The 57,671-nt window shown below is 34.6% G+C and carries 52 protein-coding genes (2 of these 52 cut by a window edge); 29 read left to right on the top strand and 23 right to left on the bottom strand.

The features are described 5' to 3' along the window. Nucleotides 1-17, top strand: partial view of a DciA family protein gene (locus tag RT250_RS10545; protein WP_313114676.1) — the 3' portion only. Its footprint begins 280 nt before the window's first position; 17 of the gene's 297 nt are visible here — the last part of the coding sequence; its start codon lies off the left edge, out of view; its stop codon occupies nucleotides 15-17. A 76-nt stretch (nucleotides 18-93) separates the two neighbouring features. Here RT250_RS10545 and RT250_RS10550 read toward each other — a convergent pair whose 3' ends face one another. Continuing rightward, a complete protein-coding gene (locus RT250_RS10550) occupies nucleotides 94-513 on the bottom strand; it encodes a nucleoside-diphosphate kinase (RefSeq protein ID WP_165148494.1) in 420 nt (139 codons plus the stop codon). Nucleotides 514-696: 183 nt separating this feature from the next. Here RT250_RS10550 and RT250_RS10555 point away from each other — a divergent pair, with 183 nt between their 5' ends. From RT250_RS10555 to RT250_RS10565, 3 genes are read left to right on the top strand one after another with little or no spacing between them, the layout of a single operon-like run. After that, a complete protein-coding gene (locus RT250_RS10555; protein WP_313114677.1) occupies nucleotides 697-1,722 on the top strand; it encodes a DHH family phosphoesterase in 1,026 nt (341 codons plus the stop codon). Further along, nucleotides 1,712-2,266, top strand: a complete 555-nt coding sequence (gldI, locus tag RT250_RS10560; RefSeq protein WP_313114679.1) for a gliding motility-associated peptidyl-prolyl isomerase GldI — start codon at nucleotides 1,712-1,714, stop codon at nucleotides 2,264-2,266. The genes RT250_RS10555 and gldI overlap by 11 nt, the downstream gene beginning before the upstream one ends. Before the next feature lie 6 nt (nucleotides 2,267-2,272). Continuing rightward, nucleotides 2,273-3,382 (top strand): peptidylprolyl isomerase, encoded by a 1,110-nt coding sequence (locus RT250_RS10565; RefSeq protein ID WP_313114680.1) that lies wholly within the window; start codon nucleotides 2,273-2,275, stop codon nucleotides 3,380-3,382. A 139-nt stretch (nucleotides 3,383-3,521) separates the two neighbouring features. Here RT250_RS10565 and RT250_RS10570 read toward each other — a convergent pair whose 3' ends face one another. Next, the gene (locus RT250_RS10570) at nucleotides 3,522-4,973 is read right to left on the bottom strand and encodes an aminoacyl-histidine dipeptidase (RefSeq protein WP_313114681.1); all 1,452 of its coding nucleotides are present in this window, start codon (nucleotides 4,971-4,973) and stop codon (nucleotides 3,522-3,524) included. Nucleotides 4,974-5,167: 194 nt separating this feature from the next. On the opposite strand from RT250_RS10570, the gene RT250_RS10575 reads away from it, so the two are divergent. From RT250_RS10575 to RT250_RS10595, 5 genes are all read left to right on the top strand, one after another. Next, nucleotides 5,168-6,235, top strand: a complete 1,068-nt coding sequence (locus tag RT250_RS10575) for a DUF3810 domain-containing protein (RefSeq protein ID WP_313114682.1) — start codon at nucleotides 5,168-5,170, stop codon at nucleotides 6,233-6,235. A gap of 138 nt (nucleotides 6,236-6,373) precedes the next feature. After that, on the top strand, nucleotides 6,374-7,084 hold the full coding sequence (locus RT250_RS10580) for a carboxypeptidase-like regulatory domain-containing protein (RefSeq protein WP_313114684.1): 711 nt from the start codon (nucleotides 6,374-6,376) through the stop codon (nucleotides 7,082-7,084). Beyond that, nucleotides 7,074-7,703 carry a hypothetical protein gene (locus tag RT250_RS10585; protein WP_313114686.1) on the top strand — a complete coding sequence of 210 codons (630 nt, stop codon included), beginning with the start codon at nucleotides 7,074-7,076 and terminating at the stop codon, nucleotides 7,701-7,703. The genes RT250_RS10580 and RT250_RS10585 overlap by 11 nt, the downstream gene beginning before the upstream one ends. A gap of 14 nt (nucleotides 7,704-7,717) precedes the next feature. Then, the gene (locus tag RT250_RS10590) at nucleotides 7,718-8,557 is read left to right on the top strand and encodes a TrmH family RNA methyltransferase (RefSeq protein WP_313114687.1); all 840 of its coding nucleotides are present in this window, start codon (nucleotides 7,718-7,720) and stop codon (nucleotides 8,555-8,557) included. A gap of 104 nt (nucleotides 8,558-8,661) precedes the next feature. Continuing rightward, nucleotides 8,662-9,894: a M48 family metallopeptidase gene (locus RT250_RS10595; RefSeq protein WP_313114688.1), complete on the top strand. Its 1,233-nt coding sequence runs from the start codon at nucleotides 8,662-8,664 to the stop codon at nucleotides 9,892-9,894. Between the two features lie 5 nt (nucleotides 9,895-9,899). On the opposite strand, the gene RT250_RS10600 is transcribed toward RT250_RS10595, so the two are convergent. The 6 genes from RT250_RS10600 to RT250_RS10625 form a co-directional block, all read right to left on the bottom strand. After that, a complete protein-coding gene (locus tag RT250_RS10600; RefSeq protein ID WP_313114689.1) occupies nucleotides 9,900-11,192 on the bottom strand; it encodes an erythromycin esterase family protein in 1,293 nt (430 codons plus the stop codon). A 106-nt stretch (nucleotides 11,193-11,298) separates the two neighbouring features. Beyond that, nucleotides 11,299-12,660, bottom strand: coding sequence for an aldehyde dehydrogenase (locus RT250_RS10605; protein ID WP_313114690.1), 1,362 nt, complete (start codon nucleotides 12,658-12,660; stop codon nucleotides 11,299-11,301). Between the two features lie 174 nt (nucleotides 12,661-12,834). Further along, a complete protein-coding gene (locus RT250_RS10610) occupies nucleotides 12,835-13,599 on the bottom strand; it encodes a carboxypeptidase-like regulatory domain-containing protein (RefSeq protein WP_139854965.1) in 765 nt (254 codons plus the stop codon). A 278-nt stretch (nucleotides 13,600-13,877) separates the two neighbouring features. Continuing rightward, a complete protein-coding gene (locus RT250_RS10615) occupies nucleotides 13,878-15,671 on the bottom strand; it encodes a DEAD/DEAH box helicase (protein WP_313114692.1) in 1,794 nt (597 codons plus the stop codon). Nucleotides 15,672-15,908: 237 nt separating this feature from the next. Next, nucleotides 15,909-16,481 carry a non-canonical purine NTP diphosphatase gene (locus tag RT250_RS10620; protein ID WP_313114693.1) on the bottom strand — a complete coding sequence of 191 codons (573 nt, stop codon included), beginning with the start codon at nucleotides 16,479-16,481 and terminating at the stop codon, nucleotides 15,909-15,911. A gap of 53 nt (nucleotides 16,482-16,534) precedes the next feature. Next, complete coding sequence (locus tag RT250_RS10625) at nucleotides 16,535-17,188, bottom strand: TrmH family RNA methyltransferase (RefSeq protein ID WP_313114694.1); 654 nt, start codon at nucleotides 17,186-17,188, stop codon at nucleotides 16,535-16,537. 219 nt (nucleotides 17,189-17,407) lie between these two features. On the opposite strand from RT250_RS10625, the gene RT250_RS10630 reads away from it, so the two are divergent. From RT250_RS10630 to RT250_RS10650, 5 genes are all read left to right on the top strand, one after another. Next, complete coding sequence (locus RT250_RS10630; RefSeq protein ID WP_435373077.1) at nucleotides 17,408-18,088, top strand: SIR2 family NAD-dependent protein deacylase; 681 nt, start codon at nucleotides 17,408-17,410, stop codon at nucleotides 18,086-18,088. A gap of 168 nt (nucleotides 18,089-18,256) precedes the next feature. Next, on the top strand, nucleotides 18,257-20,365 hold the full coding sequence (locus tag RT250_RS10635) for a tetratricopeptide repeat-containing sensor histidine kinase (RefSeq protein ID WP_313114696.1): 2,109 nt from the start codon (nucleotides 18,257-18,259) through the stop codon (nucleotides 20,363-20,365). A gap of 26 nt (nucleotides 20,366-20,391) precedes the next feature. Then, nucleotides 20,392-20,943: a hypothetical protein gene (locus RT250_RS10640; protein ID WP_313114698.1), complete on the top strand. Its 552-nt coding sequence runs from the start codon at nucleotides 20,392-20,394 to the stop codon at nucleotides 20,941-20,943. Between the two features lie 93 nt (nucleotides 20,944-21,036). Further along, the gene (locus RT250_RS10645; RefSeq protein WP_165148542.1) at nucleotides 21,037-21,528 is read left to right on the top strand and encodes a Dps family protein; all 492 of its coding nucleotides are present in this window, start codon (nucleotides 21,037-21,039) and stop codon (nucleotides 21,526-21,528) included. Between the two features lie 184 nt (nucleotides 21,529-21,712). Further along, nucleotides 21,713-23,329 (top strand): FMN-binding glutamate synthase family protein, encoded by a 1,617-nt coding sequence (locus RT250_RS10650; protein ID WP_313114753.1) that lies wholly within the window; start codon nucleotides 21,713-21,715, stop codon nucleotides 23,327-23,329. Nucleotides 23,330-23,353: 24 nt separating this feature from the next. On the opposite strand, the gene RT250_RS10655 is transcribed toward RT250_RS10650, so the two are convergent. The 5 genes from RT250_RS10655 to menA are packed head-to-tail and all read right to left on the bottom strand — an operon-like array spanning nucleotide 23,354 to nucleotide 28,158. Beyond that, nucleotides 23,354-24,421 (bottom strand): AMP-binding protein, encoded by a 1,068-nt coding sequence (locus RT250_RS10655; RefSeq protein WP_313114699.1) that lies wholly within the window; start codon nucleotides 24,419-24,421, stop codon nucleotides 23,354-23,356. After that, nucleotides 24,421-25,389: a CPBP family intramembrane glutamic endopeptidase gene (locus RT250_RS10660; protein ID WP_313114700.1), complete on the bottom strand. Its 969-nt coding sequence runs from the start codon at nucleotides 25,387-25,389 to the stop codon at nucleotides 24,421-24,423. Before RT250_RS10660 ends, RT250_RS10655 begins: the two co-directional genes overlap by 1 nt. A gap of 38 nt (nucleotides 25,390-25,427) precedes the next feature. Beyond that, nucleotides 25,428-26,462, bottom strand: a complete 1,035-nt coding sequence (locus RT250_RS10665; RefSeq protein ID WP_313114754.1) for an o-succinylbenzoate synthase — start codon at nucleotides 26,460-26,462, stop codon at nucleotides 25,428-25,430. Between the two features lie 41 nt (nucleotides 26,463-26,503). Beyond that, nucleotides 26,504-27,184 (bottom strand): metal-dependent hydrolase, encoded by a 681-nt coding sequence (locus RT250_RS10670; RefSeq protein WP_313114701.1) that lies wholly within the window; start codon nucleotides 27,182-27,184, stop codon nucleotides 26,504-26,506. A 14-nt stretch (nucleotides 27,185-27,198) separates the two neighbouring features. Continuing rightward, on the bottom strand, nucleotides 27,199-28,158 hold the full coding sequence (menA, locus tag RT250_RS10675; protein ID WP_313114702.1) for a 1,4-dihydroxy-2-naphthoate octaprenyltransferase: 960 nt from the start codon (nucleotides 28,156-28,158) through the stop codon (nucleotides 27,199-27,201). Between the two features lie 113 nt (nucleotides 28,159-28,271). Here menA and RT250_RS10680 point away from each other — a divergent pair, with 113 nt between their 5' ends. Next, nucleotides 28,272-28,649 carry a DoxX family protein gene (locus RT250_RS10680; protein ID WP_313114703.1) on the top strand — a complete coding sequence of 126 codons (378 nt, stop codon included), beginning with the start codon at nucleotides 28,272-28,274 and terminating at the stop codon, nucleotides 28,647-28,649. Nucleotides 28,650-28,679: 30 nt separating this feature from the next. Here RT250_RS10680 and holA read toward each other — a convergent pair whose 3' ends face one another. Further along, a complete protein-coding gene (holA, locus tag RT250_RS10685) occupies nucleotides 28,680-29,684 on the bottom strand; it encodes a DNA polymerase III subunit delta (RefSeq protein WP_313114705.1) in 1,005 nt (334 codons plus the stop codon). A gap of 86 nt (nucleotides 29,685-29,770) precedes the next feature. Between holA and RT250_RS10690 the strand changes: the two genes are divergently transcribed. The 4 genes from RT250_RS10690 to RT250_RS10705 all read left to right on the top strand — a co-directional run bounded on the left by RT250_RS10690 (nucleotide 29,771) and on the right by RT250_RS10705 (nucleotide 32,670). Next, the gene (locus RT250_RS10690; protein ID WP_313114707.1) at nucleotides 29,771-30,214 is read left to right on the top strand and encodes a type I restriction enzyme HsdR N-terminal domain-containing protein; all 444 of its coding nucleotides are present in this window, start codon (nucleotides 29,771-29,773) and stop codon (nucleotides 30,212-30,214) included. A 36-nt stretch (nucleotides 30,215-30,250) separates the two neighbouring features. Next, nucleotides 30,251-31,243 (top strand): glycosyltransferase family 2 protein, encoded by a 993-nt coding sequence (locus tag RT250_RS10695; protein ID WP_313114708.1) that lies wholly within the window; start codon nucleotides 30,251-30,253, stop codon nucleotides 31,241-31,243. Between the two features lie 100 nt (nucleotides 31,244-31,343). Continuing rightward, the gene (locus RT250_RS10700; RefSeq protein WP_313114709.1) at nucleotides 31,344-32,207 is read left to right on the top strand and encodes an OmpA/MotB family protein; all 864 of its coding nucleotides are present in this window, start codon (nucleotides 31,344-31,346) and stop codon (nucleotides 32,205-32,207) included. A gap of 124 nt (nucleotides 32,208-32,331) precedes the next feature. After that, the gene (locus RT250_RS10705; protein WP_313114710.1) at nucleotides 32,332-32,670 is read left to right on the top strand and encodes a hypothetical protein; all 339 of its coding nucleotides are present in this window, start codon (nucleotides 32,332-32,334) and stop codon (nucleotides 32,668-32,670) included. Nucleotides 32,671-32,696: 26 nt separating this feature from the next. Here the strand turns inward: RT250_RS10705 and RT250_RS10710 are convergent, their stop codons facing one another. Further along, on the bottom strand, nucleotides 32,697-33,314 hold the full coding sequence (locus RT250_RS10710) for an L-threonylcarbamoyladenylate synthase (RefSeq protein WP_313114711.1): 618 nt from the start codon (nucleotides 33,312-33,314) through the stop codon (nucleotides 32,697-32,699). 115 nt (nucleotides 33,315-33,429) lie between these two features. Between RT250_RS10710 and RT250_RS10715 the strand changes: the two genes are divergently transcribed. Continuing rightward, nucleotides 33,430-34,299: an alpha/beta hydrolase fold domain-containing protein gene (locus RT250_RS10715; protein WP_313114712.1), complete on the top strand. Its 870-nt coding sequence runs from the start codon at nucleotides 33,430-33,432 to the stop codon at nucleotides 34,297-34,299. On the opposite strand, the gene RT250_RS10720 is transcribed toward RT250_RS10715, so the two are convergent. Both RT250_RS10720 and RT250_RS10725 read right to left on the bottom strand, forming a co-directional pair. After that, nucleotides 34,300-36,618 carry an ATP-dependent helicase gene (locus RT250_RS10720; protein ID WP_313114713.1) on the bottom strand — a complete coding sequence of 773 codons (2,319 nt, stop codon included), beginning with the start codon at nucleotides 36,616-36,618 and terminating at the stop codon, nucleotides 34,300-34,302. Between the two features lie 173 nt (nucleotides 36,619-36,791). Then, nucleotides 36,792-37,649 carry a hypothetical protein gene (locus RT250_RS10725; RefSeq protein ID WP_313114714.1) on the bottom strand — a complete coding sequence of 286 codons (858 nt, stop codon included), beginning with the start codon at nucleotides 37,647-37,649 and terminating at the stop codon, nucleotides 36,792-36,794. A 131-nt stretch (nucleotides 37,650-37,780) separates the two neighbouring features. On the opposite strand from RT250_RS10725, the gene RT250_RS10730 reads away from it, so the two are divergent. Further along, a complete protein-coding gene (locus tag RT250_RS10730) occupies nucleotides 37,781-38,305 on the top strand; it encodes a DUF7935 family protein (RefSeq protein ID WP_313114715.1) in 525 nt (174 codons plus the stop codon). Here RT250_RS10730 and RT250_RS10735 read toward each other — a convergent pair. The 6 genes from RT250_RS10735 to RT250_RS10760 form a co-directional block, all read right to left on the bottom strand. Next, a complete protein-coding gene (locus RT250_RS10735) occupies nucleotides 38,302-38,934 on the bottom strand; it encodes a response regulator transcription factor (protein WP_313114716.1) in 633 nt (210 codons plus the stop codon). The genes RT250_RS10730 and RT250_RS10735 overlap by 4 nt on opposite strands. A gap of 37 nt (nucleotides 38,935-38,971) precedes the next feature. After that, complete coding sequence (locus RT250_RS10740) at nucleotides 38,972-39,724, bottom strand: sensor histidine kinase (protein WP_313114718.1); 753 nt, start codon at nucleotides 39,722-39,724, stop codon at nucleotides 38,972-38,974. A gap of 644 nt (nucleotides 39,725-40,368) precedes the next feature. Beyond that, nucleotides 40,369-41,037: a hypothetical protein gene (locus RT250_RS10745; protein ID WP_313114719.1), complete on the bottom strand. Its 669-nt coding sequence runs from the start codon at nucleotides 41,035-41,037 to the stop codon at nucleotides 40,369-40,371. Between the two features lie 182 nt (nucleotides 41,038-41,219). After that, nucleotides 41,220-42,134 (bottom strand): patatin-like phospholipase family protein, encoded by a 915-nt coding sequence (locus RT250_RS10750; protein WP_313114720.1) that lies wholly within the window; start codon nucleotides 42,132-42,134, stop codon nucleotides 41,220-41,222. 1 nt (nucleotide 42,135) lies between these two features. Further along, on the bottom strand, nucleotides 42,136-44,184 hold the full coding sequence (locus RT250_RS10755) for a M1 family metallopeptidase (RefSeq protein ID WP_313114721.1): 2,049 nt from the start codon (nucleotides 44,182-44,184) through the stop codon (nucleotides 42,136-42,138). A gap of 108 nt (nucleotides 44,185-44,292) precedes the next feature. Then, nucleotides 44,293-45,864: a T9SS type A sorting domain-containing protein gene (locus RT250_RS10760; RefSeq protein WP_313114722.1), complete on the bottom strand. Its 1,572-nt coding sequence runs from the start codon at nucleotides 45,862-45,864 to the stop codon at nucleotides 44,293-44,295. Nucleotides 45,865-46,049: 185 nt separating this feature from the next. Between RT250_RS10760 and recG the strand changes: the two genes are divergently transcribed. The 8 genes from recG to RT250_RS10800 form a co-directional block, all read left to right on the top strand. After that, nucleotides 46,050-48,155 carry an ATP-dependent DNA helicase RecG gene (gene recG / locus RT250_RS10765; protein ID WP_313114723.1) on the top strand — a complete coding sequence of 702 codons (2,106 nt, stop codon included), beginning with the start codon at nucleotides 46,050-46,052 and terminating at the stop codon, nucleotides 48,153-48,155. Between the two features lie 532 nt (nucleotides 48,156-48,687). Then, entirely contained in the window at nucleotides 48,688-49,752 is a 1,065-nt protein-coding gene (locus RT250_RS10770; RefSeq protein ID WP_313114724.1) for a T9SS type A sorting domain-containing protein, read from the top strand. A 205-nt stretch (nucleotides 49,753-49,957) separates the two neighbouring features. After that, nucleotides 49,958-52,162, top strand: a complete 2,205-nt coding sequence (locus RT250_RS10775; RefSeq protein WP_313114726.1) for a RelA/SpoT family protein — start codon at nucleotides 49,958-49,960, stop codon at nucleotides 52,160-52,162. Between the two features lie 166 nt (nucleotides 52,163-52,328). Then, on the top strand, nucleotides 52,329-52,799 hold the full coding sequence (locus tag RT250_RS10780) for a Fur family transcriptional regulator (protein ID WP_139854994.1): 471 nt from the start codon (nucleotides 52,329-52,331) through the stop codon (nucleotides 52,797-52,799). Between the two features lie 6 nt (nucleotides 52,800-52,805). Then, complete coding sequence (locus RT250_RS10785; RefSeq protein WP_313114727.1) at nucleotides 52,806-54,080, top strand: adenylosuccinate synthase; 1,275 nt, start codon at nucleotides 52,806-52,808, stop codon at nucleotides 54,078-54,080. A 109-nt stretch (nucleotides 54,081-54,189) separates the two neighbouring features. After that, nucleotides 54,190-55,887: an OstA-like protein gene (locus RT250_RS10790; protein WP_313114728.1), complete on the top strand. Its 1,698-nt coding sequence runs from the start codon at nucleotides 54,190-54,192 to the stop codon at nucleotides 55,885-55,887. Between the two features lie 166 nt (nucleotides 55,888-56,053). Continuing rightward, on the top strand, nucleotides 56,054-57,244 hold the full coding sequence (locus RT250_RS10795) for an aspartate aminotransferase family protein (RefSeq protein ID WP_313114729.1): 1,191 nt from the start codon (nucleotides 56,054-56,056) through the stop codon (nucleotides 57,242-57,244). Between the two features lie 136 nt (nucleotides 57,245-57,380). Further along, nucleotides 57,381-57,671 carry the beginning of a tetratricopeptide repeat protein gene (locus RT250_RS10800; protein WP_313114730.1) on the top strand. Its footprint extends 1,110 nt past the window's final position, so only the first 291 of its 1,401 coding nucleotides appear in the window; the start codon lies at nucleotides 57,381-57,383; the stop codon falls past the right edge of the window.

Here is a 57,671-nt window from a genome sequence, read left to right on the forward strand (position 1 = left end):
AGTTGATTTTAAGATAAGGCAAAGTATAAAGCTAAAAATAAAAACGCCTTCCAAATTTGGAAGGCGTTTTCAATATAAATATTTAGTAAATACTTAGAACATTTCACGTCCTGAGAAATGGAAAGCACTTTCAATTGCAGCGTTTTCATCGCTATCACTTCCGTGAACTGCGTTTTCGCCAATTGAAGCAGCGTACATTTTGCGGATAGTACCTTCAGCAGCATCTGCTGGATTAGTAGCACCAATTAATGTACGGAAATCTTCAACTGCATTTTCTTTTTCAAGAATGGCAGCAACGATTGGACCGCGTGTCATATACTCCACTAATTCGCCATAAAATGGACGCTCACTATGTACTGCATAAAATGCTTTAGCATCATTTGTAGTCATATGAGTAAGTTTCATCGCTACGATTCTAAAACCTGAAGCGTTAATTTTTTCAAGAATTGCGCCTATGTGTCCTTTTTCAACCGCATCGGGCTTTAACATTGTAAATGTTCTGTCTGTTCTCATTGTGTTTTTTAAATTTCGGCAAAAATAGGTATTTTATTTTCAACATTCAAAGCCTATGCTTTTTGTTTAGACACTTAGCACACATAATTAGATATAGTTCAATCATTTCACCAGGATTTTCACCATTAATTAACTATATTCGATTCTTTAAGGTTAAAAGGCTTTGTCGTATCTTCGCGCCCTATGAATAAAGAAACAACAGAAGTAGTAAAAAACCTACTGAAATTACCTCAAAACATAGTAATCATCGGCCATAGAAACCCTGATGGGGATGCGCTTGGCTCTTGTTTAGGCCTTTCATTTTTTCTGAAAAGTGAAGGACATAATACAGCTGTATTAATGCCTAATGACTTTCCAGATTTCTTAAAGTGGATGCCCGGAGCAGATGATATTTTAATCTATGAAAAGGAGATTGAAAAAAGTGCTGAGACGTTAAATCAAGCTGATATAATCTTCACGCTAGATTTTAACGATTTAAGTAGAGTTGGCGAACCACTTAAGGGGGTTTTGGAAGCATCTTCTGCAAAATTTGTAATGATAGACCATCACCAACAACCTTCAGACTACGCTGTAGCAACATATAGCGATGTTAAAATGAGCTCTACTGCAGAGATGGTTTACCATTTTATTGATGCCTTAGATGGTACTGAAATGTTATCAAAAGAAGTAGCTACCAATCTATATACTGGAATAATGACCGATACCGGATCATTTCGTTTTTCGTCAACCTCTCCTACTACACATAGAGTTGCAGCAAAATTGATTGAGACGGGTGCAGAAAGTGCTATTATTCATCAAAATGTTTATGACAATAACAGCCCCGAAAGAATGAAATTGCTAGGCGTTGCCCTAAACAACTTGCATTTAATTCCAGAATTACACACCGCCTACATTACACTTACGCAGAGTGAATTAGACGAAAATAATTTTAGAAAAGGGGATACCGAGGGATTTGTAAATTATGCATTGTCGGTTAAAGGTATTGTTTTCGCTGTAATATTCATTGAAAACAAACAAGAGAGTATTGTAAAAATTTCTTTTAGAAGTAAAGGAACGTTTTCAGTAAATGATTTTGCTCGTAATCATTACAGTGGTGGTGGACATATTAATGCTGCCGGCGGAAAAAGTTCGCAAGACCTTAACAAAACCATAAACGAATTTATTAGTATCTTGCCACGTTATAAAAACGAACTTGCAAATGCTCAATAAGCTAATACACATATTGTTATTCTCTGCTTTAATCACCTCTTGTAAAAGCCCTGAAGCCAGGAAGCCTATACAAAGTCAGTCTGGTACATTTATAAAAGAATCTGCAGAAAGGAATAAAAAACTTTATGAGGAGGAAAAAGATTATATCGAAAAAATAATCGCAAAAGACTCAACTCACAACTACATTACTTCGGAAAGTGGATTCTGGTATTTTTACAATAAACGCGATACCTCATCCTCAGATATGCCTGATCCAGGAGATATTGTAAAATTCACATACGACATTAAAGACCTAAATGGCTCCATGATTCTTTCAGAAAAAGATAATGGTTTACAGCAATATAAAGTAGACCAAAGCAATCAAGAACTCATCTCTGGTGTACGTGATGGCATAAAACTTATGAAGGAAGGTGAAACAGTAACTTTCCTTTTTCCTTCTTATAAAGCCTATGGCTATTATGGGATCGAACAAAAACTCGGCACTAATATTCCTGTGCAGAGCACTGTAACTTTACACTCAATTGAACAATCAAACGAAAATTAATTATTTATGAAAAAATTATCATTTCTATTATTATCACTTACGCTTGCATTTGCATCTTGTCAAGAGAAATACCCCGAATTAAAAGATGATGGTGTATATGCTGAATTTATTACTAATAAAGGAACTTTTGTTGCTAAACTAAAAAATGAAACTGCTCCACTTACTGTTTCTAACTTCGTAGCATTAGCCGAAGGTACTAACGGAATGGTTGATTCTATTTACAAAGGAAAGCGCTTTTACGATGGACTTTCTTTTCACAGAGTTATAAAAGATTTTATGATTCAAGGTGGAGACCCGAAAGGTGATGGTACAGGAAGCCCTGGCTACGCATTTCCAGATGAAATTACCGACACTATTCGATTTGACAGAAAAGGACTTTTAGCAATGGCTAATTCAGGCCCAGCGACTAACGGAAGTCAGTTTTTCATTACTTTAAAAGAAACGCCTTGGTTAGATGGTCGTCATACTATTTTTGGTGAGATTGTAGTTGGGCAAGATATTGTTGACACCATTGGGGTAGTAGAAACAGAAAAACCTGGTGATAAACCAATTTCTCCAGTAATTATTGAAAAAGTAAATATCATCAATAAAGGAAAGGTGAAAGTACCTTATTTTACTGAAGAGATGAGTAAAATAGAAAAAGAGAAAAAAGAGAAAGAAGAGCGCATTAACAAAATTGCATCTACCAAAGCAGAGGAATTAAATGCTCTAAAAGCTAAAGCTGATTCTCTTCCTTCAGGTTTAAAAATTTACTTCAACGAAAAGTCAGAGGGAGAACAACCTAACGAAGGCGACAAAATTTTAATGAACTACGCTGGTTACTTGACAAACGGGAAATTATTCGATTCGAATATTTTAAAAAATGCTGAGCAATACGAAATGGTAGATGAAATGCGTAAAGCAGCTGGACAATATATACCAGTACCAACAGATTACAGCAAAGACGCCCAATTAATCCCAGGTTTCCGCGAAGGATTACTAAATATGAAAGTTGGCGATAAAGCTACACTCTTTATCCCTTCTCATTTAGCATATGGTAAAAGAGGAGTTCCAGGAGTTATCCCTGCTGATTCTGAATTAATTTTCGAACTTGAAATTGTAGAGATTGTGAAGTAAATTATAATCTTGCTAAATACAAAAAGAGGAACCGATTTTAAATCAGTTCCTCTTTTTTATTTATATCAATTGTAAAGCGCTAAATAAGCTATAACTCTACCCTATTCTTAAATAATTTAGGTAGCGAAACGACTCAAAGCTATTTCTTAGGTATATTCTTCATTACTTCAAGTGTAAAGTCCCAGTATTTTTGAGCTGAGGAAATACTTGCACGTTCATCAGGAGAATGTGCTCCTCTAATAGTTGGGCCAAAAGAAATCATATCCATCCCTGGATAATTTTGACCTAGAATACCACATTCTAATCCTGCGTGACAAGCGGCTACATTAGCTTTTTCACCATTCATTTTTTCGTAGAGACTGTCCATTACTTTTAAAATAGCACTATCCATATTTGGCGCCCATCCAGGATAGTCACCTGAAAGCTTAACCTCGTAACCTGCTAGTTCAAAAGTCGATTTTAAAGCATTTGCTAAAGTCGCTTTTGAAGATTCAACTGAACTTCTAGTTAAACATTCAATTTTGATACTTCCACCTGCAACAGTTACTTTTGCAATATTATTTGAAGTCTCAACCAAGTCTTCAATGTCTGGAGACATTCTATAAACACCGTTATGTGCAGCATTCATAACATTTAAAAGCTTAGTCTGACATTCGCTGTGCATTACTTTAGCAAAAGCCTTATCGCTCTTTTCAGCAGTAATTGAAAGATTCTCTTCTAATGATTTATATTCTACAAGAATATCATTTTTCATGCTTTCGAATGCAGCATGAAATTTCGATTCATCTGTAACTACAACCTGTGCCACACTTTCACGTGGAATTGCATTTCGAAGACTACCTCCTTCAAGATTTGCTAATTCCATAAAGTCATTAGTAGCAAAAAGTAATCTGTTCATCAACTTATTTGCATTTCCAAGACCTTTAATGATGTCCATTCCACTATGACCACCGTTTAGTCCTTTTACACTAATAATATACGACTGCCCATTTTTAGAGGCTTCAACATTTTTATACTCGCCTGTAGCAGTAATATCTACTCCACCAGCACACCCAATTCCTATTTCATCATCTTCTTCTGTGTCTAAGTTTAAAAGAATATCTCCCTTCAAGATGCCTCCTTTTAAGCCTTTTGCACCTGTCATTCCTGTTTCTTCATCTATAGTGAAAAGCGCTTCTATTGCTGGATGTTCTATATCGTCACTTTCAAGAATCGCCATTATTGTAGCAACTCCTAAACCATTGTCTGCCCCAAGTGTAGTTCCCTTGGCGCGTACCCAATCCCCATCAACATACATTTCAATTCCTTGCTTGTCGAAATCGAACTCTGTGTCGTTGTTTTTTTGGTGAACCATATCTAAATGACTTTGTAAAATAATCATTTTTCGGTCTTCCATTCCTTTAGTTGCAGGCTTGCGGATAATTACGTTTCCTACTTCGTCTTCTATGGTTTCTAATCCAAGACTTTTTCCGAAGTCTTTCATAAAAGCAATTACACGCTCCTCTTTTTTCGAAGGTCGCGGTACAGCGTTAAGGTCTGCAAATTTGTTCCAAAGCGCCTTAGGCTCTAAGTTTCTTATTTCTTGGTTCATATATTTAATAATTTTTATTGTGAAAAATTCTTGCCGCGAATCCACGAATATCTTCCGAAGTACTCCCCACATTTTTACAGGGCTCCTTGTAGGTTTAATTTATCCGTGAATACGAAGCACATTTCCACAAAATTACCGTTTTTCATCCGCTATAAAAATTATGTAGAGAAAGAATTCCTTTGTAAGTTTGAATTATGCAAAGACGAACTTTACTAATCATTGCACTGCTTCTACCAATACAGATATTTCTGCTTCAAATTCTAAAGAATTTTCCAGAATTTGTAGAGAAGTATTACAGTTTGGGATTATATCCAATACTTTCAAAAATCTCTCGCTACCTGTTCGGGTGGGTTCCATTTTCTGTTGGAGACGTTTTTTATCTACTGATTGCTATTATTGCTCTACGATGGGTTTACAAAAACTATTACCGACTTCGTTTTGAACCATTTCGAGTTTTAATAGACATTACTGCTGCAGTTTCGGTAGTATATTTTATGTTCCACATACTTTGGGCTTTCAATTATTACAGATTACCACTTCATAAATCACTACAATTAGAAAGTGATTACAGCTACGAGCAATTACTGGAAACAACTAAAAAATTTATTAAAAAGAGTAATAGATTGCACAGTGAATTAAACGGAGGTAATACTCTAAAAGTGGAGGTTCCCTATACCCAAAAAACAATTCTGCAAAAATCTACAAACGGTTATGTTAATTTAGAAGAAGAATTCCCTCAACTCGCCTACTCTCCTCGAAGTATTAAAAATAGCGGTTGGAGCTTAGGTCTAACGTATATGGGGTATAGTGGATATCTAAATCCATTTTCTGGAGAAGCACAAGTAAACAATTTAATTAAAACTTATAAGTTCCCTGTGGTTGCGTGCCATGAAGAAGCGCATCAAATTGGTTATGCTGCCGAAAATGAAGCCAATTTTATAGCAACTTTAGCGACCCTTTACAACAACGACACTTATATACAATACGCTGGTCACATATTTACACTTCGCTATTTATTAAGCGATGTGTTTAGAAACAGTGAAGTTGATTTTTTTGAATTAACAAAAACCATCAACCCAGGAATTTTAGCAAGTTATAGAGAAATGCAAGATTTTTGGGGAAGCTATGAAAACCCTTTGGAAACATTTTCAAAAGTATTTTGGGATAATTTCTTAAAAGCAAATAACCAAAGTGATGGTATAAAAAGTTATAATTACATGGTGGCTTTGGTGGTTAATTATTTTGAAGGGAGAACTTTATAATCCTTTTCCTGTCTTTAAATAATAATTAAATAAGACGATTAACTTGATAAAAATTTTAAATCAGGACTATTTTCTGAGTGATAACCATAATAATTAGGTGATTTTTATTATTCTTGCCGCATTGAAAATTGCTTATTTATGAGAAGAAAACATCTATTTCAATACTTACTATTTGGTATCGTCTTGCTCTTTCAATCTTGTGAGGTCGATATAATGAATGATAAACGTGTTTTGGTTACAGGAACCATTGTTGACAGCAGCAACAACCCTATACCAAATATTTCGGTACGTTCTCAAACAACCCGAAATGCAATTTTAGGCGAAGCTATAAGTGATGAAAACGGACAATTTGAATTCACTTCCCTTATGTCCAAACCACCTTATAATTTTTATATAGCGGTTAACTCAAAACCCTTTGGCGAAATCTGGCATCACTCCTATGATACCGAGCTAATTGAAAATATAGATTATTCTGCCAAAGCCTTTGGCGACGAAAGCAATAATCGTAATGTTTCAACATATAATCTAGGAGTTATTCAGCTAAACAAGTACGCAAAACTAAACCTTCATATCAACAACATTCCAGGAGACTCTAACACTCTTGAATTCAAACTTAATTATGATTCTGCTATTTGCAAAGTTGACTTAAATGGCAATGATTTAAACCAATGTGTAGATGAGGATTTTGAATTTAGATTTTTAGACTCCGAATACTCAGATATTTATATAAATGTAGAAAGTCAGCTAGGTACAACTGTAGATTTTATTTACAAATTGAATGACGGGCCTGAACAAACAATTTCCATCCCACTAACAAACCCTGAAAACACTTATGTTTTTGAATATTAGAACCTTAGTGTTGGTGTTATTTATTTCATCAACCGCTTTTGCACAGCAAACAGAGACTACTAAATTAGACACCTTAGGACCAGGTAAGAACATTGGCAATATCAGTTTTGGCCCATATTTTCCAATTGCATTTGGTGATAATTTTGCAAATAATGGTTTGGATTTAAAAATGGGGGCGAGATTTTCTTTTAAAATTAAAACAACTAAAGACTTTTATGTTGGCCCATATTTTAGTTTTTTTAAATCTAATGTTTCCAACCCCGAGCTAATAGGGAACTACTTTCGATCCAATAATTATGTAGTTGGAGGAATGGTTAATTATGAAAAGCACATAGGAGATTTTGACGCTAGCATTGGACTTGGTGTTGGGTATTCAACCTATCGAAATCACGCCACAGGTGACAATTTTAGCGATACCGCGACTGCAGTTTGGTTAAATCCTGAGCTTAGCTACCGATTCTCAAACTATTTAGGTGTTTATGCTTCTACGAAATTACGTCATGATTTTATGAATGTGAAAGTTCCTAAGGAATTAAAAGACACTTTTAACGGGGCTAATTACCTCAACATTAGTTTCGGAATACGTATAAATTTAGGGACTGCACATAAGTATATGTAGCTTATCTTTGCAAAATGCAAAAATCAATTAAAAGTCTTCAAAATCCGTTGATAAAACAGATTGTTCTCCTTCAAGAAAAATCGCGTGAGCGTAGAAAAACAGGTCTTTTCTTTATAGAAGGACTACGTGAAATTTCACTTGCAGTTAAAGGAGAATATCAGTTAAAAACCTTATTATATTGTCCTGAAATTATTTCTGAAAAAGATTTTGATACGCTAAAGAAATCTGTAAGTACTAACACTGAAATCATAGAAATCACTTCAGAGGTCTATGAAAAACTAGCTTATCGAAGTTCAACGGAAGGAGTTTTGGCAATAGCAATGGTAAAAGATTTAAGTCTTTCTACATTAACGATTTCGAACTCGCTTAATAACGGTTCCTCGAACGAATCTAGAGGACCTTTAATCTTAATTGCTGAAGCTCCCGAAAAACCTGGAAATATTGGGGCAATTCTTCGTACTGCCGATGCTGCTAATGTTGATGCTGTAATTATCGCCAACCCTAAAACTGATATGTACAACCCAAATATTATCCGCAGTAGTGTGGGATGTATTTTTACAAATAACATTGCGACGGGAAGTACTTCGGAAATTATCGCATTTCTAAAAGAAAACAACATCAACATATATTGTGCTGCCTTACAAGCATCTGTTCCTTATCACACCTGCAATTTTAAAGAAAGCACAGCAATTGTGGTTGGCACCGAAGCAACTGGTTTAAGTGAGGAATGGCTCGAAAACAGTAATCAAAACATCATCATTCCAATGCAAGGGGAAATTGACAGCATGAATGTATCGGTAGCTGCCGGAATCCTTATATTTGAAGCTAAACGACAACGAAATTTTTTAAAGTAAATTTCGCAAATCACAAAAGTCCAAATCCTAAATCCCAAACAAAGTCAGAGTTTTAATTAATGACTTTTATTGGATTTTGGTGCTTAAAATTTAGAACTTAAATTATGAATCCAGAAACTCTTTTCTATATAATAATAGCGATATTAATTGTCAGTTTTATTATTGACCAGGCGTTGGATTACTTAAATGCAAAACACTTTAGTGATTCTCTTCCTACCGAATTACAAGATATTTTTGATGAAACAGAATATCAAAAATCCCAACGATATAAAACAGAGCGTTATAAATTCGGACTGCTTACTTCAACCATTTCATTGATAGCCACGCTTTTATTCTTCTTTTTTGACGGCTTCGCGTATGTTGATGGTTTGGCGCGTTCTATTTCCAACAATGAAATTCTAATTGCCTTGGTTTTCTTTGGAATTATAATGCTTGCTAGTGATATTTTAAGTACTCCATTTAGCTATTACAGTACTTTTGTAATTGAAGAAAAGTATGGTTTCAACAAAACAACACGAAAAACATTCTTTTTAGATAAACTGAAAGGATGGCTGATGGGTGCAATACTTGGAGGCATAATTTTAGGAGCAATCATATGGTTTTATCAAACCACAGGAGAAAATTTTTGGCTTTATGCTTGGGGAATTATAACTGTTTTTACTGTGCTGATGAATTTATTTTATGCACGTTTTATTGTTCCTTTATTTAACAAACAAACTCCTTTAGAAGAAGGCTCACTGCGTTCAGAAATTGAAAAATACGCGTCGAAAGTTGGTTTTACATTAGATAAAATTTTTGTAATTGACGGAAGTAAAAGAAGTACCAAAGCAAATGCTTATTTCTCAGGATTTGGAAGCGAGAAACGAGTAACACTTTACGACACATTAATTAATGATTTAAACGAAAAAGAAATAGTAGCCGTCCTCGCTCACGAGGTGGGTCATTATAAACGAAATCACATTATTATCAACCTAATAGTTGCCATTTTAACCACAGGATTTACTTTGTGGTTATTGTCTTTATTTATTAGTAATCCTTTACTTTCTGAAGCATTAAATGTTTCTCAACCTTCGTTTCACATTGGGTTGGTAGCATTTGGAGTGTTATATAGCCCCATTTCCGGGATTACGAGTTTAATAATGAATTACCTAAGTAGGAAGTTTGAATACCAAGCAGATGATTATGCTAAAAACACATTCGCATCAGAACCGCTAATTTCAGGTTTAAAAAAACTTTCGAAGAATAGTTTAAGTAACCTTACCCCGCACCCACTGTATGTTTTTGCACACTATTCACACCCTACGCTGTTGCAAAGATTTAAGAATTTGAATAAGTAGCACCTTTATTTATGCAAGGGCTGCAAAGCTTTTGTTTCATTGAAAAAAATTAACGCATCGTAACGAAGTGGCACAATAGTAGGCACAAACTGCCTCCTGTCAAATTGAGGATTGTACACCACTCCTATCGCACGATGTCCCATAACTTTTAAATTTTCTTCCTTTCTATCTTCTTCATCAAAAATAAGATAGAAAGCATCCAAACCTGTTTTCTTAAGTTTATACTCAACACTACTTCTTAAAGCTCTAGGAATCGTCATTTCTTCCATTCTAGCGCCCCATCTTGAACCAGCAATTACTTTTCCTTTGTAACTAGAAAAACCTATTAGAAAAACATTGTTCTTTCCTAAACTTTCTCGTTTTAGCTGTCCGATATTTTTTTCACCCGTATTTCGCATACTGGTAAACGAAGCATCGCCAATATGCGTGTTGTGGGCCCAAACCACACCTTTAGAATTTTCACCATAGAGCGCCAGTAAATCGCCTACTGTTTCTCGCATATGAAAAACTCTAGAATTCCAAGAAACAGCATCTTTAGAGGCTATACTTTCACGGTAAAATTCTTCAGCATTATGAACTACAATTGCATTTTGAAGCAAATAAAAATATTCGTCGTCTGAAAGGTCTTCTAAAATTTCACGATTATTTCTAATATAGGAAACTACCCTTTCGGTTGCAGCTTCACAATCTGGTTTTCCCTCTTTTACGGCACGTGCATATTGCCAACTATCGCCTTTATGAGGATGAAAACAATTGTACTGGAGTTTTGCAAAATTATAGCTTGCTTCATCTGTTTTTTTAAGTGTCTCCAACACCATTTGTTTTGAAATCCATTCGTCGTAAACATCCATTCCGTAAAAACCAACTTTCCTGTCTTGCGGCAAATTATCATTATACCTTCGTAACCATTCAGCAAGAGCTACAACTTCTTCATTTGCCCACATCCACGTAGGCCAGCGATTGAGCTGCATTAAAACCTCTCTTGCCGACTTTCCTGAACCTTCAATATTTTTTACATATTGGTTTAATTTATAGAGACTAGCGAAATCACCTTCCACGGCAATGAAATTAAAACCGTGTTCTTCTACAAGCCTTCTGCTAATATTATCGCGCCATATGTAATACTCATGGGTGCCATGACTGGCTTCTCCTAGCAAAACCAACTTTTTATTCCCAGCAGCAGCAATGAGTGGGTCTAAACTAGTAGCATTGTCTAGTTTAATTGCTTTTTTAGTAAAATCTTGAGCAGAGATCATCATAACAGAAAGAACCATTAATAGCGTTAATCGCAACTTCATATATTAATTTATTAAATAATACAAAAGATAAGCAATAATAATGAGATTGCTCAAAATGAGTTTCTTCCTACTTGTAAAAGGTAAGCGTGAAGTCAAAGAGACGCTCTTAAAACTTCATAATCCAGCGCATCAGCTTTAATCTAAAGCTTGTATGAGGATAATATTTTATAAAAGGATCAAACCAAGTTGGTTTATCCATGATACTTTTATAATGGGTAAAAGCTTTAAATCCAGCTTCCCCGTGATAATTACCAATTCCACTGAAACCAACACCTCCAAATGGTAAATTTTCGTTTGTGATGTGCATTACTGTTTCATTAATTGCTCCACCACCGAAAGAGATTTCTTTTAAAATTTTCTTTTTAATTGTATTGCTTTTTGTGAATACATAGCACGATAAGGGTTTTGGCAAGCTATTTACCTTGGCAATAGCTTCTTCAATAGTTTCATAGGTAATTACAGGAAGTATGGGCCCGAATATCTCCTCTTGCATCACTGCATCGTCAAAACTTACATTTTGCAATACAGTAGGTTGAATATAGCGCGATTCGCGATTGGTTTCACCCCCGTAAAATACTTTTTGAGGGTCGAGCATTTTAACTAACCTATCAAAGTTTTTATTATTGATTATTTGAAGAAAATTATCATTTTCAAAAGCAAAATGCTGACTTTCAATTTCTGTTTTTAGCTTGTTAAGAAATTTTTGCTCAATACTATTATGAACCAAAACATAATCTGGAGCAATACAGGTTTGGCCTGCATTTAAGAATTTTCCCCAAACCAAACGCTTTACTGAAACGTTTAAATTACAATTCTCTGTAACAATAGCAGGGCTTTTACCTCCAAGCTCTAAAGTTACTGGAGTTAAATTTTCGGCAGCAGCCTTATAAACTATCTTACCAACTGTTGTACTTCCAGTAAAAAATATTTTATCGAATTTCTGTTTTAATAATTCTTGAGTTTCTTGCACTCCACCCTCTACCACTGTAAAAAATGCAGGATCAAAATTCTCCTTTACAATTTTGGCCATAGCGGCCGCGGTATTGGTCGGTAATTCACTAGGCTTTAAAATTACCGTATTCCCTGCGGCAATTGCAGCAATTGCAGGAGCAATGGAAAGCTGATAAGGGTAATTCCACGCCCCAATAACTAATGATACTCCTAAAGGCTCGGGAATAATATAACTTGAAGCTGGGAAATTGAGAATTCCAGTAGGCACACTTTCTTTTCGCGCCCATTTGTAAATCATTTTTCGCGCTTCCTTTATGTCTTTGTAAAGCAGGGATAGTTCAGTACTGTAATTATCGAATTCAGATTTTTTGAAGTCTTTGTAAATAGCTTCGTGAAGCAGGGTTTCATTTTGCTCTAAAGCTTGTTGAAGTTTTTTTAACTGAGCCCTTCTAAATTGAATGTCTTTTGTAGCGTGAGTATTAAAAAAGTTACGTTGCGCATTAATGATTTCTTTCATGATTGTTGTATTTTCTTAAATTTAGAAAACTTCCGTAAATTAAACAATACAGAACTACAAAGGAACACAGAGATATAAAAGAAATAACCAATAAATGGATTTAAATTTTAGATTGAAGTAGTTGAACAAGGCCGAAAGCCGACTTCATCTTCTATTTCAATTTCAATTTAAACACTACTTATCCCTATTCAATATTTTATACTCCTCATAACAACCACTAATTGCATCTAAAATTTGAAGGTCATTTGCGGTTCTAATAAAATCTTTGGAGTAATTACATTTATTTAATATCTCATCAATATCAACACGTTCTAACTGAAGTACGGCCATTAAGGTTTCACGGTCGAACTTACTTTGAAGCAAGTTTCTTATTTCATCATCCTCTTTCATCTTGCGCATTTTCCGCATCTGTTGTGGCCGTTTTCCAAACACATTATAGAGAAAGTCGGCCGGATTAAAAATAGAGCTTAAAACTTTGCTTACAGCGCCTGGTTGATTACTACCTCCTTCATAACCCGTACTCAACCCTGAAATTCTATAGCGATAATTGTCATAGACAGGTATTAACTTAGCGTCAATCTCCACATAACCCGTTAGCTGAACAGGTTTTACAACTACCTCTTCTAACGCAATACCTAGTTCAGTCATTTTTACTTTTATGTCTCCGAATTTAAGCCAATCGTTTGTAACACGAACGCGAAGTGATTTAAATCCTAGATAAGAAAAATACAATGTATCGTTTACTGCTGCTTTTAATGCAAACTCCCCTTTGTCGTTAGTAGTAGTTCCTTTTACCTGATTAAGGTTTACGATATTTACATTTTCTAAAATTTTATCGTTTGCATCATTCATTACAACTCCTTTTATATCGTGTAATTCTTGGGAAAATGATGAAATTGAAACAAAAAACAGAAGAATTAGTAAGAGATTTTTTTTCATAGTAAAAATTGCATTCGTCTTATTCAAAAATAACAATTAACAAACTAAGACAAATAAATGTTTATCCAAACCCTAATATGGTAAACACTGTAATTTAAAGTAACATTTTTATGAAGCTAACCTTAGGGATGGTAAACCTCATAATTAATCAGTACACGCTCTATGCCAAAAGCTTAGTTTAAATAAATAAAAAACGGGCCCTTTTAAAAGGCCCGTAAATATAATTATATAGTCGTTAAGACGTTGCTAAATTTCAATAATTCAGTATAATGAATTAATTAAGCGTTTCTTCTACGTCTTCCGCCAGTCCCTTTTGTATTTGGGCGCTCGCTACTTCTTCTACTTTTTCCTTTAAAAGCTGGTTTATCGCTCCTTAAACCGCTGCTGCGCTTCTTAAAACCACCTCTTCTTCCGCTATCATTACGATCGCCTCTATCGCTTCTTTTCTTTCCGCGACTACGACCACTTCCACTGCGACCAGTGTCCTTAGAAATTTCAATGTTTATCTGTCTGCCATCAAGCTTAAAGTCTTTAAATACACTCATCACCATTTCTTGATGCTTGGTATCGGTATTAAAGAATGAGAAGCTGTCTTTTACATCAACTTTGTAAACATCGTCTTTACCAAGGCTTAATAAATCACGAAGGAAGTCTTTCAAGCTCATCCAATCGAAATCATCTTTCCCACCAACATTTAAGAAATAACGAGTGCTATCTCCTCCATCTTCAGAAAAATTACGTTCTCCACCAGAGATATTTAAATCTTTACTGTTTTTGTAGTAATTTAAGAAACGAGTAAACTCTACTGAAAATACTTTCTTGATTAAATCTTCTTTTGAAAAATCTGCTAATACTTCGTTTATATTTGGAAGGTAAGCGTTAATCTCAGGATTTATCTCAGTGTTTTTTATTGTATTTGCTAAATGAAACATTTGTACTTCACAAATTTCCATTCCTGATGGAATTTCCTTAGCAACAAATTTCTTTTGAATTATTTTTTCAATAGATCTAATCTTTCTAACTTCACTTTTAGAGACAATAACTATTGAAACTCCTGTTTTACCAGCACGTCCGGTACGACCACTACGGTGAGTGTACACTTCAGTTTCATCTGGAAGTTGATAGTTTATAACGTGCGTAATATCATCTACATCAATTCCACGTGCAGCAACGTCTGTTGCAACAAGCATTTGAATTTGACGATTTCTAAACGATTTCATAACTGTATCACGTTGACTTTGACTTAAATCTCCGTGAATTGCAGCTGCGTTATACCCATCTTCTATAAGTTGTTCAGCTACTTTTTGAGTATCGCGTTTTGTTCTGCAGAAAATTACAGAAAAGATTTCTGGATTTGCATCTGCCAAACGTTTTAAAGCGTTGTAACGATCTCTTGCATTAACTAGATAATACTCGTGAGTTACTTGGTCTGAACCTACGTTCTTTGTACCAACAGTGATTTCCACTGGAGTATGCATAAACTTTTTGGCAATTGTAGATACTTCTTTAGGCATTGTAGCACTAAACAACCATGTACTCTTGTCTTTAGGTGAATGCGAAAGAATTTCGGTGATGTCTTCGAAAAAGCCCATGTTAAGCATTTCGTCTGCTTCATCAAGAACGCAATATTCAATTTTTGAAATATCTATTAAGCCACGACCAATCATATCTTTCATACGACCTGGAGTAGCAACAATAATTTGCGAACCTCTTTTAATTTGGCGCGCTTGATCGGTTATACTTGCACCACCATAAATAGCAGTAACATTTAAACCTGGCATATACTTACCGTAAGCCACCATTTCATTTGTAATCTGTAAACACAATTCACGTGTAGGTGAAAGGATAAGCCCTTGTGTAGTACGACTGTTTACATCTATTTTTTGCAACATAGGAAAACCAAAAGCTGCGGTTTTACCTGTTCCCGTTTGTGCCAAAGAAACCATATCGGTTTCGCGGTCTAATAAAATTGGAATTGCTTTTTCTTGAACTTCTGACGGGGTTTCAAAACCCAAGTCTTCGATGGCTTTTAGAAGATTCTCTTCTAAGCCGAGTGCTTTAAATGCTGTCATTTTTTGTAAAATAAATTTTTATATGCGTGCTAATGAGAAGCGACTGGACATATAAAATAAAAACGGACAGCTTCACTATAACACTCCTCACCCTGAGGATTTCTTAATCATCAATAGCCTTATGCTATGATTTTTCAAGGCCGCAAAAGTAGTGTTTACTTTTTAACTAACAATATTTATTGGGATATATTTAATATTTTACACAAAACTTTTTTCTACCGCCAATAAAATCGGCATTTATTCGGTTAGATAATGAATTAATTGACGCATTGCTTTTCCTCTATGCCCTATTTCACCTTTTTGTTGAAGTGTCATTTCGGCAAAAGTTTTATCGAAGCCATCAGGTTGAAAAACTGGGTCGTAGCCAAAACCTGAATCTCCACGTAATTCTTCTGTAATCTTACCCTCACAAATTCCTAAAAATAAGACTTCTGTGTGATTCATTGAAAGTGCTATTGCAGTTTTGAACCTTGCACTTCTATCCATTTTACCTGCTAAATTATTTAAAAGCTTTTTAATATTTGCTTCAGAGTTATTATCCTTTCCGGCGTATCTAGCACTATAAACCCCAGGCTCGTTATTTAACGATTTCACCTCTAATCCAGTATCATCTGCAAAGCAATCTAAATGATAATTATCGCGAACGTAATTTGCTTTTAAAATAGCATTTCCTTCGATGGTGTCGGCAGTTTCTTCAATATCTTCATTACACCCTATATCGCCTAAGCTTAATAATTCGATATGATGCGGTAGAAGTGCTTTAACCTCTGCAAATTTATTTTTGTTGTGAGTAGCGAAGACGAGTTTCATATTAATAAAGGAATTGCGATTTATGATTTACGATATTTAAAATTTACAGTTTCTTATTTAGCCATTTTATAGCGTTCAATAATTTCATCTGAAGACTTAATAGTTTTTTTGGCCCATTCAAGTTCTATTTCACGTTTTTCTTCTTCTGAAAGCTGCCAACTAATATTACTTTGCTTAAGTTTTGTAACCACACTTTGTAAGATAATTGCAGCAGAAACGGAAATATTTAAGCTTTCGGTAAATCCGTACATCGGGATTTTTAAAAAACCATCGGCCGCATCCATCACTGTATCACTTAAACCATCACTTTCTTTTCCGAAGAAAAAAGCACTTTTTTTAGTCACATCAAAATCGTGTAACATCATTGAAGATTTATGTGGCGTAGTAGCAATTATTTGATAACCAGAATCTTGCAACTCAGTAATACAATTTTTTATTGCATTATGTCTTTTAAAAGAAACCCATTTTTGTGCCCCCATCGCAATTTCTTTATCTATGCGCTTACTCACTCTTTCTTCTACAACATGCAAGTCTTGAATACCAAAAACATCGCAAGTACGCATTACTGCACTGGTATTATGGAGTTGGTACACATCCTCGGTGACTACCGTAAAGTGGCGAGTGCGTTCTGATAGCACTTCCTGAAAGCGCTCTTTTCGATTTTCTGTAAGATAAGTTTGAAGGTATTTTAAAAGTTCTAAATCCATACTTCGATTGCGCTCATTAATCGATTTGTAAAGTTAATGAGTTTTGGGTTTATAGGTTTGTGAATTAAAATCAACTTTTCAACTTAGATTTCAAATTCCATTTAAAATCTGCGAAGATAAAAGTAAATGTTTTATTGATGGTTTCTTATATTCATATTTTTAAATAACTTAGTAACGAATTCAAGTAATAAAACTCCCCGTTATTGCGGGTCAAAGATTATGAAAATTGTAATATTAACAGGAGCTGGAGTAAGTGCAGAAAGTGGCATAAAAACTTTTAGAGATGGCAACGGATTATGGGAAAATCACGATATAATGGAAGTAGCCTCACCCGAAGGATTTAAGCGTAATCCTGCTTTAGTACTCGATTTTTACAATCAACGTAGAAGGCAGTTGCAGACCGTATCCCCTAATAGCGCCCACCTTGCGTTGGCAGAACTAGAAAAACATCACGATGTAACAATTATCACTCAAAATGTAGACGATCTTCACGAACGTGCCGGGAGTACTCACGTTATTCATCTACACGGCGAACTTCTAAAAGCAAGAAGCACTGTTGATGAAAATTTAATTTTGGAATGGAAAGACGATTTAAACATAGGTGATTGTTGTGAAAACAATAATCAACTTCGTCCACATATAGTTTGGTTTGGCGAAATGGTTCCTATGATTGAAGTTGCCTCCAAGATTATTAAAGACGCCGATGCTATAATTATCGTCGGGACTTCTATGCAAGTATATCCCGCTGCAGGCTTAATACAATATGCCAAACCTGATGCTCAAATATATTTTATAGACCCCAAACCTTCAATAAATCCAACTAAAAGAATCACAGTTCATGCCGAAAAAGCCTCTACCGGTGTTCCTAAAGTTGTAGAGAAACTTGCGAGTATGTCGTGATATCATAATAAGATTTTCTGTTTTATAGTTGTTAAAATATTTTTTTTTGTATTTTTCAACATAATTCAAACATTCTAACTTTACAGCTTAAACCCCCTAAATATTCAATAAAAACATACCTCAGAATTATTCTATTTTCATAAATTTCAGAATATAAACCTACACCCCTTGAAACAATATATAACTTCCCCACTCCCCTTGGTATGTAATATAAAATGCATAACATTTTTTCTGTTTGCCATAGTATTCCTATGTACTTCTAATGAAATTTTTGGACAATCCAATTCTCGTATTGATAGCTTAAAAACAGTTTTTGAAAATGAAACCAATGATTCGTTAAAAGTTTTGGCGGAAATTAATTTAGCTAAGGGAATTCATAAAAAGCAGCATAACTTAGAGTTGGAATACTTTCACGCTAAAGAAGCAGTAGATCGAGCATTGCGAATAAATGATACGGTTTTATACGCCAGAGCTTTAGACAATCTTGGGTTGTTGTACCGTTATCATCAACGTTATGATCAAGCACTATCACTTCACACTAGAGCTTTTGAATTAATAAAAAATAAGGATGTAGACCCAATTTTCAAAATGATAATGGGGAACAATGCAGGTGTTGCGGGCCGTTACAATCACAAAAACGACACAGCATTTCTCTATTATATGCAAGCTTTAAAAATTGCCGAAGACGTAGATAACTTAAAAAACATAGCTATTTCTACTAACGGAATTGGTAACACATTAAGCAATATTCCTGGACGAGAAAATGAAGCTTTACCATATTTTGAACGGTCTTTAAAAGCACAACAAGAAATAGGCAATGATTTAGGAGTTGCAATGAATTATCTTTCAATTAGCGATTATTATATCGTGAAAGGTGATTTTAAAACTGCTAATGAATACTTGGATAAACTTTTAAAATTAAATCAAGATAGAAAAGATGAATTTGGAATAGCTATTACTTATGAGTATATGGGGATTTCTAAGTTAAAAGAAGGAAAGGATTTAAATAAAGCTGTGACTTATTTTCAAACTTCTGCCGAAGGATACAAGGCACTTAAAAACATCCACAGACAAGCAGAAATTCTTTCCCATTTAGGGAACACTTATTTAAAGAAAGGTGAGTTAAAACGAGCCGAAGACTATTATAATGAATCCTTACAACTCTCTAAAAGTTTAAATGCCTTAGGTATGATAAGCACTAATGTTTTAAAGCTTTCTGAAGTTTCTGAACAAAGAGGAGATTATAAATCGGCATTATCAAACTTTAAACTCTCTCAGATTTATAAGGATAGTATAAAGATAAATGAGCAAAACGTAAAAATTGAAGCTCTTACCCAGGAGTACAATTTAGAAAAAAAAGAAAGTCACATTCAATTTTTAGAAAAGGATAAAGCTTTACAGCAAGTACTTTTGAATACTCAGAAAGATGAACTTGAGAGAAGGCAGATTATCACTATACTTTTAGCAATTGCACTAGGTGCGATATTAATTATCTTTTTTATGCAGTATAGAAATTACCGAATAAGAAAAACAGCTAATGAGCGGTTAAATCAGGCTGAAAAAGAAAAAATGGTTACTATTTACGAACGAAACTTGGCACAAGCGGAAATTCTTGTAACTAGACTTCAAATTAATCCTCATTTTATATTTAACAGTCTTAATGCTATTACCTATCTTATACAAAGTGAACAGAACTGTAAAGCTATTGAATACTTAGGAATATTCAGTCATTACACAAGAATGGTACTTGAAACATCAAAACAACAAGTTATCTCGCTACAAGATGAATTAGAGTTAGCCGAAAACTATCTTAAGCTCGAAGAAAACAGATTCTCAAATGACTTTAATTATGTTATTTCGGGCGTTGAGAACCCAGACCTTGAAGATGTCTTAATTCCGCCATTATTAATTCAGCCATTCCTAGAAAATGCTATTTGGCATGGCTTATTAGCCAGCCCTCGTAAAAAGAAACTCTTAAACATTCATATAGAAATCGATGAAAACATTACACAAATAATTATTGATGATAATGGCGCTGGGAGAGATAATAAAAATAAAATTAACACCATCAAAAGCCATAATAGTATGGGGATGGGAATAATTAAGGAGCGTATCGAACTTTACAATAAAACTAATGATGGAAAAATTAATTTTAAGATTATCGATAAAAAGGACGATCAAGGGCAGCCTTTAGGTACACGCATCATTCTAGAACTTTACAACACTATGGATTATTTCAGAAATCATCCAAGTAAAATGTCTGTGAGTCATGCTTAAATCTTAAGTTTTAAATAAATTCGCTTGTGCTTTCAAATATTTTAAAGCTTAAACTATCAGAAGTTGACACTAGTCGAAATAAGAGAGAAGAAATTGCAGATTGGTTAATTAATAACCCAAAATATTTACCACAAACGCTGCATACATACTTTTCTTTTAATAATTCGCTATTGGTTAAAACCGCTTACGTACTAGAAGTTATATGTGAAAGAGAATTAAGTCTTTTCAGTGAATATCAAAATATATTTTTTAAAGAGTTACCCAAAATAAGAAACAGTTCTGCTTTAAGAGCGAGCGCAAAAATATGTGAGATACTCTGCAAGGAGCATAATTTACATCATTCTTCTATTTCATTAAATATCGATGAGCGAGAAATAATGACCGAATGCTGTTTTAATTGGCTTATTACAGAACAAAAAGTAGCCTGTCAAGTGCATGCCATGACGTGTCTGAGTTTATTAGGAAAGGAAAGCAATTGGATACACGACGAATTGAAGCAAATTTTACTAAAAAACATCCCAAATAAAAGCGCAGGATATAAAGCACGCGCTAAAAAGGTTTTAAAAGAAATCACTTAGAACATTATCGTTAAAATAAAGCTAAACCCCTCTAAAACATTGATTTCAGCGCAATATTTTCTTATTTTTGAGGAAACCTTAAAACTAAGAAATATGAGTTATTTAAATCTAGATAAAAAGAAAACTGCAACGATCGCAAAAGAACTTAATGTCCTTTTAGCAGACTACCATTTATACTATCAAAAACTTCGTAATTTCCACTGGAATATCGTTGGAAGTAACTTTTTTGAACTTCACGTAAAGTTTGAAGAAATGTATGACGATGCCAAATTGAAAGTAGATGAAATTGCAGAAAGAATTTTAACCCTACGTTTTCAACCTACAAGTAATCTTTCAGATTATATTAAAATGAGTAACCTAGAAGAATCTTCTGAAAACACTAAAGATGTTGAAATGGTGAAAATTCTACTTGACGATCATGGGAAACTTTTAAAGCAGATGCGTAAGGTAGTGGAGAAAGCTAGTAGCGCTGATGACGAAGGAACTATCGATATGGTTGGAGGTTTTATTGGCCACATCGAAAAAATTAGCTGGATGCTTGATGCTTGGTTGATGAAAGCGACCGATAATCATCCAGAAGCTTAATAAGAACTTTAGATATTACTTTGGCAACCGTGTTAGAAAAAAGATATTTCTAACACGGTTTTTTTATTAAATTCATATAAATATGCTTAATAACTTTACTAAATCAACATTTAAATTTGATACCTTTATGTTTTAAAATTAATTAACTTTCTTTTCTAAACCTGAAATTTAATAAGCAAAAATGATGAATGAAATATTAGAGTTTTTGTCGAACATCCCTTGGTGGGCTTGGGTACTTATAGTTTTATCATTAATCGCCATCCGTGATGTTTTCTTTAATAAACGTCATACTATTAGTCACAACTTTCCTATAGTCGGTCATATTCGTTACATGCTCGAAAGTATTGGCCCTGAATTAAGACAATATATAGTTGCTAACAACAGAGAGGAACTCCCTTTTAATAGAATTGAAAGAGGTTGGATTTATGCTTCGGCAAAAAATCAAAATAACTACGAAGGGTTTGGTACTGACCGTAATATTTACGAACCTAATTATATTTTTATAAATAACGCCTTATTACCTTACAAGGTTGAAAAAGACAATCCGAATTACAAAAATCCATACTTTTTACCTTGCGCCAAAGTTATGGGAGCCTATAATAAACGCCGCAGGCCCTACCGCCCAACGTCTATTATAAACGTTTCTGCCATGAGCTTTGGCTCTTTATCGGCACGCGCTGTAGAATCATTAAACAGAGGTTGTGCACTATCTTATGCCTATCACAATACAGGTGAAGGCGGATTATCGCCATACCATAAAACTGGTGCCGATGTAATGTTTCACTTCGGAACAGGATATTTTGGGGTTCGAGATGATGATGGCAATTTCTCGATGGAGAAAATGGTTAAAATGGTGAATGAAAACCCACAGGTTCGAGCAATAGAAGTAAAACTTTCTCAGGGTGCAAAACCAGGGAAAGGTGGGGTGCTTCCGGGAGCTAAAATTACAGAAGAACTTGCTGAAATAAGACACGTTCCTATTGGAAAAGATGTGTTGTCTCCTCCTACACATTCAGCTTTTAAAGGTGTAAAAGCCTTAGTTGATTTTGTAGAGGATATCGCTCAAGAAACTGGCTTACCTGTAGGAATAAAATCGGCTGTTGGAAGGTTAAACGAATGGGAAGAGTTGGCTAAAATAATGAAGGAGACAGGTAAAGGTCCAGACTTTATTACAATTGATGGTGGTGAAGGTGGAACGGGTGCAGCCCCTCCTAGCTTTGCAGACCATGTATCGCTTCCTTGGCTCTTTGGTTTTGCTGAGGTTTATAAGATTTTTAAAAAGTTCGACTTATGTGATAGAGTAGTTTTTATTGGCAGCGGTAAACTAGGTTTTCCAGCAAAGGCTGCTATGGCTTTCTCGATGGGTGCAGACTTGATAAACGTTGCTCGTGAAGCTATGATGAGCGTTGGTTGCATTCAAGCACAGTTATGTCATACCAATACATGCCCTACAGGGGTGGCAACACAAAATAAATGGTTGCAACGCGGTATAAATATTGAAGATAAATCGGTTAGAGCGCATTTCTATTTTAAAAACTTTAGAAAAGAACTTTTAGAAATGACTCATGCCTGTGGGTACGAGCATCCTGCACAATTTACTATGGATGATGTAGATCTTACCGTAGGAGACAAGAACCTTATTAAAACACTCGCCCAATCGTTTATGTATCACAAGGTACCGGTGCCTTTTGAAAGTATGAAAACACTTGCAAATTGTCCCTATTTAGGAGGGAATTTTCACGAAAAAGAAGCTAAAAAGGAAGTTAAGGAGATGAAGAAACAAAATAAGGTGCGCTATTAAAAATTATGAAAACTCTTAGTTAGCTTATCCCTTGTTTAAAGTCTGTAAAACCTCAACTCTTTTAATTTTTGAAGTATCAGTATAAATAAACTGTGGAACAGTATAAATTTTTTTAGGCTTTTCGTATGCATAGAGCGATGTTAAAGCTTCCGAGAAATCCTTGAGTCCTAAAGTGTTTTCAGCCTCAACAACCATAATTACTCGCTCTCCTAATGCCTCATCTTTTTCCGAAGCGATAAAAAATGGAATGTCTATATATCGTGATAATTTTTCCTCAATTTCTTCAGGATGAACTTTTACACCTCCAGAATTAATAACGTTGTCTTTTCTCCCTAAGAATATAAATGATGTTGGTGATAGTAAATTTACTACATCATTGGTAACAACTACTTCTTCTGAAATTTTTGGAGCTGATATTTGCAAACATCCATCAGCAGTTTGAGAAAACTTTACTGTAGGGAGCGCATTAAAAGCTTTAGACATATCTATTCCGTTTAATGCTCGGATTGCAACGTGACTGATGGTCTCTGTCATGCCATATGTTGAAAAAGCTAGTGTATCCTGAAGTTGTAATTCTTTTTCTAATTCAACTGAAACTGCTCCCCCACCTATGATTAACTTCTTTACTTTATGCAAATCTTCCAACGAATGAAAAACTTGATAAGGCACCATGGCTGTAAAATCGAAGTCTATTTCTAAATTTTCCAACGGGTTCTTAACTGGGGCTCGGGTATATAAATTCCAGCCTGCAATCATTCCTCGAACAAGCATCATTTTTCCTGCAATATAAGCTGCTGGAAGACACAATAATGCCTTACAGTTTTCTTTTAAGTTGAAGTAATTTACAGTTGCAGTGGCACTGTTAAAAACATGTTCCTTCTGAAGTTTAATTATTTTAGGAGAACCCGTTGACCCTGAAGTTTTTACAGCAATAAAATCGTTTGCATCGAGCCATTCTAAGATAAAACTTCCAATTGCTACCTCTTCTTCTTCTTTGCTATCAAGTAAATGCTTAGCGTGCTGCTTCAATACTTCTTTAGAAGAAAAATTTTGGCCGTTTATTCTAAACTTTGGATGTAGCAAGTGTTTCACTAATCTATATAAGTTGAATTAGTTTCATTTTCTTCAAGTACAATTGGCTCTTCAACCCTACCAAATAGTTTTCCACTCCAATCCGTCCATTTGTAGCGCCACGCCATTAAAAGAAGGAAAATTGGGTAGATAATTAATACCGGGGCAACTACATCAAAACCAGCAGAGGGGTCGGAAACATCTTTAAAAATTGAGTTGGTTTGAAACACCGTCCAATCTGCGGTTACTAGTAGTGCTGTAATTAAGTTGTTCCCTGCGTGAAAACCGAGAGCAAGCTCCATTCCTTCATCCATTAAAGTCATTATTCCTAAGAAAAACCCAGTCCCAATATAATATATCATTATAACATTCCCTAGTTTGTCAACCTCCGGATTTGCTAAGTGAAGCGCACCAAAAATAACAGATGTTACAATCAAAGGAATCCATTTATTTTTAACAATAACACCGATACCCTGCATTAAATACCCTCGAAAAAGATACTCTTCAAAACTTGTTTGTAAGGGTATCATTACCACTGCAATTAATGCTAAAATTAAGAATGGTACCAATTCAAATTGAAGAACATAATCTTCAGGATTGCTATTGTAATCTAGTAATGTAACTACTAAAGTCGTTATTGTAATTAGCCCAAATCCAAAGAAAACCCTTCCCCAATCGGTTTTTTTACGTGAAGTTGTTAAGGTTACAAAAGGTTGTTTATGTAGGTATTTCACCACCAAAATAATTGCCGCTAAGCCTACAGCAAAACTTAACAACATTAGGAAAAAGGTTAAGTTTGAATCTAATACCGTCATCAAAACCCCAGGATCTTGTACCGATTCTATATCTCCACCTTCAGTCATTACTTTCAGCATTACAGCAATCAAAAATGGAATTGAACCTAGTTGACTTGCAATGAAAATAATTATAAATCCTACTAAATAACGCCACCAGTCGTGAAGAAAATTAAAAGCTTGTTTTATATACATTTTATAAGAGTTTGTTTTTTATGAAAGTGATTTGATTATTAAAACTTAAAATTCCATTCTGCTTCTGCATCGTAATGCAAAGCTCCATCTGCAACCTTAAGAGGACTGTCGATGTTATTTGTGTATAGACTACCTGTTCCTAGACCTTGAGGCAATTTACTGTTTTTTGTGAAAGTGTATTGTGAAATTGTATTTAAACCGATATTGCTTTCTAAGGCAGAGGTAATCCACCAGCCTGCATTGTATTTTTCCGCTAATTGAATCCAAATATCACTTCCCTTAATACCACCAATTAATGAAGGTTTTAGGATAATGTATTGCGGTTTTATTGTGTCGAGTAACTTCTGTTTCTCTTCTTCTGAATATACCCCAATTAACTCTTCATCTAAAGCTATAGAAAGCGGTGTATCTTCACAAAGACGCGCCATTTCTTGCCATTGTCCTTGTTTGATTGGTTGTTCGATAGAATGTAATTCTAAATCTGATAATACCTTTAACTTTTCTAAAGCTTCCTTGGGAGAAAATGCACCATTCGCATCTACCCTAAGTTCTACTTCTTGTGGTGAGAACTCTTTTCTTATGGTTTTTAAAAGTTCTATTTCAGTTTTAAAATCAATAGCTCCAATTTTCATTTTAATGCAAGTGAAGCCTAGCTTTAGCTTTTCTGAAATTTGTTCTTTCATAAAGCTTTTGTCTCCCATCCAAACCAAACCATTAATGGGAATAGCTTTTTCTCCACGCGTAAATTCTGAAGGAAAGATTTCAAAAGGATTCTTGGAGTTTAAAGATTTGAAAGCAGCTTCAACCCCAAACTGAATTGATGGAAACTCTGTTAAAGCTACGTAAAGCTTATCTTTGCCCACATCAATATTATCGCACACCCATTGAAGTTTTTCTTCGTAATCTGGGCGGTCGTCAATACTTAAACCTCTTAAGATACCACACTCTCCTACTCCAAAACTGTTTTCAGTTTTAAGGATAATGTAAAAAGTTTCTTTAGTATTTAAAACGCCTCGAGAAGTTCCACTCGGGCGTTTAAAATTTAAAATATGTTTTTTGAAATGTGCTTTAATCATTAATCAACCCCTTGCCTGTGCTTAGGGAAAGGTTAGGATTATAAATCGATAGATTCCCCGATTTCGAATAACATTAAATCTTTATTCGCGTCATAAAACTTACGCTTTGCTTCCTCGTGGTCTATTTCTATAAAACCAAATGTATCGTAATGAACACCGAGAATTTTGTCACATTGAACAAAATCACTAGCAATAATAGCATCGTCTATACCCATTGTAAAATTATCTCCAATAGGTAGAATTGCTAAGTCTAATTTAGTTCGCAGCGGAATCAATTTCATATCCATAGTTAAGGCTGTATCACCTGCTATATAAATATTCTTGTGTTCGCCCTCAATAACGAAACCTCCAGGTTGTCCACCATAGCTACCGTCAGGAAAAGAACTTGTGTGAATTGCTGTAACGTATTTTACATTTCCAAAATCGAATTTCCAGCTACCACCGTGGTTCATAGGGTGAACTTCAATTCCTTTTTTTTCATAATGAGTTGCAATTTCAAAATTGCTTACAATTATCGCCCCAGTTCTTCTAGCAATATTGGCAGCATCTAGAGTATGATCCTGATGTGCGTGAGTAAGTAAAATGTAGTCTGCCTTAAGGGAATCAATGTCTACTTTATCTTTTGCAAGTTCATTTCCAGTAATAAAAGGATCTACTATTATATGCTTCCCTTTAATTTCAAGGGCTAAACAATTATGTCCGTAATATGTGATTTTCATAATATGTGTTTTTTCTACATAAATATACTAAACAAGACAGCAAACAAAAAAGTCCCTAGGGCAACCTTTTTCAATTCGGCGTCTAACAATCTTGGAGTTCTATTATTAAACACTGTTTTAACGTTTAATAAAAAAGGAATAAAAGCAATAACATAAACATATTGCAATATTTCTCGATAATTCAATGCCGTGTAAATAATAGCGCAAGCCATTCCAAAAATCAATAGGAAGGTGTGATATATTTTAGCTTTGTTAATACCAAGCTTTACTACTAAAGTATTTTTACCGGCAGCGGCATCGTTATTAATATCGCGCATATTATTTAAATTTAACACTGCTGTGCTAAAACAACCTACGGCTATGGCTGGCAACAGTAATTCCCATTTTAAATTATGTGTAAATAAGAAATAACTACCTAATACACTTAACAATCCGAAGAATAAAAACACAAAAATATCTCCTAAGCCCGAGTATCCATAAGCTTTTTTACCAACTGTATATTTTACTGCTGCTATAATAGATGCAATAGTTAGATTAAAAAATATAAAAGAAATTATAAAATTCTCATTTCCGAAGGCTAAGAAAATTAAGAAAGTTGCCAATAAAAAAGTAATTGCTCCCACCACAAACATTCCAATTTTCATTTGTTTTGGTGTAATAATTCCCGAAGCAACCATTCGTTTTTCGCCTTCTCTTTTAGCATCAGTTCCGCGAACGCCATCGCCATAATCATTTGCAAAATTGGACAGAACTTGAAAGCCAACAGTAACCATAATCGCTAGCCAAAAAACAGGAGAACTTAATACAGTTGAGTGAATTAAGTATTCTACCCCTCCAAAATCGAGGTCAGCTTGAGACTGTAATATACGATTTCTCTGAATTATTCCAGCGGTTGCTCCAATGATAATTCCCGATACCGAAAGTGGAAGGGTACGTAATCTAGCGGCAGCAAACCAAGCCTTAATTTTTTTCATTCACTGTTTATTTGGCTCGCAAAAATACATTTAAAAAAGTGCTGCTCCAATTTTTTGAATTAGTGCTTTCTAGATTCAATTTTTTATATTCGCATCTATTAAATAGAAAACAAATGAATAAATCTAGTTTTAACAATATTGCCTTACTGCTATTACGTTTAGGTTTCGGTGGTTTGATGCTTACTCACGGCTTACCAAAGTTGCAAAACCTACTTGCTGGAGATTTAACTTTTAGAGACCCTATTGGTGTGGGAGAACCGGCTTCTTTAATTTTAGCTGTACTCAGCGAAGTAATATTCCCAATTCTAATTATTATTGGATTTAAAACTCGTCTATCTTCAATTCCCGTAATTATTACAATGGCGGTTGCAGCTTTTGTAGTACACTCAAATGACCCTTTTGCAGTAAAAGAAAAGGCTATATTATTCTTAATTGGATTTATTGCAATTGCATTATTAGGTCCTGGAAAGTTTTCTGTAGATAAGAAATAAGCTGTTCTATTTAGAATTGATGGATAAAAGTTAGTTGAAAATCTTTACCAGCAATTCCTTTAGCAAGTCGCCTTGCGGAACGTTTGCTGCACCAACCCCTTTGCTTTTCATATCAATTTCACGAATTGCTGCAATAATTGCACTCACCTTTTTCATAGGGTAATTGGCGGCTGCTGTTTGATAATCTTTTACGAAAAACGGATGCACCCCTAATGCTTTAGCTGCTTCACCTTTGTTTGAAAGCGCGTGGTATTTCAATAATTTTGAGAAAAAACTATACAGTAATGCAATTGTCATTACCAGCGGGTTGTTTTTCGGGTTTTGTGAGAAGTATTGAATAATTGCAAATGCCTTCTTTACATCCTTAGATCCTATTGCATTTTGAAGTTCGAAATTATTGAAATCCTTACTTATTCCAATATTTTCTTCGATTATTTGAGGTGTAATTTGTGTTCCAGGTTTTAGTATTAACTGAAGCTTTTCTAATTCGTTATTTACTTTACTTAAGTCGTTTCCAAGAAATTCGACTAGCATTTGGGCTGCTTTGGGAGTAATGGTATACCCTTTTCCCGCCAAAACTCTCTTAATCCAATCTGGAACTTGATTGTCGTAAAGTTTTTTACTTTCAAAGACATCTCCATTTTTAGCGATGGTTTTTGCGAGCTTTTTACGTTTATCTAAGGTTTTGTATTTATAACAAAGCACTAATATTGTAGTAGGTTGTGGGTTATCGGCATAAGGGACAAGATTTTCAATTGTTCGAGATAGGTCTTGAGCTTCTTTAACAATAATAACCTGTTTTTCTGCCATCATCGGAAAGCGTTTGGCATTGCTGATTATTTCATCAACAGAAACATCACGACCATAAAGCACCATTTGGTTGAACCCTTTTTCATCTTCAGATAAAACATTTGCTTCTATATATTTCGATATCCCATCAATATAATACGGCTCTTCTCCCATCAAAAAATAGATAGGTTTGGTTTTTCCGTTTTTTATATCAGTTATAATAGACTTTACTTTGTCGAGTGGCATTGGACGATTTACGATTAACAATTGAAGATATTAAGCAGAAGAAATCTAATTTTGAAATTTGAATATTAATTTATGAATCTTTGCAAATGCAAAAATTAAATTTTCCACAGTATTCCTTCCGCTTCAAAAGTAGCGAAAATAAAACATTGGTTTTTGATGAAATTAGAAAAAAGTTCGTAGTACTTACTCCCGAAGAATGGGTGCGATTACATGTGGTTCAATTCCTTTTACAAGAAAAAAACTTTCCAAAAAGTCTTATAAATGTTGAAAAGCAATTAAAACTGAACAATACTACCAAACGTTATGATATTGTGGTTTTTAACAATGACGGGAGCATATTTCTGATTGTGGAATGTAAGGCGCCTTCAGTACCAATTACTCAAATCACTTTCGATCAGATTGCTAGATACAATCTGGCTTTAAATGCGAGTTTTTTAATGGTTACCAATGGGTTAGAGCATTACTACTGCCAAATGGATTATGAAAACGAACGCTATGTTTTCCTAAAAGACATTCCGAACTATAAATAAATTTATAAAAACGCCCTAAAAATCTATCTTTACAACGTGAGAGTAGCCGTAGTCATCTTAAATTGGAATGGAAAGAGTTTATTACAAAAATTTCTTCCTTCAGTTGTTGCATTTTCAAAGGAAGCGACGATTTATGTAGCAGATAATGCCTCTACTGACAACTCGGTTACTTACGTTTCTGATAATTTTCCTACGGTTAAAATTATACAGAACAGTGTAAATGGTGGCTATGCCAAAGGGTACAATGATGCTTTAAAAACCCTTTCTGAAGATATCTTTGTACTTCTTAATAGCGATGTAGAAGTAACAGAGAATTGGTTACAACCTATAATTTCACAATTTGAAAGCAATTCTTTAATTGTTGCCGCCCAACCAAAAATTTTAGACTATAAAAATAAAGCGTATTTTGAATATGCTGGCGCTGCAGGAGGCTTTATAGACAAGTATGCATATCCTTATTGTCGTGGACGTATTTTTAACACTTTGGAAAAAGATAGCGGGCAATACAATGACACTACTACAATTTTTTGGGCCTCTGGGGCTTGTCTTTTTGTTAGGTCTGATGCCTTTTGGAAAGCAGGAGGTCTCGATGAAGATTACTTTGCACATCAAGAAGAAATTGATCTTTGCTGGCGTTTAAATTCTAATGGCGGAAAGATATTTTATATAGGAGCATCTAAAGTATACCATGTGGGCGGTGCAACATTAGATGCTGTAAATCCTAAAAAAACCTTTTATAACTTCCGAAATTCACTACTGAATTTAATAAAGAATGTAAAAGGTACAGAGGTTATCTTTACTATTTTAGTACGTTTTATATTGGACGGGGTTGCAGGTATTCAATTTTTATTGAAAGGAAAACCAAAACATTGTATTGCGATTGTAAAAGCTCACTTTAGTTTTTATGGCTTACTTCCCAAATTTATTACAAAACGCAGAGAATATGCTTCAAATTTTGACTATTTCGAAATAAAGTCTATTGTTTATCAATACTTTATAAAGAAAAGACAATATTTTGATGAACATTAACCTAAAGTATTGTTAATCGTTTCCTCCTAGGCTCCTATTTTAATATTTTTGTTGTTAGCAAAATTGTAAAACAACAATCTAAACATAATACTTACAAACTATGAAGAAACTATTGATTTTAGCAATGTGTTCAGGTTTAGTATTCACTTCTTGTGTTTCCAAAAAGAAGTACACTGAGCTTGAAGCCAAACAAAAAAACACCCAAGATCTTTTAAACACTGCAACAGTTAAATTAAACGACTGTCTTGCTGAAAGAGCAGCTTTAAATGCTCGTGCAAAGCAACTTGAAGAGCGATTGGCTGACATGAGACAAACTAATGCCGATCTTATCCAAAGTTCAAAAGAACTTACAATGTTAACTTCAAAAGGAGCTACCAACCTTGAAAAGTCTTTAGAGAGCTTAAAAGAAAAAGATCTTAAAATTAGCCGTCTTCAAGATGCACTTAACAAGAAAGATAGTGTAACACTTGCACTTGTTACAAGTCTTAAGAAAGAAGTTGGTATAGACGACCCGGACATTGAAGTAAATGTTGAAAAAGGTGTAGTTTATATTTCACTATCAGACAAGGTAATCTTTAGAAGTGGAAGCTACCAAATTTCTGCCAGAGCTACTGAAATTTTAGGTAAAGTTGCAAAAGTAATCAATGGCAAGCCTAATTTTGAAGCTATGGTTGAGGGACATACAGACAACGTTCCTTATAGAAAAAGAGGGGAATTGTTAGACAACTGGGATTTAAGTGTAAAGCGTGCTACAGCTATCGTTAGAGAGCTTCAAAAACTTGGAGTTGAACCAGGACGTTTAGTTGCTGCAGGTCGTTCAGAATATGTGCCTTTAGTTCCTAATACAACTGCAGAAAACAGAGCTACAAACCGACGTACTCGAATTTTAGTACTTCCTAAAATCGATCAATTCTACGATATGATTGAAAAAGAAATGAAAAATCTTGAGGCTTCTGGAAGTTAATCTTTCTATAATCCTTTAAAGCTAAACCCAGCCATAACAGGCTGGGTTTTTTATTTTTTATAATTGGAAATCCTGCTCTATATTTTGTATCTTGTATAGTACTAATTTATTAAATTGAATTGCCATGGAAGATTTCACTACAACTTGGACTCACGAAGAGCTTAAAGGGTATATACTGCTATACTGTGCTCATGCAGATTTTAGTGTTTCTAAGGAAGAAAAGGAATATATAAAATCTAGAGTAGGAGATAAAAAGTTTGAAAAAATTCGAAAAGAATTTGAAAACGATAACGATTATCAGCAAATCCAAAAGATACATGCCACTATTAAACGCTTCAATTATTCAAAAGAGGAAATTGATGAAGCCTTTAGAAGTATTAAAAAATTATTTTTAGTAGACGGTGAAATGGATATACTAGAGCAAAATATTTATCGCGGATTAAAGCAGTTGTTACAAAAATAACAAGTGTTTTAAGAAAGATTAATTGTTTAAAGTTCGAGACTCCCCTTCCCTTCACGAATAACTTCTGGTTCATCACCGGTAAGATTAATCACTGTAGACGCAATATTACCACCATAACCGCCATCAATAACTAAATCAACTAAGTTACCCCACTTCTCTAATATAAGCTCAGGATCGGTTGTGTATTCTATCACCTCATCCTCATCTTTTATGGATGTAGAAATAATAGGGTTACCCAATTCATGAACTATTGCCTGAGTAATCGCATTATCCGGCACGCGAATTCCCACTTCTTTTTTCTTTTTAAACACTGTAGGAAGGTTATTATTACCAGGTAAAATAAAGGTATAGGGACCAGGCAAATTTCTCTTCAGCAACTTAAATGTAGAAGTGTCAATCTGTTTTACGTAATCACTAAGGTTACTCAAATCTTCACATACGAATGAAAAATTAGCCTTTTCAAGTTTTACCCCTCTTAGCTGAGCTACCCTTTCCATCGCTCTATTATTTTTTATATCGCAACCAAGTGCGTAAACGGTATCACTAGGATATATAATAACACCACCATCGCGAAGGATTTTTACAACGCGTTTAATTTCCTTGGGATTCGGATTCTCTTCGTAAATTTTAATGAATTCAGCCATAGCGCGGTATTTTAATTTAAATATAATCCAATTTTAAAGAAATAACAACTAATCGAGTGTTGACTTAACATAAAGATAAAATAATTACGTTATAGAAAACAACAAACCTAATTTTATGAAAAAGAACTTTTTCTTTTTACTGTTTTCTTTACTTCTACTATCCATTGTTTCTTGTTCTAAGGACAATGACAGCCCTGAACTATCACAAGATGAGCTAGTTTTACTAAATGTATCTTATGGTAACCATACACAACAAAAATACGATCTTTATCTTCCAGCAAATCGTTCGGAAGATAAAACAAAAGTAATTGTTTTGGTCCACGGTGGCGGCTGGGTTGAAGGAGATAAAGCAGATATGGATTTCTTGATTCCGCAGATAAAGCAACGACATCCAAATCACGCAATAGTAAATATTAATTATGTGTTGGCTGATATCAACACTCCTGCGTTTCCAAATCAGTTTTTAAACATTGATGAAGTAATAAATAAGTTAACATCAGAAAAGGAAACATTACAAATTTTCCCTGAATTTGCCCTTATTGGCGCTAGTGCAGGGGCACATATCTCGCTTATGTACGATTATGTTTATGACACAGATAATCAAGTAAAGATGATTGCCGATATCGTAGGGCCAACAGATTTTACAGATGAGTTTTACAGTTCCAATCCGAATTTCCCCTTTCTCTTGGCTGCCTTAGTAGATGAAACTGCATACCCTCCTGAAACAAATTACTCAGAAGTATTAAGCCCTGCATTACAGGTGTCTAACACCTCTAGTCCTACCCTATTGTTTTATGGAAATACAGACACACTTGTACCCTTATCAAACGGTGAAACTTTAAACACTGCATTAAATAGTGCAGGAATAGACCATAACTTTACCGTTTATGATGGTGGCCATGGCGATTGGGCGCAAAGTGACATTGAAAATATGATTGAACAAATAAGCAGCTACATAAATACTTACCTCAAAGTTTCAGAATAATTAATCTAAAACCTTGAGCTTGGCAAAGCGTAAAAGTAGTTTTTTAAGACCTCCATTATCAAAGTTTATTTCGGCTTTAGTATCGGCACCAACTCCTTCAATTTTTAAGATTTTCCCTTTTCCAAAACGAACGTGCTCCACCATAGTTCCAATACTTAGGTTTGCATCTTCAGCGCTAAAATTTTTATTTGTATCACTTGTAACAGGTTTTAGCCTGCGCAATTTTCGTAATTGTTCTTCTGTAGGACCTGTAGGTGGTTTACCTGCAGTAGGCTTTCTAAGTCGAAGTTTACTGTGGTCTACCTCATCAAAAATATCTGCATTTAATAACGGTTTATATCGATTTTCAGTAATTGGAGTTAAGTATTCCAAATAGCTTTCATCAATTTCTTCTATAAATCTACTTGGTTCGGCGTCTATTAACTTCCCCCATCTATAGCGAGATTGGGTATACGTAAGATAAGCTTGTTTTTCGGCTCTTGTTAGCGCTACGTAAAACAACCGTCGTTCTTCTTCTAGTTCGCTACGAGAATTCATATTCATGCCGCTTGGAAATAAGTCTTCTTCCATCCCAACGATATAAACATATGGAAATTCTAGTCCTTTCGCCAGATGCACCGTCATAAGTGCTACTCGGTCGTCGTCGCCCTTGTCGTTATCCAAATCGGTTGCCAGGGCTACATCTTCCATAAATTCTGAAAGCGAACCTGTAGCATCGGCAATTTCTTTTTGCTCTTCCACAAAGTCCCGCATCCCGTTTAGCAATTCCTCGATATTTTCAATCCGAGCAATTCCTTCGGGTGTACCGTCTTTTTTTAATTCTTGGTATAGGCCGGTTTTTTTAATTACATGCTCGGTAATGGTAAAAGCGTCGTAATTGTGGTCTAAAACTTGGAAGCTCTCAATTAAAGCAACAAAGTCTAACAACTTAGATTTTGTTCCAGAATTAATTTTTAAATCGATTTTATCAATATTTTTCATCACTTCAAAAATCGAACGATTATAATGATTTGAGGCAATAATTAAACGATCCATCGTTGTTCCTCCTATTCCTCTAGCAGGATAATTGATTACGCGTTTAAGCGCTTCCTCATCCTTTGGATTGAGAACCAATCTTAGATACGACAGAACATCTTTAATTTCTTTTCTTTGGTAGAAACTCAATCCACCATAAATTCTATAAGGAATATCTTTTTTGCGCAGAGCATCTTCAATGGCACGGCTCTGAGCGTTTGTTCTATATAAAACTGCAAAATCCCCTTCTTTTAACTGATGGTTCATTTTGTTTTCGAAAATCGAACTTGCAACAAATCGGCCTTCATCACCATCTGTCATCGTTCGATTTACGAGTATTTTATTACCTTCTAGATTATCTGTCCAAACTTCTTTATCTAGACGGGTTTTGTTTTTTTCAATTACACTATTGGCAGCGTTTACTATATTTTTTGTAGAACGATAATTTTGCTCTAGTCGATATACTTTTACATCGTCATAATCTTTCTGGAAATTTAGAATATTGTTGATGTTCGCACCACGAAAAGCGTAAATACTCTGTGCGTCATCCCCAACTACGCAAATGTTTTGGAATTTGTCTGAAAGTGCCCTTACAATTAAATATTGGCTGTGGTTTGTATCTTGATACTCATCTACAAGTATATAGCGGAATCGGTTTTGATATTTAGCCAATACATCTGGAAAGCGGGTTAACAACTCATTTGTTTTAAGCAATAAATCGTCAAAATCCATTGCTCCTGCTTTAAAGCACTTATCGACGTATGAATTGTAAATATCTCCAAGTCGCGGCATTTTAGCCATTGCATCAGCCTCCATTAGCTCTGGATTATTAAAGTAGGCTTTTACTGTAATCAAACTGTTTTTATAAGATGAAATGCGGGAATAGACTTGTTTATACTTATAGACATCCTTATCCAAACTCATTTCTTTAATCACAGATCGAATCACACTGTGTGAGTCTTGTGTATCATAAATTGTGAAGTTTGAAGGGTATCCTAGTTTATCTGCTTCAAAACGAAGAATTTTTGCGAATATACTATGGAAAGTTCCCATCCACAGGTTTTTAGCTTCACTACTTCCAACAATATTAGAAATACGGCCTTTCATCTCGCGAGCGGCCTTATTGGTAAACGTTAGTGCTAATATGTTAAATGGGTCAACTCCCTGCGACATCAAATACGCAATTCGAAATGTAAGCACTCGAGTTTTTCCAGATCCAGCACCTGCTATAACAATCATCGCTCCGTCTTTTTGCAGTACTGGCGCACGTTGAGCATCATTAAGTTGTTCTAAATACTTTTCCAAAATTTTGCTTTTTTTCAAAGTGTGAAATTAGCCATTATAAGCGTTTTAAACCCGAAATTATCATTCAAATTTTAAACAAAAATAAGTAACCTCTTGAGGAAGATACTTAGTGCATAACTAATAGACAGTTCTAGAGAAACACTAGTGCCACTTTTAGTTTTCCTAATTCTTTATTATTTTTTAGGTTTTAAAAGCGGTAAAGCTTTCTCCTGCCAATCTCCGTTTGGCAGTTGCTCGACATATTGATATTTGGCAGCTTCCACAAAATACGGGTTAAACTCATAGGATAAGAGTTCAACTTTAATTGTTCCAGATTTAAATTCAGTTATGGTTTGATTCTTACCAAATACTCCTACAAAGTCTAAAGAAGAGTACGGCAGCGATATATCACCATCTAATTTATTAAATCCATATACCTGATAAAAATTAATTGGAATTGTATTCGTGATAAAAGTAGACTGCTCCCCTTTCATTTTAGTAAACTCCCATTTATATTCTTCTGAAATAATTTCTTTCCCATCTATTTTAGCGTATTCATTAAGTACTTTTTTCTTTCCTGTAGGAATCAGCTTTACGTATTGGTCTGAAATTGGATACGTTTCATCTTCATCATAAAATTCAGGATTGGCAACCCATTCTACAAATTGAGCATCTACCATATCATTGCCGTGACCGTCATTACCAAAAAAGTAATAATTACCTTTTGGGTCACTTATAACGAAATCTATCATTTCATCTTCTGGCACATATAGCAATTGTCCATTTTCGAGATTGTGGTATAGCCAAAATTCTCTCGAGTCATCTTTATCGGTATACTTATAGATAAAAGCATGACTAAAGTACAGTGTTTCAGAGGGGTCGTATTCTAAATGATTCGCTTCATTAATAAATTCTTGCTCATTCGGATTTGATTGCTCCGATGCTGCTATAGTTTCTTCAGAAACTACAACTTCGTTATTACCTTCCTTTTTGGTATTACAACTTAGCACGAATCCAATACACAATGTAAAAAGAATAACTAGATATCTCATGAATTTTGTTTTAACAAGTTTAACCAATATTTATAAATTTAAAAAAAGTAAAACCTGAGGCATTTTTATAACAATATATCTCTTGTCAATTTTCATAAAACGATTAAGTTTGTTCTGATTAAAAAAACACTATGAACGAAGCAACACAAATTATTAGTTATTTTGCCTACTTACTCCCTGCTGCTGTAGTAGGTGTTGTGGCTTATTTTTTTTTTAAAGGACATACTGCCAATGAAGAAGGAAGGCGAAGATATTTAATTCAAAAGGAAGCTCAAAAACAGGTGTTACCGCTTCGTTTACAAGCCTACGAACGCCTTACATTATTTTTGGAGCGTATAGATTTAAATAAGTTACTTGTACGTGTAAAGCCATTTTCGGATGCTAAAGATGAATACGAGAAGCTATTAGTTCAGAATATAGAGCAGGAATTCGACCACAACTTAACGCAGCAAGTTTACGTAAGTGTTGAATGCTGGAATGTTGTAAAAGCGGCTAAAAATGCTACTATAAACGTTATTAGACAAGGAAACATGCACGTGAAGGATGGAGATGTGGATAAAATGAGAGAATATTTACTACAACAATTTATGGAGGAAGTTTCTCCTTCACAAAAAGCCATGGGATACGTTAAAAAAGAGGTATCTGAACTGTTTTAAGGAGTAAATAGGTTATGGTGAATTGCAAAAAGCACAAGGCCTATTCTATTTTTTATTCCTAATTTTCTATACAGAGAATCTCGATACCCTTCTACTGTTTTGTAACTGCAACACATAATATCTGCAATTTCTCTATAGTTCATTTCGGTACAAGCTAATTTTATAAACTCCAGCTCTCTATCTTTAATTTCAGTTTTTACGTCATTTTCGATTGAGCCTGTAAGGATTTTCGATACATTGTTTGTGTAATAGCTTCCTTCTTCTATTACTTTTATCAGAGCTTCTTCGAGAATTTCTTTTTTGGTGTCCTTCAACAAGTACCCACGCGCCCCCGCTCGAAGCATTCTCAAGATAGTATATTCATCTTCCTCAATAGACAGCGCAAGAACTTTTAGTTGAGGATATTCTTTATTAATGATCTCTGTGGTTTCAATACCATTTAAAATAGGCATTTTAATATCCATCAATACTATATCGGGAATATTATCTGGGTCTTTTAGTTTATCTAATAATTCCTGCCCATTGTTACATAAATAAAGCACATCAAACTTCTCAAATCCTTGAACCATTCCTCCTATTGCTTGAGAAAGTAAATAATGATCATCTACAACTACCACCGAATACTTCATAAATTTTAGAATTAAGGATTACACTTATAAACTTACATTATGTAAAGTTATAACTTAATTGTAAAGTAGTCCCTTGTTCTCTTTCTGAATTAATCAATAAAGTTGAATTAATAAGTTCAGCACGAGTTTTCATGTTTTTCAAACCGATTCCTAAGAAAACATCATTTTTATCAAAACCAATTCCGTCATCTTTGGCGTAAATAATCAATTGATTATCTTTATAATCAAGCGTTACTGATAAATTAGAAGCCTTAGAATGTTTAATTGTGTTCGAAAAGAACTCTTGTAAGATTCTAAACAAAATAACCTGATTGTTGCTTTCTATAGGAACTACTTCTCCGTTTACTTCTAATGTTGAAATTATAAATTTTAATCTATTAAATCGCTCTATTTCGAGCGTAATAGCTTCAACTAAACTCAAGCTTTTTAAAGCTTCTGGGTTGATTAATTTTGAAAGCGATCTAAGTTCGTTTATCCCTTGGCCAATAGTATCGGAGACCTCTGGCAATAACTCAGGTTTATCTACAGCTAATTGAGATTGTATTTTGGCTAAAGTCATTAGCTGGCCAATGTTATCGTGTAACTCCCAACTAATGTTTCTTAATGTTTCTTCTCGCATTTCAATTTGCGACTCGGCTAATTCGCGCTCAAATGACTTTTTTGCTTCTTCTTGTTCTTTCAGTAATTTATTTTTCCTGTTAGAGAACACACTAAAAAGCACAATAACTATGATAACCAAAGTCACAGGTATCGCTATTGCCATTAGTACAATTATCTCTTTTTCATCCATATAAATCCGATAAGAAAAAATAAATACATCACAATAATAAGTGAAAACTGAATGATAAGTAAGATTAAATAAAAATTTGTAAGGTCAAAAAACAACGTTCTCATAATTTTTATAGGAAGATAGCCTATGTAAAACAAGAACAAGCCTACGCTTACCCAAAATAATAAATCGTTTTTAATTACTAAAACCAATGAGGATTGTAAAACACTTATATAGTATAGAATTATGCAGAAAATTAATACTCCTGCGCCTACTATATATGAGGCAATAAAGGAATAATTAAAAATATCTACTACTATTAAATCTCGAAGATAAAATAACCAAAAGAAAACTATCCCCACTTTTATATACTTCTTAAAATGTTCTTCTTCAATAACTTTTAGAAATACATAGTGAAATAAGGTAAAGTAAAAAAAGTAATATATATTAAAGATTATTAAATTCGACGTTCCGATAATATCTCTAATATACCCCCCTAAAAACTCTGTAATTACCGTAAATAATAAAATTAACGGAAAGTACTTTAGAGGAGAGTCTTTATAGAGTGGGAATCGAATTATAGAGATGACAAACACAACCAAGTATAATGTCAAGAATATATATTCAAGGGGTTTTACTACTGCCTCCACAAAACTGAATTTAAATTAGTTATTGTCTCCAAAGTCATCGGACCCAAGAATCGGTGGGGGCATTATTGTTCCGTCATTAAGTATTAAACTTGTGGTATTAACTTGTAATGTAGTTGTATTTGATGAAAAAAATCCGGCCTCATTTACTACGCCATCTTTATCATTATTACCGCCATCTCTTTTTCTAATAGGCACAGCTGTGTATCTACCTTCTGCTTCTTCAATTGAGAAACCTACGTTTTTTCCATTGTGATCCATAGTTGGCACTACAAATATGCTATTTTGCCTAGGGTATTTTACGGCATCACCATTTGGATAATTATTGCTATTTGGATAATTAGATAAATAAAATCGCAAAGTGCTTACGTCCACTTTAGCTCTATTAGCTTCGTGTTCTATAAAGGCTATATACTGCTTAATAGTAGCTAAGTCGAATTCAGCATATCGCGTTGCCCCAAATGACTCTGGTGTAGGATTAATACTGTCTTCGTATTTTTTTATTATTGTAACGCGTCTTTGAGAATAAGAATCATACATTTCTTTAGCACGCTCTACAGTAATTATATGCCCTTTAGGAGGTCCTTCGTAAGGCGGTTCAGTAGTAGTTGTGCCTTCGTGGCAGCTAAATAAGGATAAGCAAAAAACACAAATTATGGTTAAACGATAATTCAAAATAGATTTCATAATAAATTTGGTTATGGTTATGTAAAAAGATGATTTTAATACGATTAGTGAATATAACTCAATTATATTGATTTATAACCAACTAAAATTGCATTAACCATAAAAATTGGGGAATACACTTAAAGATTAGGGGGTTTCCCCCCCATTTTTTTTGGAATTTAAAAAATAAGTCTGTTTAATGTTTAATTGTCTTTAGTACGGAGCTCACTTAATGCTATATTTTTATGATGAGCGTACTCATAACCGTGTTTCCACCAATTAGCCATTTTGTCTTTTTCAAAAATTAAAGAGTTAGTTGTTAACACAGTAGGCGTATAGTAAATATTTATAATTACCCCTTTATTTGCAGCGACAAATTTCCCAATACGGATGTTTTGTTTTTCAATTCTATCTGCCATAAATGTGTGCATATTGGTAAGAAGCGAAAACACATTCTTAGAAGGCAGTCGATTATAGTAAGTTACCTCGGTTTCAAGGATTATAACATCTATAGTTTTAGCACCTCGGTTTATAGCTTCTTCAATAGGAACCATACTCCCAAAGCCACCATCCGCATATTCACAGCTATTTTTTTTTACAAGACTCATAAAAGGTGTGAAGTTTGACGAAATCCAAACCCAATCTAAAAAATCTTTGTAATCGAAATCGGATATAGATTTATATTCAACCTGATTCAATGAAAGGTTAGAAACGGTAACAACAACTTCTTTAGATGAAGCTTTTAAAATATCGAACTCATCTTCTGTAAAGGTTTTTTCAATGAGTTTACGCAGATTCAAACTTTCTCCAAAAGTTTTTTTTCCTTTTATGAAATTTTTTAAAACCGTGTAATGATCTATGGCTATCTGCTTCCCTCCTAGTTTGTCTTTTTTTATAATAAACGGGCAGCTGTTGAAGATGCTTTTTTGATTTACAGAAGTAAAAACATCTCTAATTTTATCTACTTTATTTAATGCTAAGTGTGAAATTAGTAGACTACCGGTAGAAGTGCCCACAAATAAATCGTATTTTTCATGAAGTTCGTCCATAAGGTATTGTGCAACACCTCCCGCAAATGCTCCTTTACTTCCTCCTCCCGAAATAACTAATGCCCTCATTTTATATCTTTAATGATTTTAAATACTCAGCAGCTTCCTTGGAGATACTTGTTTCTATACTTTTTAATTCGGTATTAAACGATTGGCTTTCCACTACAGTATTCATCAATATTTTGGAAGATTTTGAAAATCGCCATGTGGGATGAACACAAGCTTCAGCCAAATTCGCAAGCGTTACACGATCCCAAAGTTGTAATTCATTAATATATTCAAACGCTTTTTCGCGAATTTCAAAACTATAAGTTGTAGATGAATAACGCTTCAATTCGTTCAGATAATTTAGCTTTTCGGAAGAATTATACCCTTCAGTGATTATTGCTAAAGCTAGCCATAATTGCCTTACATTTTTATTCTGAAATCCAATTACGTCTTTTGTTCTATTTAAATACTCAGCTCTTTGGTCTGGAAACTGCATCCATAGTTTATACAATGCAGCCTCTTTGGTTACATAAGAATCATCATTTAAAAGTCCTTCAAATTCCTTTTGAAGTTCATTTGGAATTATTTGTAACGATAATGCAATGGCTTGTCTTACGTAGATGTTATTACTTTCAAAAGCTCTCTTATAAAGTTGAAGTGTTTCTGAAATAGGTTCATCCATCAACTGATAAACGGCCTCCTGCCCAATAAAATCGTTTGGAAAAGTAAGTGCAGTTCGCAACTGATTTTTTTTCTCTGAAAGAGGCATCACTCGTAATGCTGAAACTTCGAAGTACTTTTTTATAAAAGGAGACTTAAGTAAAGCCTGGTACGCATCTTCACTTTGAAAAGCTGTTTGTTGCAGCCAGTTCGCTTCGAAATCCTTAATATCAACATCAGAAACCATTTTTACTTCATTTAAAAAATCTTCGGTAGCTACATTTTTGAATTTATATTTTTTAAGATAGTTTTTTACGGCAAGTTTAAACGGTTCGTCCCCTATTCGCTCACGTAAAATATGAAGTGCCCATGCACCTTTCTGATAAAATGTAAGTGAACTCGCCTTAGGATTTAATAGCGATTCTCCTTTACCTTCATCACTCATTTCTTTTAATTGCTCGGCAGTTTGATACAATTGCCAGTAATAATAATCTTCGCCAAAAATATCTCTTTCTGCTAATAGTGCGTAATATGTGGCAAAACCTTCCTGCAACCAATGATGCTTATCTGCTGTGGCGGTCAGCAAATTTCCAAACCATTGATGTGCCAATTCGTGAGCGTTAACGTTTAGGTAATTTCTATCGGTAAAGCCAATTTTATCAACAATAAATGCTTCTGAAAAAAATGTAGCAGTGGTGTTTTCCATGCCTGCATATAAAAAATCTCGCACGGGCACCTGCTTGTAGTTTTGCCAAGGGTATGATACCCCTATTTCAATTTCAAGAAAGTCGAATATTTGTTTGCTGTATCGATAAGTAGGTTCAACTTTTAGTGAGTCGCTCGGTTTATAGTACAATTCAATTGGAACTCCAGAATCTGAAAACTGCTCCATCTTATTGTAATCTCCAATTGCGAAGGCTACTAAATAGCTAGACATCGGCTCATTCATATCGAATCTCCAACTATTTTTATCACCTAAATTTTCAATTTGTAGTAATTTTCCATTTGCAATTACAATTTTGTTTTTAGGTGCTTTAATTTTTAAATCGAATTCAATCTTATCGTTTACATCGTCTATACTGGGTAACCAATGCGAAGTGTATTTTCCTTGACCTTGTGTCCAAATCTCATTCCCAAAAAAATAAAGAGTTTGTCTGGGTTTCATCTCATAATTAAAATCTGCTATGTAAGTATTTCCTTTTTTAAAGTTTCCAACAAACCAAACTTTCTTCTCATTAGATGCTATTTTAAATTCTTCAGTTACAACTTCATTAATTTGAATATTTACAGCATCCATAAATATGGAATCTGTTGCTTTTAAAACTTTAAACCTCGCAGTTAATTTCCCCGATACTTTTTTGGTAACAGCATCTGCTTCAATTAAAGCATCAATCTTCAGGAAATCTACAACATCGGTCTGCTGGGCTTGCAACTTAGGGGTAGCTGCGATTACAAAAAATAGTAAAAACAAAAATCTTTGTGAGACATTGGTGGTGTTAATAATTAAACAATAATGCATAAAAAAAGGTTATTCTTGATATTCAAAAATAACCTTTTTAATAATCTGAGAATTAAAATTCTATTCTAAAATAATTCTTTTTACTCCTGTTCCGTAACTATTTTCAAGATTGATAAAATAAACTCCACTCGAAAGACTAGTAACATCAAACGTAAAGTTTTTAAGTTCTGCAAGAGTCTTAAAGTAATACGCCTTAACTGTTTTCCCTTCTATAGTATTTACCGTTAATCTTGTAGTAGATTCTGGGTAAGAGGTATTAATTTGAAATACACCTTTAGATGGGTTTGGAAAAATACTCAGGTCGTAAACCTTAGTATTATCTACCGTATTAATACCTAAGGTGTTTCCATAAACCATCGGATGGTTACTTTTATTAATAATGTGAGTATCTACGTAGTAATGTGGATTATACCCATCGTTACAATCTGCACAAGTTTGTCCTGAAACACAGTTTGGATTGTTAGGATGGCAGTAATCTTGATATGTAGGATGGAAACGATAATCCAAATCGAAAGAAGTACCAACATAAGAGGTTAAATCGTAAACATCTGGTGGTGCAATTGCCCCTGGACACCATCCAGCACGAGGATAACTCCAAGTTCCTTGTTGCCCTGTACAGCCATCAGGGTTTGGGTTACAAGCATTCCAAAGGTTTTGTGTGAAAGTTTCTTCTCCGTTTATATCAAAATAGTGCGTAGCATTAAAAAACTCTGCAGCATTAGAAGTATTGTTTCCTCCCCAACCATGTCCAGTATTAGAAACTCTTAAATGTGAAGCTTGAACTCCTACAGGGATTTCTACATTAAAAGTTTCTACAGGTTGCAAGTTTGCAGGATCACCAAAAGAATAGGCATCGTCCCACACCTCTACTACATTGCTGTAAGCGTATTGAGGCGTACCTGCAGTATATTCAGCATCTAGAGTAAGTTGCCATCCACCTGTTCCCCATGTATCAATAAACACACGAATTTCTACTTCACCTTGAAGTAAAGACATATAATCTGTAACGTTAAGTTCGTGGTCGCATGCTACACGATACGGTGTAATATATCGAATAAGTTGAATCCAGTTACCGTCTGGTGCTTTAATATCTATGTAAGCCAATCTGTCCCAATCATCACATCCACCTGGAATACTAGGGCACTCTACTTCTAAAATAGCATTTATATCGTTGTAGGCACCTACAAACTGTGGAAAAGTGTGCGTTCCATAGTACCATCTATCATTTTGGCCTGTAAACTCAATTACTACATCTTCTAAGCTTCTTACCACCTGTGAGTTTACTGTATTTGTAACAGTAATATTACGAGTTAAGGTTGTTTCTTCACCTTGAGCAGTTTTTGCCGTCATCACTATTTCGTGATTCCCATAACTACTAGGCTCCCATAAATAGTAATAAAATCCAGTTTCTATTTCAGCAGGAAACTCTTCACCATTTATGGTTAAGTTTACTTCAATAACGCTATCTGGTTCTTCTACTTCAGCATTTAAATATATTGGGTAGGCTCGTAAAGTAGGCATCTCCAAGGGGAAATCCTCCGTAAGCCTCGTAGAAAGCTCTAATGTGGTTTGTGCAAATGCTGAAACCTGCATTGTGATTGCCAAGAGAAATAAAATGTAGAATTTTTTCATTGATTAATTGGTTTTGAGGGAAGACGAAATACTCAATCATTCTTCCTAGGTTGTTTATAATAATTTCTAGCGTATTTGATTAAATAGATTGTTTAAATTAGCTGAAATATAGTAACAAATTTATAATTATAACCTTCAAAAATTAATTTTAATTTAGTTTTACCCCATAATACCTAGTGAACTTTATGAATGCAAATTTCTTGCAAACCCCTATCGATTATCTTAAAGGCGTTGGACCTAATCGCGCTACTTTACTTAAAAAAGAGCTAGGGGTTCATACGTTTCAGGATTTGCTAAATCTTTTTCCTAATAGATATTTAGACAGAACGCAATACTATAAAATCTCTCAATTGCAACAAACCAATGCAGAGGTACAGATTGTTGGGAAAATCACACATATAAAAACAGTAGAGCAAAAACGAGGGAAAAGACTAGTTGCCACTTTTAGAGATGAAACCGGACAAATGGAATTGGTTTGGTTTAGAGGAATAAAATGGATTAGAGACAATATAAAAATCAATGTTCCTTATGTGATTTTTGGTAAAACGAATTTTTTCAATGGAAATTTTTCAATGCCACACCCAGAAATGGAGTTGCTCGAAATACACGAAAAAAGTATTCGATCTGCCATGCAACCAGTTTATCCATCTACCGAAAAATTAAGTAATAGCGGTATCACAAATAAAGTAATAAACGGACTGATGCAACAGCTGTTTTTAGAGAGTAAAAATGCCTTCTTTGAAACCCTCTCAAAACCTCTTTTAGAACAGTTGAAATTAGTGTCAAAAAAGGAAGCACTTTTAAACGTTCATTTTCCAAAAAGTCAGACACATTTGGCACGGGCTCAATACCGATTAAAGTTTGAAGAATTATTCTATATTCAACTCCAATTAGTACGAAAAAACCTTGTACATAAATCTAAAATTAAGGGCTATACTTTTGATAGAATAGGTGAGAATTTCAACACCTTTTTTAACCATCATTTACCCTTCGATTTAACCAATGCTCAGAAGCGCGTTATTAAAGAAATTCGCAACGATTTAGGCAGCAACGCACAAATGAACCGTCTTTTACAAGGAGATGTAGGTTCTGGAAAGACTATAGTTGCGCTAATGTCAATGTTAATAGCACTTGACAACGGTTTTCAAGCTTGCTTAATGGCTCCAACTGAAATTTTGTCAGTTCAACATTACCAAGGGTTGAACGAGTTGTGTAAAAACCTGAATACCAATATAGAACTACTTACAGGTTCAACTAAAACTTCAAAGAGGAGAGAAATTCACGAAAAACTTGAAAATGGAGAAATAGACATCTTAATTGGCACCCATGCGCTTCTAGAAGATAAGGTGAAGTTTAAAAATTTAGGGCTTGCAATTGTAGATGAACAACATCGTTTTGGAGTTGAACAGCGCAGCAAATTATGGCATAAAAATGAGTACCCACCACACATACTTGTGATGACTGCCACCCCTATTCCTCGCACTCTTGCAATGAGCGTTTATGGTGACCTAGATATTAGCATAATTGATGAGCTTCCACCCGGTAGAAAAGACATTAAAACTGTACATCGTTTTGACGCTAATAGACTGAAGGTTTTTCACTTTATTAAGGAGGAAATTTCGAAGGGCAGACAAGTGTATATTGTCTACCCTTTAATTCAAGAAAGTGAGAGCATGGATTACAAAGATTTGATGGATGGATACGAAAGTATTTCTCGTGAGTTTCCTATGCCCGAATATCAAATTTCTATTGTCCACGGACAAATGAAACCCGCAGATAAAGACTATGAAATGAACCGTTTTGTTGAAGGCGAGACTCAAATCATGGTTGCCACCACTGTAATTGAAGTTGGAGTAAATGTTCCCAACGCTAGTGTTATGATTATTGAAAGTGCTGAACGATTTGGGCTTTCGCAGTTACACCAATTAAGAGGACGTGTAGGCCGAGGAGCCGAACAGAGTTATTGTATTTTAATGACGGGCCATAAACTCTCTTCCGATGCCAAGACACGTTTAGAAACTATGGTTCGCACCAGCGATGGGTTTGAAATTGCCGAAGTAGATTTAAAACTTCGCGGTCCAGGAGATATGATGGGAACACAACAAAGTGGTGTATTAAATCTTCGAATCGCAGATATTGTAAAAGACTCCGAAATTTTAAAAATAGCACGCAGTTACGCTTTACAAACGCTTAAAGCAGATTCAAATCTCGCTTCAGATGAAAACCGTCCTATTAAAAATACTTATGCACAACTAGTGAAATATCGAAATATCTGGAATTACATTTCATAGTTTGAACTAATTTATCCCCTGTTAAACACTATTAACATTAAACTACCTCTAACTATATCACGTTTAATAAACAAACTACAGCCAAGAAAAATCCATTCAATTTTCATATTTACAATTGCGATTGCATACTTAATTGTACTCTTTAAATAATACTAGTTACACTTCAATTAAAACATTTTAAAAAGAAATATTCAGCTCTCATTTCGATCGATATCAATTAGATATTTCTTTATTTCAACCTTATTATGAATTTAATTTAAAAGTATTTACACAGACCTCTCTCAAAAACTATAAGGTTATTCTATTGTACCGCAAATCTAAATCATATAAAGCTATCAATAAAACATGTAAATTATTCACAATCAACTATTTATAATACAATCCAACCTTCATCTTACAATATTAGGTTGTTTTTATATCATCAAATAATATCTTAAAAAATTACACATTTACTATTTGTTTATGTGTAAATAATGAATACATTTAGTACGATTAAACTAAAACATTAAATAATCATTTAAAAAACCTAATTATGAAGAAAATTACTTTTTTGGCACTTTTTTCGTTTTGTGCAATCGGTTTGAGCCAAGCTCAGACTGTAGAATTACCTGCTGCCTATTACAATAATAGCGCAACCACAGTTGGTGAAAACGCAGGAGTTGTAAACAATGGTCCGAGAAACACTAATGTTTCCATACCATTTACAGGAACCTATTATAACAACATGGCTCCTAATGGCTTGTTATACGATAACGGTCCGTATTGGAATACGGCTGGCAACCCTAACGCAAGTCTTTTAGAATCTGTTACCTTAGGTATGAACACTCTAGGGTCGGGCGCACAATTTGGCAGTGGAAATAGCGTAGCAGACGACGTAATTTTTCCAGAACCAGTAGAAATTACCTCTATTGAGGTGTTTGCTTATCAAACAGGCTCTAGCGCTCCTTCAATAACTGCGGTCTACCTACAAGTATACGATGGCGACCCAAGTGCCGGAGGAAATGTAATTTGGGGTGACTTAACCACAAATATTATTGATGAGGCTATTTACGCTGAAGCTAACAGATATTCAGAAACCAATATTGGAGATACATCTAGACAAATTCAAACTGTTATTGCACTTACACCAGGACTTTCTCTTGCAGCTGGAACTTACTGGATAGAATACTCTTTTGAAGGTTCAGGTTCGTCTGGGCCTTGGGCTCCACCAATAGCAATTTTAGGAGAAACAACAACTGGAAACGCATTACAATATCAAGCATCAATTAGTAGCTGGGTAGCTCTTGAAGATAGCGGAACATTTACTCCACAAGGATTACCATTTTTAATTTACGGTGATGTTGTTGCAGGCGTAAACGATAATAAGTTAGCTGGATTTAATTTTTCTCCTAACCCAACTTCAGGTTCGCTATCCTTGAAATCTATAAATAATATTGAATCTGTTTCCATTTTTAATCTATTAGGTCAAAAAGTTAAAGACGTTAAAATGGGTGCTACTACTTCAAATATTAATATCTCAGATCTAAACTCTGGAACTTATATAATGCAAGTAACCGTAGCGGGTCAAATAGGAACTTATAAAGTTATTAAGAATTAAGTTTCTATAATATATTTAATTTAGAGCCACTCAATATTGAGTGGCTCTATGTTTTTAGTATTGTTATGTTTAAATTAAAGGGTAATTTTGAGCAGAATTACAACCCAATTTTTACGATTTATATTGACACTAATCCTCAAATTATAATCATCACAATCCCCTATATTTTTTGCCCGTTTAAATACTTTTCAATACTTTTAGGTGTATGACAGAAGCAGACATAGAAGAAGAAAAAAAAGAAATTGCAAAGCAGTATAAAGAGTTGCTAAAAATTAGTTATCGCACCTTAACCAAGGAAGATAAAAAACTGATTCGCAGCGCTTTCGACCTTGCTGTAGATGCACATAAAGAGCAACGCCGTAAAAGTGGTGAGGCTTATATTTTTCATCCTATTGCAGTTGCAAAAATTGTTGCCTCGGAGATTGGTTTAGACGCCACCTCTATCGCAGCAGCACTTTTGCACGATGTTGTGGAAGACACAAAGTACACTGTAGAGGATATCGAAAAAATGTTTGGCAAAGTGGTTGCTCGTATTGTAGATGGACTTACAAAAATTGCCCACATATCACTTTCGGAAGATGTTTCTATGCAAGCAGAGAATTTCCGTAAAATGTTGCTTACTCTAAATGAAGACATTAGGGTAATCATCATTAAAATTGCGGATAGGCTTCATAATATGCAAACCATGGATAGCATGCCGCCGCATAAACAGCGTAAAATTGCTTCCGAAACACTTTATATATACGCGCCTCTTGCACATCGTATTGGTCTCTATAACATTAAAACAGAACTTGAAGATTTAGGTCTTAAGTTTACTGAACCCGATGTTTACGCCGATATTTTAAGCCGAATTAAAGAAAGCAAAGAAGAGCAAGATGCTTATATCAATGCTTTTAACAATGTTATAAAAAATTCCTTAGATGCCGAAGAATTAGAATACGACATCAAAGGGCGTCCGAAATCTATTTTCTCTATTCGCAGGAAAATGCTGGCTCAAAACATAACTTTTGATGAGGTTTACGATAAGTTTGCCGTTCGTATTATCTACAAGAGTAAACCTGAAAACGAAAAATTTTTAGCCTGGAAAATATATTCTATAGTTACTGATCATTTCCGTCCTAACCCAATACGTTTGCGCGATTGGATTTCCTCACCTAAATCAACAGGATACGAAGCCCTTCATATTACCGTAATGGGACCTAAAGGGCGTTGGGTAGAAGTACAAATTAGAAGTGAACGTATGAATGAAATTGCTGAAAAAGGTTTCGCAGCTCACTACAAATATAAAAACAAAGAGAAAGACGATGGTGGTTTAGAGAATTGGCTCAATAAATTACAAGATACTTTAGAAAATTCAGAAATAAGCGCTGTAGATTTTGTTGAAGAATTTAAACTAAATCTATACGCAAAAGAAATCTTCGTTTTCACGCCAAAAGGAGATTTATATTCCCTGCCAAAGGGTGCAACTGCTTTAGATTTTTCTTTTCACATTCACACCGAAATCGGGATGCATACCCGTGGAACAAAAGTGAATGGAAAGTTAGTACCCTTAAGTCATCAACTTAAAAGTGGGGATCAGGTAGAAATAATCACCTCAGACAATGCAAAACCAACGGCCAACTGGTTAAACTATGCTACTACCGGTCGTGCGCGTTCAAAGATTAAATCTTCTTTAAAAGACGAGAAGAAACAAATTGCTGCAGAAGGAAAAGAGATATTAACGCGAAAATTAAAATCGTTAAAAATAAATCTTGACGAAAACACCATCAATCAAATGGTGGTATTCTTCAAGGTAAAAACGAGCCTGGACTTATATTACCGCGTTGGCGCAGGAATTATCGACAATCAGAAGCTGAAAGATTTTGCTTCATCTAGAAGTAATGCCTTTATCAGTTTCTTTAAAAATAAAATCCGAAAGCCAGACAGGCCAGATGATATCCACAAAGAAGAGATTACTGAAAAATTCGATCAGCTAGTATTTGGTAAAAACGAAGACAAGTTAGATTACAAAATAGCTAATTGTTGTAACCCAATTCCCGGGGATGATGTTTTTGGATTTGTAACCGTTACCGATGGTATAAAGGTGCATAAAACCACCTGTCCCAACGCTTTACAATTACAAAGCAATTATAGCTACAGAATAATGCCCGCTAAATGGGTAGATTCTACTCAGCGTGAATTCAAGGCAATACTTAACATTAGTGGTATAGATACTATTGGACTTGTAAATGATGTTACTAAGGTTATTTCAAACAACCTTAATATCGATATGAAGAGTGTTCATTTTGATAGTGACGATGGCGTTTTCACAGGGAAAATTATTGTTATAGTTAAAAACAGGACCATCCTTAACAACTTAATGGATAACATTAAAAAGATTAATGGAATTGACAAAGTTTCCAGGGAATAAGTAAAATAAATGAATAAAAAAGGAGTTTCAAGAATTGAAAACTTTAGTATAAATCACGTATTTGGGCCTAATAAGCTGATATTTATAGTGCCAAATACTCGAAGTTTCTTTTTCTTTAATTTCCACAATAGAACATCTAAATTTTGAGTAACTTTGCATCCTTATTATGAGCATTAAAACAGACTTAAATAATCAGGCTATCGTAAAGAACGTTTTTACGGGTTTTTTAGAGGAAAAAGGACATCGTAAAACGCCAGAGCGCTTTGCTATACTTCAAGAAATTTATGACCACGACGACCATTTTGATATTGAATCGTTGTATATAAATATGAAGAATAAAAACTATCGCGTAAGTCGTGCTACGCTTTACAATACTATTGAATTACTTTTAGAGTGTGGTTTGGTTCGCAAACATCAGTTTGGACAAAATCAAGCGCATTATGAAAAGTCATATTTCGACCGCAATCACGATCATGTTATTCTTTCGGATGGCGAAGTAATTGAGTTTTGCGATCCTAGAATACAAAGCATTAAAAAAACTATTGAAGAAGTTTTTAATATTGAAATAACCAACCATTCACTATATTTCTACGGAAATAAAAAACCCGCAACAAATTCTGACGCGGACAATTCTTAAAAAATTATGGCAGTAGACTTACTACTTGGACTACAATGGGGCGACGAAGGCAAGGGAAAAATTGTCGACGTACTTACAAAAAACTATGATATAATCGCACGTTTCCAAGGCGGGCCAAACGCAGGCCACACCTTAGAATTTGACGGCATTAAACACGTTTTAAGAACAATTCCATCTGGAATTTTCCACACAAACGCAATGAACGTAATTGGTAACGGTGTTGTTATCGATCCAGTTGTTTTTGTAAAAGAACTTGAAGGGCTTGACAAATACAATATCGATTACAAGAAAAACTTGATCTTGTCACGAAAAGCACATATCATTTTACCAACACATCGTTTGCTTGATGCAGCTTCTGAAGCTTCTAAAGGAAAGGCAAAAATTGGGTCTACTTTAAAAGGTATCGGACCAACTTATATGGATAAAACCGGCAGAAACGGAATTCGTATTGGTGATTTAGAATTAGACAATTGGAAAGATAAGTATCGCGCATTAGCAGATAAACACGAGGCGTTAATTGCTTTTCACAATGTTGATGTTCAATACGATTTAGCAGATCTTGAATCAGAATTTTTTGCTTCAATAGAAACACTAAAAACACTAACATTTATTGATAGTGAAGAATATTTACACCAAGCACAAAAAGATGGAAAAACAATTTTAGCTGAAGGTGCCCAGGGTTCGTTATTAGACATCGACTTTGGAACTTATCCTTTTGTAACATCTTCAAATACCACTGCTGCTGGTGCTTGTACTGGTTTGGGAGTACCTCCTAACAAAGTTAAGGATGTGTTCGGAATATTTAAAGCATATACAACCCGCGTTGGTAGTGGGCCTTTCCCTACCGAACTTTTTGATAAAGTGGGCGAGAAAATGGCAAAGATTGGGAATGAATTTGGAGCTGTTACGGGGCGTGCAAGACGTTGTGGATGGTTAGATTTAGTTGCATTAAAATACGCTGTTCAAGTGAATGGTGTTACACAATTAATCATGATGAAAGCCGACGTTTTAAGTGGATTTGACACATTAAAAATTTGTACTGCCTATAATTACAAGGGCGAAACAATTCAACACCTACCTTACAACGTAGAGGCTGAAAATGTAACTCCTATCTATACAGAAATGAAAGGTTGGAAAGCCGATTTAACTAAGATGAGTGAGGCATCTCAGTTACCTGAAGCGTTAACAGACTACATAGATTTCCTTGAAAAAGAATTGGAAATTCCTATCAAGATAGTATCTGTAGGTCCAGATAGAAAACAAACAATTCTTAGAGACTAAGAATTAGCTTTTAAACATTATACCATTCAAATACATAATCCTACAAGGTATTTATAACCTTGTAGGTATTTGAGTTTAAAGCGGAGAACAATTAAAATAAAAGCAGCATTTGAAAGCAATATCGGCATATATTTTACTTTTTCTTTTCTTCGGAATACATCTTTCGGCACAGGAAAAACAGAAAGTTGATATACAATCTGGTTATCTAGAAATTCGACCTGAGTTTCCAAATGCAGCCATCTACACTAAAGACGAATCGGGACAAGTTTATATTGTTCATGAAGGTGTAGAAATGTGGTGCGACCAAGCTTTTGTTTATTTAAAAAGCAACTTCGTTAAAGCTTACGGGCAAGTAAGAATTTCACAGGGCGATACCATTTCAATGAATAGCAAATACGCTGAGTATAACGGAAATACTCAGTTTGCCTTTGCAAGTGGTGATGTAGTGCTTACTGAACCAAAAACTACACTAAAAACAGACACCCTTTATTTCGATAGAGTTAAACAACAAGCTTTTTACAGATCTGGAGGAACCGTACAAGACACCTCTAGTGTACTAACTAGTAGAATTGGAAGATACTTTGCAGAAAGTCAGAAGTATCAGTTTTTATCAGACGTAAAAATTGTCAATCCAAAATATACGGTAAAAAGTAATCAATTAGACTTTTATTCCGAATCTGGGGATGCTTACCTCTACGGTCCATCAACTATAGAAAGTGAAACTAGCACTGTATATTGCGAGCGAGGATATTACGATACACGTGGGGATACAGGTTATTTCGTAAAAAATTCTAGAGTAGATTACGAAAATAGAACGCTTTATGGCGATAGTATTTATTTCGACCGAAATAAAAGTTTTGCTTCTGCAACCAATAATATTAAAGTAATAGACACTATAAATAAAAGCTTTATCCGCGGACATTACGCAGAGGTTTTTCGCGCCAAAGATTCTGTTTTTATAACCAAAAGAGCTGTTGCAATTACAGTTCGTGACAATGATTCTATTTACGTTCATGCCGACACATTACAAGTAACAGGAAAACCTGAGAATAGAATTTTAAAAGGGTTTTACAAAGCAAGAATGTTTAAACCTGGCAAAGAAGGCGATGAACCTACTAGCGGCAAGTGCGATTCTATTTACGTAAATGAAAAGCGAGGTATCACAAAGTTATTGCGAAATCCTGTGATGTGGAGTGGTGAAAATCAAATGACGGGTGACACCATTCATATTTTATCAGACACATTGACGAATAAACTAGACACATTAAAAGTTTTTAATAATGCATTTTTAGTTCAGAAAGATAGTTTAGGGTACAATCAAGTAAAAGGAGAGAGTCTTATCGGACTTTTTACAAATAATGAGTTGGATACTGTAAACATCAATAAAAACACTCAAGTAATCTATTATTCTCGAGATGATAAAGAGGAATTAGTAGGGATAAACAACACTGTTTCGAGTTCGATACAACTGTATTTAGAGCAACAGCAAATTACAGGAATTAGATTTATTAAAAAAGCAACAGGCAAGGTCTATCCACCGTCCATGCTTCCTGAAAACGCTCGAATTTTACCCGGTTTTATATGGAGAGGTGACGAACGTTTACTAAAAGTGGAAGATTTATTTGAGGGTAAACCAGCCTCAATTTTACCTAAAATTCAAGGAATTCCGTTGCCTTACGACGAAGGTGAGTTTTTTGAAAATATACCCGAAGATGAACTTGAGCTACCAAAAGAGTCTAAATTAAGTCCGAAGGATCTACAAACCCGCCCAGACGACCCTAAAGCAGAAACGAAAGAAGAAGAGTAGTTGGAAGTTGGATGCTGGAAGTGGGAAGTTAGAAGTTAGAAGTTTTTGGTTATTGGAAAATAAATTTCTTTTTTTTAAAGTTCTCAAATTCTTTTGGTATCATTCAATTTCTACAAAACCAAAGGCAAGTCTATAGAATTAAATTACGCATAATATTCATAATACCATGAAAAACGATTTCTTCAAATATCAAGCACAAACCACTCCTCACCCATTGGCGATGGAGATTTCTCGTGCAGAAGGAAGTTATATTTACGACAAATCTGGAGGAAAGCATCTAGATTTTGTCGCTGGAGTTTCAGCATGTACGCTTGGCCATTGTCATCCACGAGTGGTTTCGGCTATTAAAAATCAAGCAGAAAAATATCTTCACGTCATGGTTTATGGAGAGTACATTCAAGACCCAGCGGTGGCGCTTACAAAGTTACTCGCCGAAAATTTACCTAAAACTCTAAACACCACTTATTTAGTAAATAGCGGAACAGAAGCCATAGAAGGGGCATTAAAATTAGCGCGACGCGCAACGGGTAGAACGCAAATTTTATACGCAAACAACGCCTATCACGGTAACACGATGGGTTCTATGAGTGTTATGGGCTTCGAAGAGCGCAAAAACGCCTTTAAACCTTTAATACCAAATTGCTTTCCTGTAACATTTAATAACGAAGAAGACCTTGAAAAAATAACTTCAGAAACTGCTGCTATTATTTTAGAAACCATTCAGGGGGGAGCAGGCTTTATTCAGCCAGAAAACAACTATCTGAAAAAAGTACGTGAAAAGTGCGACGAAACTGGCACTTTGTTAATTTTGGATGAAATTCAACCAGGTTTTGGTCGCACAGGAGAAATTTTCGCATTTCAACATTTTGGAATAGCCCCAGACATATTGGTTATGGGAAAAGGCATGGGTGGAGGAATGCCAATTGGTGCGTTTACGACTTCACACGAAGTGATGACGTTACTTCAAGACAATCCAAAATTAGGGCATATTACTACTTTTGGAGGTAATCCAGTAATTGCTTCAGCTGCCTTGGCAACTCTACAAGAGTTAATTGAAACCGATATTATACAACAAACTCTTGAAAAGGAAAAGCTGTTTAGAAAACTACTAAATCACCCATTGATTACAGAAGTTCGCGGACGAGGTCTAATGCTTGCAGCAATGCTAGAAACCCCAGAAATTGCAAACGAAGTTATCCTCGCTTGTAAGGACCGAGGATTAATTCTTTTCTGGCTACTTTTCGAAGGCAGAGCCATACGGATTACACCTCCCCTAACAGTTAGCGATGACGAAATTACAGAGGGTTGTAATATAATTTTAGAAGTTTTAGATTCAATTCAATCGAAAGCAAAGTAAACTACTTTATTGGTTTTCAGATGTTTAAACCTTAATTTTCATGTTGATAAGTTCGTTAACAAGAAACTCGGCATAACAATTGAACTTAAATTATCATTACTATCTTTAAAATAGTTACAACCGTTAAAACGAGCGTATGCAATTAAGTTCAAACGAGCATAACAACTTTGCCCTTGAGAAATTCGAATCGATGCTGAAAACCAACAGCGTACTGTTTTTCGATTCCGAGGAATTTGAAGAAATAGTGCATTATTACCTTGCAAACGGAAAAATGGCACTAGCTAAAAAAGCTACTAAATTAGGTTTAGAGCAGCACCCTACTTCTACCAACCTAAAGCTTTTTAAAATCGAAATTTACATTTTCGAAAATCAATTAGATATTGCTGAAGAGCTTTTAAATGAACTTTATTTACTAGAGCAAAGCAAC

It is taken from the genome of Aequorivita sediminis, from assembly GCF_032080575.2.
In the GTDB taxonomy this organism is placed as follows: Bacteria; Bacteroidota; Bacteroidia; order Flavobacteriales; family Flavobacteriaceae; genus Aequorivita; species Aequorivita sediminis.

Excerpts from the sequence above, each read along its gene's own strand:
- RT250_RS10550 (WP_165148494.1), bottom strand. The coding sequence starts at position 513 with ATGAGAACAGACAGAACATTTACAATGTTAAAGCCCGATGCGGTTGAA.
- RT250_RS10555 (WP_313114677.1), top strand. The coding sequence starts at position 697 with ATGAATAAAGAAACAACAGAAGTAGTAAAAAACCTACTGAAATTACCT.
- gldI (WP_313114679.1), top strand. The coding sequence starts at position 1,712 with ATGCTCAATAAGCTAATACACATATTGTTATTCTCTGCTTTAATCACC.
- RT250_RS10565 (WP_313114680.1), top strand. The coding sequence starts at position 2,273 with ATGAAAAAATTATCATTTCTATTATTATCACTTACGCTTGCATTTGCA.
- RT250_RS10570 (WP_313114681.1), bottom strand. The coding sequence starts at position 4,973 with ATGAACCAAGAAATAAGAAACTTAGAGCCTAAGGCGCTTTGGAACAAA.
- RT250_RS10575 (WP_313114682.1), top strand. The coding sequence starts at position 5,168 with ATGCAAAGACGAACTTTACTAATCATTGCACTGCTTCTACCAATACAG.
- RT250_RS10580 (WP_313114684.1), top strand. The coding sequence starts at position 6,374 with ATGAGAAGAAAACATCTATTTCAATACTTACTATTTGGTATCGTCTTG.
- RT250_RS10590 (WP_313114687.1), top strand. The coding sequence starts at position 7,718 with ATGCAAAAATCAATTAAAAGTCTTCAAAATCCGTTGATAAAACAGATT.
- RT250_RS10595 (WP_313114688.1), top strand. The coding sequence starts at position 8,662 with ATGAATCCAGAAACTCTTTTCTATATAATAATAGCGATATTAATTGTC.
- RT250_RS10600 (WP_313114689.1), bottom strand. The coding sequence starts at position 11,192 with ATGAAGTTGCGATTAACGCTATTAATGGTTCTTTCTGTTATGATGATC.
- RT250_RS10605 (WP_313114690.1), bottom strand. The coding sequence starts at position 12,660 with ATGAAAGAAATCATTAATGCGCAACGTAACTTTTTTAATACTCACGCT.
- RT250_RS10610 (WP_139854965.1), bottom strand. The coding sequence starts at position 13,599 with ATGAAAAAAAATCTCTTACTAATTCTTCTGTTTTTTGTTTCAATTTCA.
- RT250_RS10615 (WP_313114692.1), bottom strand. The coding sequence starts at position 15,671 with ATGACAGCATTTAAAGCACTCGGCTTAGAAGAGAATCTTCTAAAAGCC.
- RT250_RS10620 (WP_313114693.1), bottom strand. The coding sequence starts at position 16,481 with ATGAAACTCGTCTTCGCTACTCACAACAAAAATAAATTTGCAGAGGTT.
- RT250_RS10625 (WP_313114694.1), bottom strand. The coding sequence starts at position 17,188 with ATGGATTTAGAACTTTTAAAATACCTTCAAACTTATCTTACAGAAAAT.
- RT250_RS10630 (WP_435373077.1), top strand. The coding sequence starts at position 17,408 with ATGAAAATTGTAATATTAACAGGAGCTGGAGTAAGTGCAGAAAGTGGC.
- RT250_RS10645 (WP_165148542.1), top strand. The coding sequence starts at position 21,037 with ATGAGTTATTTAAATCTAGATAAAAAGAAAACTGCAACGATCGCAAAA.
- RT250_RS10650 (WP_313114753.1), top strand. The coding sequence starts at position 21,713 with ATGAATGAAATATTAGAGTTTTTGTCGAACATCCCTTGGTGGGCTTGG.
- RT250_RS10660 (WP_313114700.1), bottom strand. The coding sequence starts at position 25,389 with ATGTATATAAAACAAGCTTTTAATTTTCTTCACGACTGGTGGCGTTAT.
- RT250_RS10670 (WP_313114701.1), bottom strand. The coding sequence starts at position 27,184 with ATGAAAATCACATATTACGGACATAATTGTTTAGCCCTTGAAATTAAA.
- menA (WP_313114702.1), bottom strand. The coding sequence starts at position 28,158 with ATGAAAAAAATTAAGGCTTGGTTTGCTGCCGCTAGATTACGTACCCTT.
- RT250_RS10680 (WP_313114703.1), top strand. The coding sequence starts at position 28,272 with ATGAATAAATCTAGTTTTAACAATATTGCCTTACTGCTATTACGTTTA.
- holA (WP_313114705.1), bottom strand. The coding sequence starts at position 29,684 with ATGCCACTCGACAAAGTAAAGTCTATTATAACTGATATAAAAAACGGA.
- RT250_RS10690 (WP_313114707.1), top strand. The coding sequence starts at position 29,771 with ATGCAAAAATTAAATTTTCCACAGTATTCCTTCCGCTTCAAAAGTAGC.
- RT250_RS10700 (WP_313114709.1), top strand. The coding sequence starts at position 31,344 with ATGAAGAAACTATTGATTTTAGCAATGTGTTCAGGTTTAGTATTCACT.
- RT250_RS10705 (WP_313114710.1), top strand. The coding sequence starts at position 32,332 with ATGGAAGATTTCACTACAACTTGGACTCACGAAGAGCTTAAAGGGTAT.
- RT250_RS10710 (WP_313114711.1), bottom strand. The coding sequence starts at position 33,314 with ATGGCTGAATTCATTAAAATTTACGAAGAGAATCCGAATCCCAAGGAA.
- RT250_RS10715 (WP_313114712.1), top strand. The coding sequence starts at position 33,430 with ATGAAAAAGAACTTTTTCTTTTTACTGTTTTCTTTACTTCTACTATCC.
- RT250_RS10725 (WP_313114714.1), bottom strand. The coding sequence starts at position 37,649 with ATGAGATATCTAGTTATTCTTTTTACATTGTGTATTGGATTCGTGCTA.
- RT250_RS10730 (WP_313114715.1), top strand. The coding sequence starts at position 37,781 with ATGAACGAAGCAACACAAATTATTAGTTATTTTGCCTACTTACTCCCT.
- RT250_RS10735 (WP_313114716.1), bottom strand. The coding sequence starts at position 38,934 with ATGAAGTATTCGGTGGTAGTTGTAGATGATCATTATTTACTTTCTCAA.
- RT250_RS10740 (WP_313114718.1), bottom strand. The coding sequence starts at position 39,724 with ATGGATGAAAAAGAGATAATTGTACTAATGGCAATAGCGATACCTGTG.
- RT250_RS10745 (WP_313114719.1), bottom strand. The coding sequence starts at position 41,037 with ATGAAATCTATTTTGAATTATCGTTTAACCATAATTTGTGTTTTTTGC.
- RT250_RS10750 (WP_313114720.1), bottom strand. The coding sequence starts at position 42,134 with ATGAGGGCATTAGTTATTTCGGGAGGAGGAAGTAAAGGAGCATTTGCG.
- RT250_RS10760 (WP_313114722.1), bottom strand. The coding sequence starts at position 45,864 with ATGAAAAAATTCTACATTTTATTTCTCTTGGCAATCACAATGCAGGTT.
- recG (WP_313114723.1), top strand. The coding sequence starts at position 46,050 with ATGAATGCAAATTTCTTGCAAACCCCTATCGATTATCTTAAAGGCGTT.
- RT250_RS10770 (WP_313114724.1), top strand. The coding sequence starts at position 48,688 with ATGAAGAAAATTACTTTTTTGGCACTTTTTTCGTTTTGTGCAATCGGT.
- RT250_RS10775 (WP_313114726.1), top strand. The coding sequence starts at position 49,958 with ATGACAGAAGCAGACATAGAAGAAGAAAAAAAAGAAATTGCAAAGCAG.
- RT250_RS10780 (WP_139854994.1), top strand. The coding sequence starts at position 52,329 with ATGAGCATTAAAACAGACTTAAATAATCAGGCTATCGTAAAGAACGTT.
- RT250_RS10785 (WP_313114727.1), top strand. The coding sequence starts at position 52,806 with ATGGCAGTAGACTTACTACTTGGACTACAATGGGGCGACGAAGGCAAG.
- RT250_RS10795 (WP_313114729.1), top strand. The coding sequence starts at position 56,054 with ATGAAAAACGATTTCTTCAAATATCAAGCACAAACCACTCCTCACCCA.